The 57,671-nt window shown below is 42.8% G+C and carries 55 protein-coding genes; 7 read left to right on the forward strand and 48 right to left on the reverse strand.

Going from position 1 to position 57,671, the window contains the following annotated elements; genetic code table 11:
- Positions 1-39 precede the first annotated feature (39 nt).
- From H8Z82_RS11080 to H8Z82_RS11120, 9 genes are all read right to left on the reverse strand, one after another.
- Positions 40-522 (reverse strand): hypothetical protein, encoded by a 483-nt coding sequence (locus H8Z82_RS11080; protein ID WP_186995143.1) that lies wholly within the window; start codon positions 520-522, stop codon positions 40-42.
- Positions 523-1,779, reverse strand: coding sequence for a TolB-like translocation protein (locus tag H8Z82_RS11085; RefSeq protein ID WP_186995144.1), 1,257 nt, complete (start codon positions 1,777-1,779; stop codon positions 523-525).
- Between the two features lie 16 nt (positions 1,780-1,795).
- Complete coding sequence (locus H8Z82_RS11090) at positions 1,796-2,614, reverse strand: glycosyltransferase (protein WP_186995145.1); 819 nt, start codon at positions 2,612-2,614, stop codon at positions 1,796-1,798.
- A gap of 15 nt (positions 2,615-2,629) precedes the next feature.
- Entirely contained in the window at positions 2,630-3,334 is a 705-nt protein-coding gene (locus tag H8Z82_RS11095; RefSeq protein ID WP_186995146.1) for a sugar transferase, read from the reverse strand.
- Positions 3,334-3,747, reverse strand: a complete 414-nt coding sequence (locus H8Z82_RS11100; RefSeq protein WP_330607943.1) for a DegT/DnrJ/EryC1/StrS family aminotransferase — start codon at positions 3,745-3,747, stop codon at positions 3,334-3,336. Before H8Z82_RS11100 ends, H8Z82_RS11095 begins: the two co-directional genes overlap by 1 nt.
- Before the next feature lie 226 nt (positions 3,748-3,973).
- Complete coding sequence (locus H8Z82_RS11105; RefSeq protein WP_186995148.1) at positions 3,974-4,456, reverse strand: sugar transferase; 483 nt, start codon at positions 4,454-4,456, stop codon at positions 3,974-3,976.
- Between the two features lie 16 nt (positions 4,457-4,472).
- Positions 4,473-5,681, reverse strand: a complete 1,209-nt coding sequence (locus H8Z82_RS11110) for a DegT/DnrJ/EryC1/StrS family aminotransferase (protein ID WP_186995149.1) — start codon at positions 5,679-5,681, stop codon at positions 4,473-4,475.
- Positions 5,682-5,726: 45 nt separating this feature from the next.
- Entirely contained in the window at positions 5,727-7,787 is a 2,061-nt protein-coding gene (locus H8Z82_RS11115) for a polysaccharide biosynthesis protein (protein ID WP_186995150.1), read from the reverse strand.
- 100 nt (positions 7,788-7,887) lie between these two features.
- Positions 7,888-8,277 (reverse strand): hypothetical protein, encoded by a 390-nt coding sequence (locus H8Z82_RS11120; RefSeq protein WP_186995151.1) that lies wholly within the window; start codon positions 8,275-8,277, stop codon positions 7,888-7,890.
- A gap of 449 nt (positions 8,278-8,726) precedes the next feature.
- Between H8Z82_RS11120 and H8Z82_RS11125 the strand changes: the two genes are divergently transcribed.
- Positions 8,727-9,869, forward strand: a complete 1,143-nt coding sequence (locus tag H8Z82_RS11125) for a tyrosine-type recombinase/integrase (protein WP_186995152.1) — start codon at positions 8,727-8,729, stop codon at positions 9,867-9,869.
- 214 nt (positions 9,870-10,083) lie between these two features.
- Here H8Z82_RS11125 and H8Z82_RS11130 read toward each other — a convergent pair whose 3' ends face one another.
- From H8Z82_RS11130 to H8Z82_RS11145, 4 genes are all read right to left on the reverse strand, one after another.
- Positions 10,084-11,538: a sensor domain-containing diguanylate cyclase gene (locus tag H8Z82_RS11130; RefSeq protein WP_186995153.1), complete on the reverse strand. Its 1,455-nt coding sequence runs from the start codon at positions 11,536-11,538 to the stop codon at positions 10,084-10,086.
- On the reverse strand, positions 11,531-12,649 hold the full coding sequence (locus H8Z82_RS11135) for a substrate-binding domain-containing protein (protein WP_186995154.1): 1,119 nt from the start codon (positions 12,647-12,649) through the stop codon (positions 11,531-11,533). Before H8Z82_RS11135 ends, H8Z82_RS11130 begins: the two co-directional genes overlap by 8 nt.
- Positions 12,650-12,859: 210 nt before the next feature.
- On the reverse strand, positions 12,860-13,255 hold the full coding sequence (locus tag H8Z82_RS11140) for a hypothetical protein (RefSeq protein WP_186995155.1): 396 nt from the start codon (positions 13,253-13,255) through the stop codon (positions 12,860-12,862).
- A 265-nt stretch (positions 13,256-13,520) separates the two neighbouring features.
- Complete coding sequence (locus H8Z82_RS11145; protein WP_186995156.1) at positions 13,521-15,239, reverse strand: alpha-amylase family glycosyl hydrolase; 1,719 nt, start codon at positions 15,237-15,239, stop codon at positions 13,521-13,523.
- 220 nt (positions 15,240-15,459) lie between these two features.
- On the opposite strand from H8Z82_RS11145, the gene H8Z82_RS11150 reads away from it, so the two are divergent.
- Positions 15,460-15,999, forward strand: a complete 540-nt coding sequence (locus H8Z82_RS11150; protein WP_186995157.1) for a hypothetical protein — start codon at positions 15,460-15,462, stop codon at positions 15,997-15,999.
- A gap of 33 nt (positions 16,000-16,032) precedes the next feature.
- On the opposite strand, the gene H8Z82_RS11155 is transcribed toward H8Z82_RS11150, so the two are convergent.
- The gene (locus tag H8Z82_RS11155) at positions 16,033-16,512 is read right to left on the reverse strand and encodes an acyl-CoA thioesterase (RefSeq protein WP_019161551.1); all 480 of its coding nucleotides are present in this window, start codon (positions 16,510-16,512) and stop codon (positions 16,033-16,035) included.
- A gap of 268 nt (positions 16,513-16,780) precedes the next feature.
- Between H8Z82_RS11155 and H8Z82_RS11160 the strand changes: the two genes are divergently transcribed.
- Complete coding sequence (locus tag H8Z82_RS11160) at positions 16,781-18,160, forward strand: citrate/2-methylcitrate synthase (RefSeq protein WP_019161550.1); 1,380 nt, start codon at positions 16,781-16,783, stop codon at positions 18,158-18,160.
- Between the two features lie 245 nt (positions 18,161-18,405).
- Positions 18,406-20,229 (forward strand): serine hydrolase domain-containing protein, encoded by a 1,824-nt coding sequence (locus H8Z82_RS11165; protein ID WP_186995158.1) that lies wholly within the window; start codon positions 18,406-18,408, stop codon positions 20,227-20,229.
- A gap of 199 nt (positions 20,230-20,428) precedes the next feature.
- Here the strand turns inward: H8Z82_RS11165 and H8Z82_RS11170 are convergent, their stop codons facing one another.
- The 9 genes from H8Z82_RS11170 to H8Z82_RS11210 form a co-directional block, all read right to left on the reverse strand.
- Complete coding sequence (locus H8Z82_RS11170) at positions 20,429-21,682, reverse strand: M56 family metallopeptidase (protein WP_186995159.1); 1,254 nt, start codon at positions 21,680-21,682, stop codon at positions 20,429-20,431.
- 29 nt (positions 21,683-21,711) lie between these two features.
- Positions 21,712-22,119, reverse strand: a complete 408-nt coding sequence (locus tag H8Z82_RS11175) for a hypothetical protein (RefSeq protein WP_186995160.1) — start codon at positions 22,117-22,119, stop codon at positions 21,712-21,714.
- A gap of 167 nt (positions 22,120-22,286) precedes the next feature.
- Positions 22,287-22,547 (reverse strand): heavy-metal-associated domain-containing protein, encoded by a 261-nt coding sequence (locus H8Z82_RS11180; RefSeq protein ID WP_019161546.1) that lies wholly within the window; start codon positions 22,545-22,547, stop codon positions 22,287-22,289.
- 13 nt (positions 22,548-22,560) lie between these two features.
- Entirely contained in the window at positions 22,561-24,015 is a 1,455-nt protein-coding gene (locus H8Z82_RS11185) for an FMN-binding protein (RefSeq protein ID WP_186995161.1), read from the reverse strand.
- A 3-nt stretch (positions 24,016-24,018) separates the two neighbouring features.
- Entirely contained in the window at positions 24,019-25,908 is a 1,890-nt protein-coding gene (locus H8Z82_RS11190) for a penicillin-binding Tp47 domain C-containing protein (protein ID WP_186995162.1), read from the reverse strand.
- Between the two features lie 40 nt (positions 25,909-25,948).
- Positions 25,949-26,866 carry an FAD:protein FMN transferase gene (locus tag H8Z82_RS11195; protein WP_243176453.1) on the reverse strand — a complete coding sequence of 306 codons (918 nt, stop codon included), beginning with the start codon at positions 26,864-26,866 and terminating at the stop codon, positions 25,949-25,951.
- A 247-nt stretch (positions 26,867-27,113) separates the two neighbouring features.
- Entirely contained in the window at positions 27,114-27,890 is a 777-nt protein-coding gene (locus H8Z82_RS11200; RefSeq protein WP_019161542.1) for a 4Fe-4S binding protein, read from the reverse strand.
- Positions 27,887-28,453 carry an FMN-binding protein gene (locus H8Z82_RS11205; protein WP_186995163.1) on the reverse strand — a complete coding sequence of 189 codons (567 nt, stop codon included), beginning with the start codon at positions 28,451-28,453 and terminating at the stop codon, positions 27,887-27,889. Before H8Z82_RS11205 ends, H8Z82_RS11200 begins: the two co-directional genes overlap by 4 nt.
- A gap of 218 nt (positions 28,454-28,671) precedes the next feature.
- A complete protein-coding gene (locus H8Z82_RS11210) occupies positions 28,672-30,633 on the reverse strand; it encodes an Ig-like domain-containing protein (RefSeq protein ID WP_243176454.1) in 1,962 nt (653 codons plus the stop codon).
- A 309-nt stretch (positions 30,634-30,942) separates the two neighbouring features.
- On the opposite strand from H8Z82_RS11210, the gene H8Z82_RS11215 reads away from it, so the two are divergent.
- Entirely contained in the window at positions 30,943-31,434 is a 492-nt protein-coding gene (locus tag H8Z82_RS11215; RefSeq protein WP_186995165.1) for a Gx transporter family protein, read from the forward strand.
- A 13-nt stretch (positions 31,435-31,447) separates the two neighbouring features.
- Here H8Z82_RS11215 and H8Z82_RS11220 read toward each other — a convergent pair whose 3' ends face one another.
- The 3 genes from H8Z82_RS11220 to H8Z82_RS11230 all read right to left on the reverse strand — a co-directional run bounded on the left by H8Z82_RS11220 (position 31,448) and on the right by H8Z82_RS11230 (position 34,200).
- Positions 31,448-31,810 carry an ArsR/SmtB family transcription factor gene (locus tag H8Z82_RS11220; protein WP_019161538.1) on the reverse strand — a complete coding sequence of 121 codons (363 nt, stop codon included), beginning with the start codon at positions 31,808-31,810 and terminating at the stop codon, positions 31,448-31,450.
- A 106-nt stretch (positions 31,811-31,916) separates the two neighbouring features.
- Positions 31,917-33,782: a heavy metal translocating P-type ATPase gene (locus tag H8Z82_RS11225; protein WP_186995166.1), complete on the reverse strand. Its 1,866-nt coding sequence runs from the start codon at positions 33,780-33,782 to the stop codon at positions 31,917-31,919.
- A gap of 199 nt (positions 33,783-33,981) precedes the next feature.
- Positions 33,982-34,200 (reverse strand): cation transporter, encoded by a 219-nt coding sequence (locus tag H8Z82_RS11230; RefSeq protein ID WP_019161536.1) that lies wholly within the window; start codon positions 34,198-34,200, stop codon positions 33,982-33,984.
- A gap of 172 nt (positions 34,201-34,372) precedes the next feature.
- Between H8Z82_RS11230 and H8Z82_RS11235 the strand changes: the two genes are divergently transcribed.
- Positions 34,373-34,741, forward strand: coding sequence for a metal-dependent transcriptional regulator (locus H8Z82_RS11235; protein ID WP_019161535.1), 369 nt, complete (start codon positions 34,373-34,375; stop codon positions 34,739-34,741).
- Positions 34,742-34,857: 116 nt separating this feature from the next.
- Here the strand turns inward: H8Z82_RS11235 and H8Z82_RS11240 are convergent, their stop codons facing one another.
- The 15 genes from H8Z82_RS11240 to H8Z82_RS11310 form a co-directional block, all read right to left on the reverse strand.
- A complete protein-coding gene (locus H8Z82_RS11240) occupies positions 34,858-36,954 on the reverse strand; it encodes a heavy metal translocating P-type ATPase (protein ID WP_186995167.1) in 2,097 nt (698 codons plus the stop codon).
- A complete protein-coding gene (locus H8Z82_RS11245) occupies positions 36,954-37,271 on the reverse strand; it encodes a DUF6110 family protein (protein WP_019161533.1) in 318 nt (105 codons plus the stop codon). Before H8Z82_RS11245 ends, H8Z82_RS11240 begins: the two co-directional genes overlap by 1 nt.
- A gap of 229 nt (positions 37,272-37,500) precedes the next feature.
- Positions 37,501-37,959, reverse strand: coding sequence for a transcriptional repressor (locus H8Z82_RS11250; RefSeq protein WP_044997206.1), 459 nt, complete (start codon positions 37,957-37,959; stop codon positions 37,501-37,503).
- Between the two features lie 69 nt (positions 37,960-38,028).
- Positions 38,029-38,160, reverse strand: coding sequence for a FeoB-associated Cys-rich membrane protein (locus tag H8Z82_RS11255; protein WP_173742516.1), 132 nt, complete (start codon positions 38,158-38,160; stop codon positions 38,029-38,031).
- 53 nt (positions 38,161-38,213) lie between these two features.
- A complete protein-coding gene (gene feoB / locus H8Z82_RS11260) occupies positions 38,214-40,373 on the reverse strand; it encodes a ferrous iron transport protein B (protein ID WP_186995168.1) in 2,160 nt (719 codons plus the stop codon).
- Between the two features lie 121 nt (positions 40,374-40,494).
- Complete coding sequence (locus H8Z82_RS11265; protein ID WP_026076955.1) at positions 40,495-40,716, reverse strand: FeoA family protein; 222 nt, start codon at positions 40,714-40,716, stop codon at positions 40,495-40,497.
- 59 nt (positions 40,717-40,775) lie between these two features.
- Complete coding sequence (locus H8Z82_RS11270; RefSeq protein ID WP_019161528.1) at positions 40,776-40,985, reverse strand: FeoA family protein; 210 nt, start codon at positions 40,983-40,985, stop codon at positions 40,776-40,778.
- Between the two features lie 191 nt (positions 40,986-41,176).
- Positions 41,177-41,455 (reverse strand): DUF2325 domain-containing protein, encoded by a 279-nt coding sequence (locus H8Z82_RS11275; protein WP_019161527.1) that lies wholly within the window; start codon positions 41,453-41,455, stop codon positions 41,177-41,179.
- A 219-nt stretch (positions 41,456-41,674) separates the two neighbouring features.
- Positions 41,675-42,622 (reverse strand): SH3 domain-containing protein, encoded by a 948-nt coding sequence (locus H8Z82_RS11280; protein ID WP_186995169.1) that lies wholly within the window; start codon positions 42,620-42,622, stop codon positions 41,675-41,677.
- The gene (locus H8Z82_RS11285) at positions 42,619-44,031 is read right to left on the reverse strand and encodes an alginate O-acetyltransferase AlgX-related protein (RefSeq protein WP_186995170.1); all 1,413 of its coding nucleotides are present in this window, start codon (positions 44,029-44,031) and stop codon (positions 42,619-42,621) included. Before H8Z82_RS11285 ends, H8Z82_RS11280 begins: the two co-directional genes overlap by 4 nt.
- A gap of 11 nt (positions 44,032-44,042) precedes the next feature.
- Positions 44,043-45,437 (reverse strand): MBOAT family O-acyltransferase, encoded by a 1,395-nt coding sequence (locus H8Z82_RS11290; protein ID WP_186995171.1) that lies wholly within the window; start codon positions 45,435-45,437, stop codon positions 44,043-44,045.
- 32 nt (positions 45,438-45,469) lie between these two features.
- A complete protein-coding gene (locus tag H8Z82_RS11295; protein ID WP_186995172.1) occupies positions 45,470-46,114 on the reverse strand; it encodes a hypothetical protein in 645 nt (214 codons plus the stop codon).
- 35 nt (positions 46,115-46,149) lie between these two features.
- A complete protein-coding gene (locus H8Z82_RS11300; protein WP_186995173.1) occupies positions 46,150-46,782 on the reverse strand; it encodes a transglutaminase-like domain-containing protein in 633 nt (210 codons plus the stop codon).
- 107 nt (positions 46,783-46,889) lie between these two features.
- On the reverse strand, positions 46,890-47,915 hold the full coding sequence (locus H8Z82_RS11305) for a transglutaminase-like domain-containing protein (protein WP_207724660.1): 1,026 nt from the start codon (positions 47,913-47,915) through the stop codon (positions 46,890-46,892).
- A gap of 204 nt (positions 47,916-48,119) precedes the next feature.
- Entirely contained in the window at positions 48,120-48,995 is an 876-nt protein-coding gene (locus H8Z82_RS11310) for a phosphoribosylaminoimidazolesuccinocarboxamide synthase (protein WP_019161522.1), read from the reverse strand.
- 388 nt (positions 48,996-49,383) lie between these two features.
- Between H8Z82_RS11310 and H8Z82_RS11315 the strand changes: the two genes are divergently transcribed.
- A complete protein-coding gene (locus H8Z82_RS11315; RefSeq protein ID WP_186995175.1) occupies positions 49,384-49,758 on the forward strand; it encodes a NusG domain II-containing protein in 375 nt (124 codons plus the stop codon).
- Positions 49,759-49,771: 13 nt separating this feature from the next.
- Here the strand turns inward: H8Z82_RS11315 and spoIVA are convergent, their stop codons facing one another.
- From spoIVA to H8Z82_RS11350, 7 genes are all read right to left on the reverse strand, one after another.
- Positions 49,772-51,241 (reverse strand): stage IV sporulation protein A, encoded by a 1,470-nt coding sequence (gene spoIVA / locus H8Z82_RS11320; protein WP_186995176.1) that lies wholly within the window; start codon positions 51,239-51,241, stop codon positions 49,772-49,774.
- Positions 51,242-51,340: 99 nt separating this feature from the next.
- Positions 51,341-53,029 carry a [FeFe] hydrogenase, group A gene (locus H8Z82_RS11325; protein ID WP_186995177.1) on the reverse strand — a complete coding sequence of 563 codons (1,689 nt, stop codon included), beginning with the start codon at positions 53,027-53,029 and terminating at the stop codon, positions 51,341-51,343.
- Between the two features lie 15 nt (positions 53,030-53,044).
- Complete coding sequence (locus tag H8Z82_RS11330) at positions 53,045-54,916, reverse strand: NADH-quinone oxidoreductase subunit NuoF (RefSeq protein ID WP_186995178.1); 1,872 nt, start codon at positions 54,914-54,916, stop codon at positions 53,045-53,047.
- Positions 54,913-55,392: a complex I 24 kDa subunit family protein gene (locus tag H8Z82_RS11335; RefSeq protein WP_019161517.1), complete on the reverse strand. Its 480-nt coding sequence runs from the start codon at positions 55,390-55,392 to the stop codon at positions 54,913-54,915. The genes H8Z82_RS11330 and H8Z82_RS11335 overlap by 4 nt, the downstream gene beginning before the upstream one ends.
- A 461-nt stretch (positions 55,393-55,853) precedes the next feature.
- A complete protein-coding gene (locus H8Z82_RS11340; protein ID WP_186995179.1) occupies positions 55,854-57,062 on the reverse strand; it encodes a tyrosine-type recombinase/integrase in 1,209 nt (402 codons plus the stop codon).
- A gap of 84 nt (positions 57,063-57,146) precedes the next feature.
- A complete protein-coding gene (locus H8Z82_RS11345; RefSeq protein ID WP_186995180.1) occupies positions 57,147-57,335 on the reverse strand; it encodes an excisionase in 189 nt (62 codons plus the stop codon).
- Positions 57,319-57,567, reverse strand: a complete 249-nt coding sequence (locus tag H8Z82_RS11350; protein WP_186995181.1) for an HPr family phosphocarrier protein — start codon at positions 57,565-57,567, stop codon at positions 57,319-57,321. Before H8Z82_RS11350 ends, H8Z82_RS11345 begins: the two co-directional genes overlap by 17 nt.
- Between the last annotated feature and the right edge of the window lie 104 nt (positions 57,568-57,671).

Consider the following 57,671-nt stretch of genomic DNA (forward strand, 5'->3'; position numbering starts at 1 on the left):
GCTCTGCCTTTTTAATATTTCCTGCTTCTTCAGGCTTGATCAGCTTTGGAACAAACTGTTTCTCATATTTTGCTCTAGTAAAGGCAAGTTATTAAATTTAAATAAATGTCTACCATCAAAACTAAAAATATCTTTTTTTACAAATTTTAACAGTACTATATAAACAAGTAAGAATATAATATATGAAATAAGTATAATTTCGGTGGTTTGTGGCGTAATCGTATACCAAGCAAACCGATCGGAATTATACATTGACTTTATACCTATAAAATCTAAAAATATTCTTGACAATAAAAATAAGAAGAATGAATATAAAAATAATGTACCTTCCCACAATGCACCTTTTTTATTAATTGATATTCCTAGCGCATACATAAAAATACCAAATAATATAATTTGTAACAAAGTAATATTTGAAAATCCTGTTGTCCCTATTTTAAAAGCGCTAATAATTAGAAGAAATACAGTTGCTATCAGCCAGGCATTACGCCCAACCTTTTCTATTCCGGAACTTTTTTTCATTTAATCAATCTCCACTACATACAATCCTCTATGACCTTCAAATACTCCATCGAAGCAGACTCTATCTCCCGCTCTATTCCATCGCGGATGAAGATCACATCTTGTATCATTATCATATTTAAATGGTGCAAATACCCTTGCAACCGTTTTAACATCACTATCATTTGGACCTGATGCTACTTTTACACTAGCAACTCTCGCTCTATCTGGATAAGTATCAAACAAAATCATACTTCCATCTGGAGAATAACTTGGATGCCCATCAGCATCAATTCCAGTCCAATAATGAGTGTATTCTTGGGTTCTATCTGTCATAAGATAGTAGCCTACACCATCATCTTTCTTATTTTCAAATCCGAAAACATGACCATCATCTTTCCAATAGCAATGACTTACCATGTCATCATCAGAAAGAACATACATATCAGTTCCATCAACATTACATGTTATCAGTCTTGTATATTTACGATGTCCATTGAACCAACGATACAGAACCATAAATCTCTTACCATTCGGGCTTAGCATAATATGATTAACTTTGTGAACCGAACCTTCTTCTTTCATTTCTTGTCTCGGTTCAAAATTAGCAAAATCTGTATATTTAAGAATTGGAGTAACTTCTCCACTTGTTAAATTCACACGCCAAATTGCAGTTGTATCAGGAAGCGCTACTCCTTCTGTTTTTTCTTTTTCATTATAGTAACCATATCCAGGTCTTAAATTATATAAACGACTAAAATCAAGAGTTAAAGCAAAAGTGCCATCAGCAGATACCGCGTACACTGGAGCTGGGATGACTTTTTCTTCACCACTCTCGATATTCAAAATTACAGAACAGTACTTATCATCTCTGAAATCATTATATAAAATCTTGCTTGAATAATCCGGCCCTATCCATTGAAGCATACAAGACTGTTGCACATTCCAAGCTCTAGTCTTAGCAAGAACTCTGACTTTATTATTTTCTTGTGTGTCAATAAGTAAAATTTCAGCTTCTTCCTTGGGACTAACATCGGACCAAGTGTTATTCGCTTTTAAACAAAGCATATATCTATCAGTAGCATCCCATGGTGATTTATCGTAATATCCAAAGAAATATTCGTGATTAGCATCATCTGGACTAACCCGAGTAATATTTCCTTCCGACTTAATCTTTGGACTAATTGTGTACATACCTAGTTGATAAGCTCTTTTAATCACTTTTTTTACACCAGGCATTCTGTTTAAGAACTGGTTAATACTTTGTTCTAAACCCATATTTAGTCCTCCTCACTTACTTTCTTAAAATTTTTGTATATACAAATCTTTGGAATCCTTCTGGCATGATGTAAACACCTAATTGCATTGCGGCAACCATTAAGAAATCAAAGAATGAATTAAACCCAATCTTGAATCCATGCCAACGAATATCAATTAACAACTTAGTATTAACCCAAGACTTTCTCTTTTTATATGTTCCTTCATCAAATCTGAACATCAATAAATACTCAGGAATATTTGCTGCAACACACTCATTGCTTAATAATTCAATCCAAAGAGCCGTATCTTGATTTTTTCTATAGTTTCCATACGGTCCATATTTCATAACCTTACTTTTTCTATACATTACAGTCGGATGATTAAAAGGATCTCTTTTTCTCGCATATTTATGAATAGATACATTATCTAAAGGCACATCTCTTTTTCCGACTACATTGTCAGGAGTTTCTACAAATTCTTTTACAGGACAACCAACAATGTCTAATTTAGGGTTTGTTTCAAACATTTTTAATTGTTTTTCAAATCTTTCTGGTAGGCAAATATCATCTGAGTCCATACGAGCAATTAACTCATATTTGCATTCTTTCAAACCTTCGTTTAGAGCCAGCCCCAATCCAACATTCTTTTCAAGTTGAACTTGTTTTATGATGTTTGGATGAGCTGCATCAACTCCATCAATAACCACTTGGATTGTAGCAGGAACAGGTCCATCTTTTACAAGAACCACCTCATCAGGTACTGCTGTTTGGTCCATAACACTATTTAAACTAATTCTAAAATATTCTGGATTATCACTTTTATATACTGTCATCAGTACACTGAACTTTTCCATCTCTCCAAATCTCTCCTAACACTCTTTTTCTCTATACTCTTTCCCACAAACAGTGAAGAAAGTCATAAACATTAATCTAATATCATTCCAGAAACTGAATTCTTTAATTCCTTTCAGGTTCCACTTCATCTTTTCCGGGAGCACATCTTCGATGTATACCTTATCTACATCATCCACTCCACTCAGAAGCTCATCCTCATCCTTAAAATAGATGCAGGTAAGATTCGTAACGCCTGCCGGTAACAGAAATGTGGCTTTCCATTCGTCTTTGTATGCATCCACATACTTCTTTACTTCCGGTCTTACACCTACGAAGGTCATGTCACCTTTAAGTACGTCAATCAACTGTGCGATCTCATCCAGGCGGCATTTTCTAACTACCTTACCTACTCTGGTAACACGGCTGTCGTTCTCAACGGTTACCAGACTTCCTTTTTTATCTGCCCCATCACACATGGATCTAAACTTATGAATCCTGAATGCTCTTCCATACTGTGTGTATCTTTCCTGCCGATAAAATACAGGGCCTCGACTGTCTAATTTGATTGCTATTGATAGAATAAGAATAATTGGAGAAAGCAGAAGTAATAATACTGAGGAAACTATGATATCGAATACTCTCTTAAGTGCCAGGCTGACTCTTTTTTTATCTAAAACATCATAGTACTCTCTTACCTCTTCTATCTGCATTTCTGATGGTAAATCTTCCCACTTCTTCATTACATATATTCCTTTACAATCTCAGTGAATTTTTCGATAACATACTCAATGTCTTCCTTTTCCATCAGTGTATGGTTTGGAAGCGTTATCAGGTTTGTATATCTCTGATGAGCATTCGGATAGTCCTTAATATCAAATCCCATATTCTTATAGGCTGTATGCATTGGAAGCGGCTTATAATGCACGTTTGTTGCTACACCTTCTTCTGCCATCTTTACGATGATTTCATTTCTCTGCTCAGCACTGATGCCAGGTATTCTTGTAAGATAAAGGTGTCCGGTGGATGTATATGTATCTGTATAGTGTGGAACAACTTCAATTCCTAATGGCTTAAATGCTGCATCATACATATCATTTGTTCTTCTACGCTCATTATCATCAATTTTAAATTTTAATTCCAACTCCCTACTCATTTTCATACCTCCCTCTCCTATGAAACATATTATTATTTATTAACACGTCAACGAGCCTATATCTTTCCTCTTTCGATTCCAGACACAGGCTCAAGTTAAACCTCCTTATCAGATTTTTATGTTCTTTAGGTTGGGCCAAGCAGAACATTCAAGAAGCACTCTCGACACCACTGGTTCCGACTCTCAAGTATCCAACTCTTATAAAAATCTCATAATAGGATTCAACTCAAGCCGCCCAAACCCTTGTAAAATCAAGGTTTTTCTCGGTTGTTCCTATTATCTCACTATCCCCTACAAAGCTCATATCTCCACTTAGCACATCAAGGACCTGTGGTAACTCATCTAACCGATAATCTCGAATTTTTGCTCCCACCTTAGTAATTCGAGAATCACCACCAACAGTTACAGCAGATCCAATTTGATCAGCATTATTAACCATAGTACGGAATTTGTGTATTCTAAATTTTTTGCCATATCTGGTCACACGCTCCTGACGGTAAAAAACAGGTCCTTTCGAATCCATTTTTATCATCACCGCAATAATCAGCATCGGTATAGCCATGAAAATCAACAGGATAACCCCCACTCCAATATCAAAAATCCGTTTCAGAACCAGACTTTCTTTCTTTCGTGATAAAATATCATAGTATACCTTTACCTCATCACATTTCATAAATTCAGGAAGGTCATCCCATTTTTTCAAAATCATTAACTGTTTCTCCTAATTATTTTCCAATATAGTTCTTTACAATTTCACAATAATTCTCAATTACATATTCCACTTCTTCGTCAGTCAATTTAGTATGAAGCGGCAGTGTAATTTCATTTTCAAATCTCTTATAAGCATTTGGATAATCTTTAATATCAAATCCAAGGTTCTTGTATGCAGTCATCATCGGCAATGGTTTATAATGTACATTACATGCAATTCCTTTTTCCGCCATTTTTACAATAATCTCATGTCTCTGTTCCAGAGTAATCCCCGGAATTCTTGTAATATAAAGATGACCTGATGACTGATGTTCATCTGCATAGTGATTCAGGACTTCAATTCCTAATGGCTTAAATGCATCATCATATCTTCCAATAATTTCTTTTCTTCTGGCAAGTAAGCCTTTATAACGCTTCATCTGTGCAAGACCAATTCCTGCAACAACATCTGTCATATTACATTTATACCATGGACCGACAATATCATATTCCCATGCACCAAGCTGAGTCTTAGCAAGAGCATCTTTTGACTGTCCGTGAAGGGAAAGCAACTGATATTTATGATATAATTCTTCATTATCAATTCCTTCAATGTCTTTCCATGTAGCAGCTCCACCTTCTGCAGTTGTAAAATTTTTCACTGCATGAAAACTAAAGTTACTAAAATCAGCAATACTTCCAACCTTTTTGCCACGCCACTCTGCTCCAAACGCATGAGCTGCATCAGTCATTACAATAATTCTTCCTATTGCTTTTTGAATATCGTTTGACGGACGGAACAGATGTTTCTTACTTTCAACTATAGAAAAGATTCTGTCATAATCGCATGGTACACCACCAAGATCAATAGGAATAATGACCTTAGTTTTTTCTGTAATTGCATCTGCAAGTTTCTCATAGTCCATTTCAAGGGAATCTTTTTGTGTATCGATTAATACAAGTTTTGCACCCACATGGCATACTACTGATGCACTTGCTGTATAGGTATAAGCGCAGGTAATTACTTCATCACCTTCTCCTACTCCTAAAACTCTCAGTGTCATTTCCGCACAGGCTGTCTGTGAATTCAAACATACTGCTCTGTTAACGCCACAAAAACCAGCAACTTCATGCTCTAATTCCTTTGTTTTCGGTCCGGTAGTAATCCAACCGGAACGAAGTGCTTCTGCGACCTGTTCAACCTCTGCATCTGTAATATCTGGTGGTGAAAATGGTATTTTCATTGTTCTCTGCCTCTCTTTAAATTTAATAATATATGCTCAAATGAATTAATGATTATTTTCAGTTGCTTTATTGAATAATTTCTTATACGTCTCCCCATGCAACCTCAAATCCTCTTCCGCCGCATGATAAGTAGGCACAATCTCTTCCACATATCTCCTAATCCCCGGCTCATTCCCATAAGCCACCACAGCCAGTTCTTCCAGCTGTTTCAGGAATACTTCCGTATCAAACGGAATCGGCTTCCCGATATGGATCAATTCATTCTCCGTCTTAGTCAGCCCTTCCTCAGCCATCAACTTCTCTTCATACAGCTTCTCCCCAGGTCTCAGCCCGGTATACTCCACCTTAATATCCACATCCGGTGTCATCCCCGACATCTTGATCAGGTTCCGCGCCAGTGTATCGATCTTCACCGGCGCTCCCATATCCAGCACAAAAATCTCTCCACCCTTTGCATAGGTTCCAGCCTGAAGCACCAAACTCACAGCCTCCGGAATGGTCATAAAGTACCGGATAATATCCGGATGGGTAACGGTCACAGGGCCGCCCTTTGCGATCTGTTTCTTAAACAGCGGGATCACAGACCCGTTGCTTCCCAGCACATTTCCAAACCGCACTGCCACAAACTCAGTTTTCAGTTTCCGTTCCCTTTTTTCCTCAGGAAACTCCCTGGTAACTGCCACTTCCTTCAGTGCTTCCTCGCTGTCCTCATAGTGGCTTCCCAGCAATGGAAGCAGATCTTCTCGTCCTGTTCTGCTGATCTTATCCATGGTCTGGATAACCATCTCGCAGAGACGCTTGCTCGCCCCCATAATATTGGTAGGATTCACAGCCTTATCTGTACTGATCAGTACAAAACGCTGACATTTATTTTTTAGGGCAGCATGTGCTGTCTTATAAGTTCCCATTACATTGTTCTTGATTGCCTCACAGGGGCTGGTCTCCATAAGGGGAACATGCTTATGTGCAGCTGCGTGATAAACAATGTCCGGTTTATAGGTTTCAAATACATCGTTGATCTTTCTGGTATCGCGCACAGAACCGATCAGTACCACCAGATCCAGATTCGGGTATTTGGAGCGGAGTTCCTGCTCAATGTCGTATGCATTGTTCTCATATACATCGAAGATCACCAGCCTCTTCGGTGCATGGGCTGCGATCTGGCGGCAGAGCTCGCTTCCGATAGATCCGCCTCCGCCGGTCACCAGAATGGTCTTTCCACTAATGTAGCGAAAAATCTCTTCCATATTTACCTTGATCGGGTCTCTTCCCAGGAGATCCTCCACTGCCACATCCTTCATCTTGCTGAGAGATACTTCTCCTGTGACAAACTGATAGACACCTGGCAGTATCTTCATCTCGCATTTGGTCTCTTTGCAGATGTTTAAGATATCTCTTTTCTCTGCGGCGCTTGCACTTGGGATGGCCAGAAGGATCTGGTCAATCTTATATTTCTTTGCATTTACCAGAATTTCATCCCTGCCCCCTACAATAGGTACGCTCTCCATATAACGCCCCCATTTGTTGGGATTGTCATCAATAATGCAGCAGACCTTTCCCTTTGGTTCTTTTGCACGTTCAATATCACGGAGAATGATCTGTCCTGCCTGACCTGCGCCGATCAGCATGATACGATGGAGCGGCCCTTCCTCTTCCTTCTGTCTCCGTGTCCTCTCCAAAAGGACAAAACGATAGGAAAAACGGATCCCTACGATCAGGCAGAACTGGATGATGGTTCCAAATAAGTAATAGGACATTGGCATCTGCTGTATGACAAGGGTAATCCCAACTGCCTGGAACAGAAAGGTGATCACCGTAGAAATGCCAACCCTGATAAGCTCACTATAGCTTGCAAAACGCCATACACTGTTGTACAAACGCAGCATCCAGAACACGAAAACAGAGAATACCGTATACCATGGTGTAAACTTCAGATAGGCAGACAGATATTCTCCGGGTATTGCTGAATATGTACAATCAAAACGAAACCACAGGCCAAGAAAATAGGCTGCATTTACAGCAATCACATCATAAATGACCAAGTAAAGGGAAATCACCTGCCAATGCTCCAGTTTTCTTCTCTTACAATTTTTCTTTTGATTCATAAATGTCATTTCTTAATCATATGGACAGCTTCACTCTGCCCTTTCCTCCCAAATAAATCTTTTTCCTTCTTCAATCAAAAATTAAAATAATCTCTTGTTATTAATCCTTAGTCAAAATCTCCAGCCCGCCATACATCTGAAGAAGTCCCTCTCCCGCCGGAACCTCCAGCCTTGCCAGTCTTTTATGCCGGTCAATTTTCCGTATCAGATCTTCCTTCCCCTGCAGCGGTCCCTGGGTAACGTGGGTCTGTCCCTGTCGGATATGTCCTTTTGACAGCGACATATGCTTCTCCTCCCCAAAGAGCTGCGCAAACAGTCCTTTCTGTTCCGAAGACAAACGAATCATACGGCTGTCAGGACATTTATCATGAAGTTCCTGTTCCAAAGTGTCCGGATCTTCGCTTTCCAGAAAGATAATATCCGGAAACGCAATCCCCTGTTCCACATGCCACTGCCCCTGATACCGTTTCATCCGATCATAGGTAGGCACAAAAGCATCCTCCAATGCACGGGCAGAGAGGCTTTGTCTGCAGATTCTGGCAAATTCTGTGGGGTTTTGTTCTCCACAGTCGCATAAGTACCAGATGACGATCACTCCTTTTTCGCAGATTTCGACAGAATTCGTAGAGTATTTTACTCTACGAATCTGGTTTCAGACTTTTTCAGTCCATTTCAACTCTCTTTATTTTATATACAGTAGCACAATTTGTCAATATTTCTGTGACGAATCTGTGAAATTCTTCTGTTTATGACAAAGTTTGTTAACAAACAGAGGGAGTTTTTATATGGTTTTTAATCTATCCCTGCAAAAATCATGACCAAAGTGGGCTGACTTGGGTGCTATTTGCCGTTGCAATTATGGTCACACAGCTGTCAGGCAACTATATTTAGACTTGTCGGACAGTTATGTTCCTATATTTTATCGAAAGGAGTTACATCATGTCAAGAAAAGGAGAAAATATCTACAAACGTAAAGATGGACGCTGGGAGGGCCGTTATATTAAAGCCAGGACTCCCCAGGGAAAAGCCGTCTACGGTTCTGTGTATGCTTCCACCTATAATGAGGTGCGCAAGAAAAGAAGCCAAGCAGTGGCAGACCTTGTTACAGATCCTTCGGTGCCGGATATAGTTCCTCTGCAGCCCCAGTCCTTTGCCAAGGTCTCTGGAGATTGGCTGGTATCCATACAGCCAAAAATCAAAGAATCTTCCTATATGAAGTATACCAATCTGCTCAATTCCTACCTGCTGCCTGAATTATCCCAGATCCTTATCTCAGAACTTACCTCCAATAAAATCCAGAAATGTTGTGACCATCTGCTCACCCACGGCGGAGCTGACAGAGAAGGGCTTTCTTCCAAAACCGTATCTGATATTCTGTCCCTGTTGAGAAATATTCTGCGGTTTGCCCAGGTGCAGGGTATGAGGCCGGCTGCTACAGGAAGGGAAATCGCAATCCGCCAGATCTCTCCGGATACAGTTGTACTGTCGCGGTCTTCCCAGGATATTCTGTGCAGATATCTTTACTCTCATATAAATGAGCGCAATCTGGGGATTCTGATCTGTCTTTTTACCGGACTGCGTATTGGTGAGATCTGTGCACTGCAGTGGGAGGATATTTCCCTGACAGAGGGCTTTATCTATGTCCATCAAACTATGCAGCGGCTTCAGACCAATGGTTCCGGGAATACCAAAACCACAGTAAAGATTTCTACTCCCAAAAGCAAATGTTCTATACGGACCATTCCTCTGCCGGAAAGCCTGGGACGGCTGATCGCCAGGGAATTTCCGGACAGGCAGGGGTTTGTGCTGGCCTACGGAGAAGAGAAATATGTGGAACCCAGAGTCATGCAGAATTATTTTCGCTATGTGCAGGAGCAGTGTGGTCTGGAGCCCGTGAATTTCCACGCGCTGCGTCATACCTTTGCTACCTGCTGTGTGGAGGTTGGCTTTGATGTAAAAAGCTTAAGTGAGATTCTGGGACATGCCAATGTAAATATTACCATGAATCGTTATGTCCATCCTTCCATGGAGCTGAAGCACCAGAATATGCAGAAGCTCTCCGGCCTTTTTGCCGTCAATTAATTCTGGTCAAAAGCCGTCAAAGGCCCCCGGAATTCCCTATTTATGGGAGTTCTGGGGGCCTTTTTTCGTAGAGTAAAATACTCCACGAATTTTCAGCACATTTTGGACTATATCCTAATAAAAGAAACAGCAGTTTACAGGCTATCTTGTCTGTTCACTACTGTTTCTTCTTTTGTGTATTCTTATTCAATTTTTTCTTTGGTTTATTCCACAGTCAGCCTTTCACCCGGAAGTCTCCCTTACCGTTCTGTTTCACTTCATACAGTGTTGCGTCCGCACTTCGGCACAGGGATACAAAGTCTTCACCCTGGTCAGGGTAGGCGGCGCCGCCGGCGCTGACGGAAAGCTCTGCCACTTCTCCTGTGGACAGGGTCAGCGGGGTAAGCCAGCTCTGGAATTCCTGCATATAGGCATAGGTTTCCTCTTGGGTGGCACCTTTCAGACAGACTACAAATTCATCGCCTCCGTAGCGGCCCAGGATGCTGTCTTCCGGGAAGCATTTTTTCATAATGCGGGCACAGTGCTTCAGGCACAGATCTCCGTTGCTGTGGCCGTAGGTGTCATTGTAGGTTTTGAAGTTGTCGATATCTATAAATATGAAATAACCGGTTGCCTTTTTCTTCAGCTCCTCTTCCACTGCATTCTGAAGAGCCCGGCGGTTCAGAAGCTCTGTAAGGGGGTCTATGGCAGACAGACCCATGTAAACCTTTTTGTCCTTTTTCTCCAGCAGCAGGATGGACAGCATGTAGATCAGAGTAATGGCTACCAGAATGCAGCCAAAGGTTCCTCCAAGCAGGGAGAACTGCTGAGTAATGTCGGAGATGTCTTTGTTTGCCAGCTCTACAATTACGTACCAGCCCGGCATGCTGGTAATGCTCCTGTAGGAGATGGTGGATTCCACACCCCGGATGGTGGCTGAGAACCTGCCGTCTTTTTTGCCGGAGCGCATGTCTCTGACCCACTGGCTGTAGGAATATCCGTCATTATACTGAAAATATCTCTGCTGGAGCAGCAGGTTGTTCCAGCTTCCCTCAAAGCTCTCAGTGCTGGAATTGCTGATACAGGTGACGAAATTCTCAGAGTCTGTCTTCAACAGATGGACACTGACCTTGCCGCGTAAAAGATCGTATACGCCAAACTGCCTCAGATTCTCGATTTTCACAGACACATAAATGGTGTGCAGCCAAGCAGAATCCGGCACAGGGACGAAGGTGGTGACGATCATACTTCCAGTTTCACTGGACTGGTAGGGATCGGAGTAAAAAAAATCCTCTGCCTCCATAGCCTGTTCGTCCAGCCCTTCCTGGCGGATATCTGCAGATGCATATTTACTTCCGTAGATCTCCCCATTCTCTCCGATCAGACCAATGCCACAGAATACCGTACTGTCCAGGTTTTTCTCCATGCGGGCAAGAACCTGAGACGGTGTTTTGTCCTCCATTGCCTGGGCTACTTTTACATTGTCCTGGGCATAGTTCTGAAGATATTCCATGGAATCATTCATTTTCTCTGCATAAAGCCCGGTGATCAGTTCCAGGTGCTGAGTGTTGTAGTCCCGGGCCATCCGGCTCAGTTGGAAATAAGCCAGAAGGATGATGAGCAGACAGAGACTCAGATATATGGCAAGATATAGCTTTCTTTTTTTGGTTTTCTTTCTTCTATCACTCATTCTGCTCATTCTCCAAAAGATAATCTCTGTCCACCAGGAGCACTCCGGTATCTATATATTTCTGTTCCGGCTTTTCTCCCCGGATCTGCTGATCCAGAGAAAGCATTCCCTTATATGCCATTTTCTCCTGTTTCTGCAGAAGGGTGATGCCATGATAATCCGGATCCCGGATCAGGCTGGCAGTCTCCTCTGCCAGGTCAAATCCTGCCATTACAATATCCTTTCTGGCTGCTCTCATCAGCACTGCTGCAATGCCCTTGGTGGAGGTGTTGTTACAGCCATACAACCCCTTGATATGTCTGTTGTTTCTGAGAAGCTCTGACACATCTGCCTGGGCATTCTCCATGTCTCCTCCATTCAGGCGGATGTCCTGGTTGATCGTCCATTTCTCAGGTGCATATTTTGCCCAGTATTCCAGGAAGCCTGAGACACGGTTGACCATTGCCTGGGAGGAGTCAGAGGACAGAAGGATTCCTACCTCCAGGGGGTCCTGGTCTGTGTTTCCCTGCTCTGAAAGCATGGAAAGCATTTCTCTGGCTGCTATCTGGCCTGCTTCCATATTTCCGGTCATATAGCAGGTGTCGTAGGCGTCACTGTTAATAGAGGAATCGATGAGTACCAGGGAAATATTCTGGTTTTTGATCTCCTGGCAGCTTTCTACCAGGGCATTGGAATTAGCAGGTGCCAGAAGGATTCCGTCTGCACCCTGCTGTTGGGCCTTTTCTATAAGGGAAATCTGTCCGGACACATCTGTCTCATTGTCAATGCCACCCAGATATACAGCCTCCTCTATCTGTTCTGCTGCCTCTGTAACTCCCTGGATCACCTTTTTCCAGTAGTCACCGTGGTAATTTTTCAGAATCACGTATATTTTCTCCCGGCTGCCCTGGTTGGCAATGCAGGTGTAATCAACCACCGCAGATTCATCGGTGTCTGAAGCTGCCTGGGTCCCAGTATCCTGCCCTGAATTGCCGGGCAATGCGCAGCCGCCCACCATTACCATGAATGCAAGCAGTCCTGAGGTCACAGGCAGAAATGCCTTTTTTATTCTTCGATTGTATATCTTTTGATTCTGTATTCTTTGGTTTTGTTTCCATTGTTTCTGGGTCATATAAGGTCTCCAACATATGAGCGTACTGTTTTTTACATGCTTTAGTATAAAGTATAGGCGTAAAATTACAGCCTTGCAAGTGTATATCTTTTCTTTTATGGGTATTATTTTTTTGTGGTTATTATTTTTTCAGGCAGAAGCAAAAACCTCCCGGAGGGAAAGCAACAGTTTGGAGGCTGCTGTTTTCCATTCGGAAGGTTTTTCTGTCTTCTATGCGATCCTGGCCTGTATTTCTGCGATCTGCTTCTGCATGTCGCTGTACATCTGTAAAAGCACGGAAGTCTTATCTGATTCCATTTTGCTGATTCTGTAATACTGGTTGAGTTCATCTATATTTCTCTGGATATCGTCCATTCTTTTGTCCATCCGCTCCTGCATACGATCCATCTCCCTCAGGATCATATTTTCAGAATTGGTGAACCTCTCATCCATCTTGGTATCGAATTCTTTCTGCATTCTAGTCTCGGAAGCAGTTATCTTATTGTCGACTTCTTTCAAGATTCGGGTTTCGGAGTGAGTTATTTTTTCATCTACTGTATTTATGATGTTCTGTTGAGATTTTTCGAACATTTTCTCTAATAGTTGTATGTCTTTCTGATCTAACATTTGACTCCTCCTTTCTTTGACTAAGTCAAGCGGATATTCGCAATCCGCTTCGCTACTTGCTCATAACCGAATAACTGCTCCGCAGTTTATCAGAAGGAGCTTGCACTCCTCCTGATACAAGCAAGTCCCCACCCACCGCTTATTGCTTTTCGCAATTGAAGCAGGGACTTACTTGATTCGGTAAAATTGTATCATATGCCAGTTATGAAGTCTATAAAAGAAATCTTAATAAACAATGAAAAATCTGGCAGCAGGAATGACTTGTCTACCGGAAGCTCTTCAGCCAGTTAACCAGGGAATCGTGCCAGATATTGTCTGCCACTGTTTTTCTCATCTGGTCGGTAACAGGACCATTGTTGGCCATTTTTCCCAGGATTGCTGTTTGAAGTTCCTCTACAGTCATTTCTTCCGGGGATTTGTTGGAATCTGTTTTTACAGGTTCCTTAGAAACTTCCTGAGAATTTTCTGTATGATTGTTTTCTGCTGGTGTGTTCTCAGAGTGTATCTCTGCAGTCTCACAGGCACAGGCAGTTTCTGCATTCTCCTGCACGGTGTCTAAGGTAGGAGTCACCTTTGTTGTCTCAAATTCAGCCTGACAGCCAGGTTTTTCTTCCTCTGTCTGTACTTTCACCGGCTCATATTCAGCTGCTGCATTTACAGGTACCCAGATTTCTCCGAAATTACCGCGGACTGTTACGTTGATCCGTCCATCCTGGACTTTGACATGCTGTCCTGTAAGTGTGCCTATATATTCAGAAGTGTTTCCGGCAGGTACATTCATGGAGGCATCATTGTCATCATTATTTACAGTGACGATCACAGAGACACCATCCAGTTTTCTGGCAAAGGCATACTGGCGGTTGGTAAGCTGAAGCTCTGTGTAGCTACCATAGCTTAATGCCGGTGTCTGCTGTCTGATTTTTCCAAGGGCTGCGATCAGTGCAGTACAGGGATTCATCTCCACTGCATCTGCATAATCTGCCAGGTTCAGTGCCGGACGCAGGCTGGCATCAGAAAACTGCTCCTTGCGGCCGTCAATGGCAAATTCTGAGCCATAATAAATGCTGGGGATTCCCGGCAGTGTATACAGAAGGATATGCACCGGAGCAAAATGGGCTTTATTTGTCAGCTTTGTGTGGATTCTCTCTACATCATGGTTGTCTACAAAATTGTAGAGATCCAGATTTCCCATATTCAGCAGATATTTCACTGTATGGGCAATCTCAAAATAATTGTGGTCATTGTGTCCGCTGTACAAGGCCTTGTGCAGGGCATAGTTGGTCACGCTGTGCAGAGTTTCCCCATTGACCCAGCGGCTGTAATCCCCGTGGATCACCTCTCCCATAAGCCAGAAATCTGCTTTGACCTCAGAGGCTGTCCTGCGGAGTGCTTTCATAAAATCAAAGTCCAGCACATCTGCTGCATCCAGACGGATTCCGTCCACATCAAACTCAGATACCCAGAAACGGACTACATCACAGATATAGTTCTGTACCTCCGGATTTCTCTGGTTTAATTTTGCCAGAAGGTTGTACCCTCCCCAGTTCTCATAGGAAAATCCATCATTATATTCCGTATTTCCGCAGAAATTCACATTGCAGTACCAGTTCACATATCTGGAATTCTCTCTGTTCTGCTGCATATCTTTGAATGCAAAGAAATCACGTCCTGTATGATTGAACACACCGTCAAAGATCACCCGGATTCCCTTCTCATGACAGGCAGCCACAAAATTCTTCAGGTCTTCATTGGTTCCCAGTCTGGAATCCAGCTTCTTGTAATCGGTAGTCTCATAGCCATGTCCCACACTCTCAAACAAAGGACCGATGTAGAGTGCCGTGCATCCGATTTCCTTAATATGGTCGATCCAGGGAAGTAAGGTATTCAGTCGATGGACAGGAGTGCCATAGTCGTTCTCCTTTGGCGCTCCGGTCAGTCCCAGTGGATAAATATGATAAAAGATTGCCTCGTTATACCAGCTCATATATTTTACACCTCTGTTTTTTATTTACGATGATTCCGGACAGATAACAATTTCTGTCAGACAGTAACGCATCTGTCATTTATAATAGCAGATTATCTGTCAAAATTCTACCCAAAAAAATTCTGTGTTGCTTATTCCTATTACTCAATATTTCAGGAATACACAAATTTCTTCAGCCGTGCTATAATGGTGGGGAAGCTTTACTTTGGAGGAAATGATTATGAGACATATAGATGAATTGCAGATTGCAGGCACAGCCGTTCTGCTGTGTGCGGCCATGTTTGGAGTTTCGGCAGTTGCGCCAAAGGACAGTAAGATGTCCAAGGGTGTGACCACCTTTACAGAAGCCCCGGAAACAGCTGCCGAGGCGGAAGCACAAGCCCAGGCTGAGGCAGAAGAAAATGGCTTTCCTATTTATACTCAGGAGAGCAATTATGATGATTCCGGCAGCACTGACTGGGATTATGACAGCGGATCCTACGAGGAGGATCCGGGAAATAATAATAACCAGGATAGTTCCGGAGATAGTTCTACAGACGGCTCCGGAGATGGTTCTGCAGACCAGGATTCTTCCGATAACGGAGATGGATCTGACAGCAGTGACAGTTCTGATAACAATGATAATTCTGATACTACCGATAATACCGGTGACGGGGATCAGATTGATTACCCGGATGAGTCCACGGATACCTCAGGGGATGACACCTCTGAAGATTTCTCCGGTCAGGATACCGTCCCCTCTGATCCGGGTCAGGAGTAAGCTTCTGAATGTATGTCCGTCAGGAGGTTCTGGTCAGAATCCCTCCTGGCGGCGTACTTTCCACAGATTGGCTCGCTTTTTCGCTGCTTCAAATTCGATCTGTTGGGTAACTCCCTCAATGATCAGTCCCGGTACTTCTACCGGATGTTGTTTCTCATCTGTACCCACCATAGTGAAATATGCACGGTTGATCATGGTACGGGTTCCGCTCAGATCTTCTCTGTAGGTATCAATCCGCACTTCCATGGAGGAGCGTCCTACATGTGTGAGCCGTCCGATCAGTACAATGGTATCATTTACCTGGGCTCCGGCTTTGAAATACATATTGTCTACTGCTACTGTCACTACGTTCATCTCTGCGTGGCGTTTGGCTACAATACCTGCAGTCTCATCGATCCAAGCCAGCAGCTGTCCGCCGAAAAGGTAACCTGCTGCATTGAGACATTTGGGCATCAGTAAGTGGGATTGTTCGGTCAACGAGTCCTCAACCCGTTTCATTTTACGTTCTGACATATTAATTCTTTGCACTCCTTTGTGATTTGATATCATAATATATAATTACTTTATTTATATCTTCCATTTGGCACATTAATTATATATACATTGGCAGGCATTTTCAACCGGATTTCACGAAACCTGTGAATTATCTTTATAAAAGAGGAAAACTTACTTGATTTGATTGAAATTGTATTTAAAAAAATACAATTGTTCTATTGCCTTTCTCACTGCGTTACGGTAAAATGTTAGATTAAGAATATATACATATATGAGGAGAGATATTATGGAAAAGCATGAAATGATGAGTCTGGAGGATTCCAGGCAGCTTAGGGACAAGATGAGATTCTTTGAGCATGAGCTTTTGGGAAATCATCATATTGATCCTAATTTATATGTAGAATACGATGTAAAAAGAGGTCTGCGTGATTCTGCAGGTAAGGGTGTTCTTACCGGTCTGACTGAAATTTCTGATGTAAATGGTTATAAGCTGGTCAATGGACGCCGGATTCCTGCAGACGGACAGCTTTTTTACCAGGGCATCAATGTACAGGATATTATCAATGGTCTGAACGGCAGACGTTATGGCTTTGAAGAGGTTATTTATCTGCTGATCTTCGGCAAGCTTCCCAACAGGGATGAGTTGGCCAGATTTTTCGATGTTATGGGAAACATGGAGGAGCTGGGCGGTCGTTTTGTCCGTGACGTGGTTATGAAGGGTACCAATGCCAATATTATGAATGCCATGCAGCGCTGTGTACTGGCCCTGTACACCTATGACGACAATCCGGAGGATATTTCTCCTGAAAATGTACTGCGTCAGTCTCTGGAGCTGATTGCCAAGCTTCCTGAGATTGCTGTTTATTCCTATCATGCATACCGTCATTTCCGTAAGGATGAGACTCTGTTTATCCGCAATCCACAGAGAGGTCTTTCCCTGGCTGAGAATATTCTGCTGATGCTGCGTCCGAATGGCCAGTATACAGAGCTGGAGGCTAAGGTTCTGGATATTGCACTGATTCTCCATGCTGAGCATGGCGGTGGTAATAACTCCACCTTTACTACTCATGTGGTAACCTCCTCAGGTACGGATACCTACTCTTCCACAGCTGCTTCCATTGGCTCCCTGAAGGGTCCCCGTCACGGTGGTGCCAACCTGAAGGTCCAGAATATGTTTGCTGACCTGAAGGCTCACGTACAGGACTGGGAGAATGAGGATGAGCTGGTTGATTATCTTCAGAAGATTCTGAATAAAGAAGCCTTTGACCATGCAGGACTGATCTATGGTATGGGTCATGCAGTCTATACTCTCTCTGACCCCCGTGAAGTGATCCTGAAGCGTTTTGCTAAGGCCTTGGCTGATGAAAAGGGCATGACCGAGGAGTTTGAGCTTTACAACAGAGTTGAGGGGCTGGCAGGCAAACTTATTATGGAACACAGAAAGATATTTAAAAATGTGTGCGCAAATGTAGACTTCTACAGTGGCTTTGTTTACAGTATGCTGGGAATCCCTCAGGAACTGTTTACACCGATTTTTGCCATTGCACGTATGCCTGGCTGGAGTGCCCACAGACTTGAGGAGCTTATAAGCGCCAACAAGATCATCCGTCCTGCTTATAAATATGTAGGAGAACATACGGACTTTATACCATTTGAGGAAAGATAACTGCTCTCTTCCAAATCTGAGGCTTAGAGCGTGTTTGAAAAATCTTTCACACACGCTCCAGAGAAAAAAGACTTATTAAGAAAGCGGTCTGATTTTACTCATTACAAAAGAGATAAATGCAAACAATTATAAGCATAGATATGTTTATAATGTGTTTGCATTTATTATTTTATAAGGGTATAATTTAGAACAAAACTAATGTGCCGGATACTTTTGTCTATTTGATTTTATACAGGAGGGACACTATGAGTAAGGAACAGATTGCAGTTGCAGAATTAATTTTTAATATTATTCTGGGCAAAACAGGAAGTGGGCGTGTAAATTATTTTCCTCAGAAACAGGACTTTCCCTTTGATGCCCCTTATGAACAGCCCTTTGAGCGGACGACTCCGGAGAGCCAGGGAATTTCCTCTGAGTATCTTACAGCCCTAATCCGGGAACTGTATCATGCAGAGGGCACGGAAATGCATCACTTCATGGCTCTCCGCCACGGAAAGGTAATCTGCGAATGTAATTTTGCGCCTTACCCCAAAGGCATGTGGCACATTACCCATTCTATGTGTAAGAGCATCACCGGAATGGCTGTAGGACTGCTGATTGAGGAGGGGAAGCTTCGCCTGGATGAAAATATTTATGATATTTTTCCTGATAAGGTCAATTCCCTGCTGAAAATTTTCCGGCCTGTGATCACAGTGGAAAATCTCCTGACCATGTCCAGTGGGATCACCTTTAATGAATCCGGTATTGTATCCGGAAATGACTGGGTATCCAGCTACCTGAATTCTACAGTAAATGGAACTACCGGCCAGATTTTTCAATACAACAGCCTGAACACCTATATGCTGTCTGCCATTGTCACCAAGCGCACAGGGGAAACTTTAACCGAGTATCTGAAGCCACGGCTTTTTCAGCCTCTGGGAATTACAAAGTATTTCTGGGAAACCTGCCCTGCAGGGATCACAAAGGGCGGCTGGGGGCTTTTCCTCTGTGCAGAGGATATGGCCAAGCTTGGACAGCTTTATCTCCAGAAGGGGAAATGGAAGGGAGAACAGATCATTCCGGAAAGCTGGGTGGAGGTTTCCACCCAAAAGCGTTGGGAAACTCCTGATGATACCTATGGTTATGGTTACCAGCTGTGGATGGAGCAGCGTCCCGGAAGCTTTGAATTTAACGGAATGCTGGGACAGAATGTGGTAATCTATCCGGAAATGGATATGGTTCTGGTGACCAATGCAGGAAATAATGAGTTATTCCAGGACTGCATTATGCTAAATATCATCCGGAAATATTTTCCGCCGGAATACACTCCTGCTGATACACTTCCTGAGAACCCGGCTGCTGCCCTGCTGCTGAAGCGGTTGTGCGGAGAACTGGAGCAGGGAATGGAGCTGACCCGCCCTATCCTGCGTGGCGGCTGGAAAAAACGTCAGTTGCGCAGAAATAACAGCTGTTGTGAAAAATCCCTCTCTCCTGCCTTCTTCGAGAAATTCAGGCAGGAGCTCCACAGCCGGACCTATGAAATGCGTCAGCAGAGCATTGGCCTGTTTCCACTGTTTATGCAGGTCTTCCATAATAATATGACAGAGGGCATCCGGAAGATTTCTTTCTCCTGTGAATCTGGAATTTTCTCTGTGTCCTTTCTGGAAGGGGAAGAAATTCATACTCTGCCTGTAGGCTTCCGTCAGGCTGTCTTGGGCACAGTTTCCATGCACGGAGAAAATTATCTTGTAAGCACACTGGGAGAATTTACCAGAAACGAAAACCAGATCCCTGTACTGAAGCTGGAGATCACCTTTGTGGAAGAATGCGCGAAACGGCTTTTGTCTGTATTTTTCCACAGTGAAAAGGAAATTGAGCTTCGGTGGAAAGAAACTCCTGGCAAGGGGATGATCCTGGAAGGCCTGAGCTCCATCACTGAAGAGTTGGCCGCCAAGCTGCCCAACAGCACTCTCCTGGGGGAAAACGCCAGAGATCTGGCAATCAGACTCATGGAACAGACTATTGAACCGGTTTGTTGGGGGGATTTGGAGATGGAAGGTGAAGGGGATGTTGTTATTGTCGAAAAATAATGGAGAATTTGTGAATCGTATTGTGTGATATAGGAAATTTTTAAGAAAAGAAAAATAAATGTATTCAAAAAATATCGCCTCTTTTCATGTACGTGAAATAGAGGCGATATTGATTTGGTCTACAATTGCTCATTCTGTATTTTTCTTTCATGAGCATACTTTATATTTAAGAAGGTAACTTTTCACAATATTTATTAAATTATTTATGTGGACACTTCGCATAATTTGTTGTTGAATAATACTTAGCATTAGCTAAATAGCCACATCTTGTACAACGTTGACATGTATATGTCTTTACTGTACATCCGCCAGAACTATTGCTTGTATGATTATGTAAATATCCATTAACCATATTATGTTTACACAATACTCTAGATGAATCATTATCCATTATTGGTATTTGAATTCCATTTTCAGTAACAAAAACAGTATCTGTTTTCGAAAAGTCTATATCATTTAATTCGCCACTCAAAAAATCAAAATTACTCATATCTGACTCATCTAATACAATACTCTCTCCAACGCTTCCATCCGACCACTGCATTGGCTCATACGCCAACACCGTCCCTGCGCTTGCTGCAATAGTCAATGCAGATACCATTGCAATAATTCCTTTTCTCATCCATCCGTTTTTTCTTTTCTTCATCATGTAGTTGATCCTCCTCTTGATCATTTTTCCCTCACTGGAAAAGTTATTTTTCCATACAACCGGAAGTTTCTCCCGGACTGGGGTCGTAGTTACCAGCAGCATGGCATAGCTTTTCACTATATCCTTTGAATAGCCAAGCACTGCTGCATCATCACTGACAGCTTCTGCAGTGATCCGATAAAGGAACAGCAACAGATATGCCGCCGGATTCATCCAATGGATGCAAAGAACGATCAGGCATAAAAGCTTCACCAGATTGTCACGATTTTTCAGATGGGTATATTCGTGCTGATACACCATAGAAAAATTCTCAAGCTCTGTAAAGCTTTCAGGTATTATGATTTTCTGCCGGAAGAATCCCACTGTACAGGGACCGCAACTTCCATCAGGCACAACATAGTAGACCAGCTCCATTTTCGGCTCATCTACATAGTAGAAAACGGATCGATTAATTTTTCTAACGATTTTACGATATTTTATAAATTGATACAGGGCAAAGAGGATTACAATGCCTGCCCACAGCAGAATGATAACTGAAATCCATCTGGGGAACCACACATACTCATCCCCATGTCCAGGCAGGAAATCCATGGAATGGGACAGATAAAGCTGTGTCTCTTCGCTGAAAACAGGTTCCGGCAGAATATTCATAGGTAAGAGAAATCTCATCAGCTGTACCGGAACCAGGAAAAAGAACACTCCTGCCAGCAACAGCTTCCTGCCCCAAAGGAAATTATAAGAATCCCTCTGGATCAGAAATAATAGAAAACAAAGCAATACAGGAATGGTTCCTGCAATTGACATACATACAAGCAAATCCAAAACAGTTCACATCATTTCTCTTTAATGTATTTGATCAGGGAGTCCTTCTCCTCCTCTGTAAGCTTCTGATCAGAGTTCAGGGCACTGACCAGCATAGACAAGTCCGTAGACACAGCTTTGTGGGCAAAAGGATTCTTCTGTATATTTTCCCTTTTGGGGGATGTGGGGGAAAGGCTTTCTAGAGCTTCTCTTTCTCCTTCGGCTTTCCTCTGCAGCTGCTCATAGAGCCAGCGGTTTCTCAGTCCCAGGAACAGCATAGCTGCCGGATATAACACTGAAACTGCTGCTGCACAGATCATATAGCCTGTCAACGCTTTTACATTATCTACAGGCGGTTCGCTGATAAAATTAATAAATAAGCATCCCGCAGAAAATATGGTAAACAAAACCCAACAAAGGGTCTGTATTTTTTTCTTCATTTATATCTTTATATCTCCTAATTTATGAACTGCACTTAGTCTACCATAATTTGACATTTTTCACAACCGCATTTCCCAAATTTGTCCGTAAACTTGTCGACATTCTTCGAGGCTTTTCGCAAAGGCACGAGATTAAAAGAAGCAGGGGTAACCCCTGCTTCCTGAAATCACTTATGTAGAAAGGAAAAAATCCCTTTCTTTTTTTCATATGGTTCTGATGTAATCCCTTTTACCTCATAGCCGGTTGCATTAATGGCAGCCTTTAGTGCAGCTTCTTCAAGGGGCTGTTGGGAGAGGATCACAGTTTCTCCCTTTCCATGGGAGGATGTGACTTTTTCCACCTGGCAGGCCTTCCGCACTGCATCATTTACATGGGATTCGCACATTCCACACATCATTCCCTCTACCTGTACTGTTGTTTTTATCATCGTAAAGTTCCTCCTATCTGGCAGCCTGTGCAAGGGCCTTACGGATTGCATTCAGAATTCCTTCTGAGGAATAGGTGGCTCCGGATGCAGCATCGATTCCCTCAGTGGACTGATTTGCAGTTACCTGAGGCAGGATGGTATTCCAGGCATAATCAAAATATTCCGGGGAATCCCCGTTGCTCTGCTCTATGGAAACAATCTGTCCTCCCGAAATGGTGACCGTAACATTGACCATTCCCTCGTAGCCATAGCTGGATGCCGTATAGGTTCCGTCTATGTATCTGCCCTCAGGCTCCGGTACTGCGGTTGGTTCCGGTGTGGGGCTTGCTTCCGGTGCAGGACTTGGCTCCGGCGTCAGGCTTGCCTCCGGAGTGGGAGTTACTGTAGGTGCCGGGGTTATTGTAGGTGTTGGGGCTGCTGTAGGTGTAGGAGTTATTTCCGGTGTGACTGTTGGCTTTGCTTCTCCCTTTTTGGCCTGCTTCAGGATATCTCTGAAAGCCTCCAGGATTCCCTTGGAAGAGTAAGTAGCTCCGCTGACCGTGTCAATGCCTTCTGCTGCCTGTTTTTCCAGAATTTCTTCCTCCAGCCTATCCCAGGCCTTTTGAAAGAATGCAGGCGTATCTGTATTTTCCACCTTCAGGGAAGTGATTACTCCTTTCTTGATCTTTGCAGTCAAAGTGATGGTTCCGCTGTAGCCTTTGCCTGTACCTGTGTAGGTGCCGTCCTTATAAATTTGCTCTTCCCCTGGTTTTGGAGTTGGAACCGGTTTTTTGGTGGGCTTTGGAGTTGGCGTAGATGTAGGTGTGGGAGTGACCCCAGCCTGATTTCCTGAGGGAATTGCCTGAGACAGAGCATTCTGCACTGCCTGGATAATTCCGTTTGAGGAGTAGGTAGCTCCGCTGACAGCATCTACATTTGGAGTCTGTCCTGACAGGATTTTGTTGATCACACCCTTGGCATTGGCAAAATATGCGGGAGTCTCAGAAGAAGCATCCAGGATATTAATTGCTGTGATCTTGTGCCCGGAAACTGTGACCTGTACGGTAACGGTGCCCCCAAAGCCTGTGCCAGAGCCTGTATAAGTGCCGTCCACATATCCATCTGCCGGAACTGTGGTGGTGGGTGTGGTGGTTGTTCCTGCTCCCCCTGCCGATGCACTGCCCTTTGCGGCAGCTCCGGAAGTGGCATTCTTTTTGGTGCCGGTTTTGATTTTACTTGTTTTCTTTGCCTTTTTTGATTTTTTTTCTGCTGAAGCTTTTTCTTTTTGGGAGGAGGCATCTGTGTTTGCCTTCTCTGTGGTTCCTGTCTGAATCAGTTCCTTAATCTCTTTGACAGACATAACACTGTTATCAGAGACTGCGGCTGTTTCTACAGGGCTTTTTTCTGCCTGATAACAGGTGATACAAACTGCGGCAAAAACTGCTGCTGCCGGAAGAAGCTTCAGCCAGGATTTATCATTCTTGTCCATAGATTATTTCACAGTTACTTTAAATGTCTTGGATACACCATTGCATGTTACTGTAATCTTGGCTGTACCTTTCTTGATACCTTTTACTGTACCATTGGAAGATACGGTAGCAATTTTTTTGTTGCTGGATTTGTATGTGATCTTTCCGGATGGAGTTGCCTTTGCTGTGATCTTTGTTGTTTTTCCTACTTTTACAGTTGCAGATGTTTTTGTCAGCTTCAGGGTAGGATTTTTTACAGTTACTGTGTAGGTTGCTTTTAAAGATCCGCTCTTTGCAGTGATAGTTACCTTTCCTGCTGCCTTTGCTGTTACTTTTCCGGTCTTCTTATCTACAGTTGCAATTTTTCTATTGCTGGAGGTGTACACAGGTGCCTGTACCTTTCCGGTTACTGTGGCTGTCTGTGTTTTTTTCTGACCCTTGTACAAAGTTACCTTTGGTTTTGCAAAGGTAAGAGTATCCTTTACCTCAGCCTTTACCAGTGCCTGTACTGCTGCATTCAGATGAGTAGTGGCCTCGTCAACCTCTGCCTGGGTTGGATTTTCCTTTGCAAGAAGTTCTTTGGCTTCATCCAGCTCTAACTGCATTGCTTTCCAGGAATCTGCTGTATAATCTGCCTCTTTTAATGCAGATGCCCGCTCTACTGCTGCTTTTAATGCTGTTGTGTCAGCAACCCCCGCTTCCGGTTTTACAATGTTTGCTTCTGTTGCAGTTATCTCAAAGGTAGTATCTGCATATCCCATTGCATATACAGTCAGCTTCCACTTTCCTGTACCGTCTGTTCCCTTTGGCAGCTGGCAGCGGTAGGAATCTGTCAGGCCAAGCTGGATACCCATTGCCTTGTGCATCCAGTTGTCTGCTGCAAACTTGGTACCATAGGATGCCAAAACAGTATCACCTTTTCCATAGTAATCCCATCTTACAGCATACATTTTGGCACCAAGAGCTCCATATCCGTCACCGGTAATATCTACTCTCAGGAATTCACCGTAGCTTCCGCTTGCTTCTTTTACTGTTGCGGTAACATTGGATGCTGTCTGGAGTGCCTGATCTTTAAGTCCGGAACCAGTACCATTTGCTCTTGCCTTGAATGTAAATGTTCCATCGGAACCTTTTACAGCTTCTTTTAAGCCGTTTGTTTCAGCGGTAACATCAGCAACTGCACTATAGGACTGTAAATTCTTCTCTCCAAATCCACCGGCAACTGTGCTTCCGTCCTCTACTACCTTGAACTGGGATTTGAAGGCTTCATAATCTGCTGCCTTTACTGCAACAGGAACATATTTCAAGCCAACGATGGTATAGTGGTCAAACTCCACAACACTTCCGTCCGCCTTTGTGATCTGTCCTCTCTCCGGCTGGTTCAGCTTTACTGTGGTTCCGTCAGTAAGTACTGCATCGTTTGCTGAGGTCCAGTAGGAAATCTCATAGGAGCCGCCGTTTTTATCATACATGACTGCTTCACACTGGTAGCTGCCTCTGTGCAGGCCATGGTTTACAGTTGCTCTGGTTACTGTGTCAAATCCACCCTTGTCTGTTTCCCCATGTCCGTCTGCTGTCGCATTGGAGCTGGTGTTTGACGCATTGTAAACTCCCTCAGATGCCCAGTACTGCTCCCAGGTCAGGCCAGCATAAACATACTTGTAGCCTTCCTCTGCTGTTGCTGCAAATTCATCCTCTGCAGCCTGCTGTTCATCTACAAAAGGTGTTTCCTCTTCCCCTGAGAAATCATCTCCTGCTATTTCCTCATCTGCTGCAAAATCATCTGCCTGCACCTGTGCTTCAGTAACAGTATCAGCTGTAAAATCCGCAGCCATAACCGGTAATCCGGAAACCATCATTGCAGCACTTAAAATTGCAGGTGCTGCCATCTTAATTAAATTCCCTTTGCGCATACCAAAAATCCTCCTGAATATAATTTTATATGAGATGATCTTATTCGCTTATGGAATAAGTATCTTTCAGTAATTGAAATCTTTCTTTCATGCCCTCTGTGAGCCAGACATGACCGGAGTCATCTACGAACAGCCCATCTGCATGGTATTTTTCCAGAAGCTTTTCTCCTTTTTCCCTTCCCAGTACAAAGCATGCAGTGGAAAGCCCGTCTGCGTCCAGGCCATTGTCACATACCACAGTTACAGAGGTAAGTCCGCTTCTGGCTGGATAGCCTGTAGAAGGATCCAGTATATGATGATAGCGAACCCCGTCTTCTATAAAATATTTCTCGTAATCTCCGGAAGTGGAGAGAAATTCCGTGCCCTTTAAAGCTACTACTCCAAGGTAGTCCCCTTCTGTATCTCTGGGATCGGTTACAGCTACCTGCCAGGAAGAGCCGTCAGGCTTTGAGCCATAGCTCATCACACTGCTGCCACCCAGATTCAGGATCATACCGGAAACCTCTTTCTCCTTTTCCAGAACCTGTTCTACTGCATCGCAGCCAATTCCCTTACCAGCTGCCCCAAGATCCAGTGTCATGCCAGCGGGCAGGGTAACCTTATTTCCATCCAGAGTAATCTTGCTATATCCTACCTTCTTAAGCAGGGTGTTCAATTCCTTTTCCTCAGGAATATGAGGATCTTCTCCGTCAATATCCCAGAGACGGATGATTTTTCCCATAGTTGGATCCATAGCACCCTCAGAAGCTTCCGAAAGCTCCAATACCTGTTTCAAATAAGCTGCCGTTTCCTGAGAAACTGTTACTGTACTGCCGGCATTTTGATTGATCTGATATATCTGAGAATTTTCTTTTGTCCAGGAGATCCAGTTCTCTTCCACATCTTTTAATGCAGAGATTACGTCTGCTGTGATATCCTCACCTGTTGTGTAAAGAGTCTCTGATACTACAGTGTCCATAGCAAAGTCTGTTTTGGTGTATGTGTTTATTTCAGAGTTTCCCCATGCAGTCCGGGATGTGCATAAAAGAGAGGCCGTAATGAAAAGTCCCAGCACAAAAGAGCGTCTGTTTGTCATATATTTCTAATTCCTTATCCTCTTGTTGTTATTGTCAACTAACTCTATAGACTATATCACTGTACGTAAAGTATGTCTACCAATATAGTTAGTTCTTACTAATCAAATTTTCTCAACAAGTTAGTAATTGCTAATTTTTATCAATAACAGTGCCTGCATGAATATTTTTCCTTGGGCAGACTGCAGTGCAGGCATGACAGCAGATGCATTCCCCTGAATGGGAGGTATCACCGTCAATATCCAGGTGTGCGGGACATCTCTTTTTGCAGAGTGTACATTTTGGGGCACAGTTTGGACGGTTACGTTTGAAAAGTGCTCCCGGAAGGATGGGCATGATTGCAAATACTGCTCCCATGGGGCAGAGAAACTGACAGAAGAAACGCTCCTGTGTACACATTCCAACCATGATCAGGATCAGCAGAACTGTTCCTGCAATATATGTAGATTTTGGCAGTCTGCCTGTTGTAAGCATGGAGAATACATCCCATGGACTCATTCCCTGTAATTTAGAATAGAATCCTGTTATGCAGGAAAGAAGCAGGAATATAAGAATCACATATTTTACTTTTTGTAATCTGTGCACCCATTCCTCCGGATATCCATGTTTTTTCTTTTTTCCAAAGCATTTCGCACGGATAAATGCGGTAAGCTCATACAGAGCATCTCCCAGCGAGCCAAACGCACAGGCATAACCGCAGAAATGACGTCCGAACAGAATGGTAATGATCAACAGTAATGCCGTGATATCCAGAAAAGAGTTCCAGGTTACGCTCTGCTGTCCTCCGATTGCAAGAAAGATAGATTTGATTCCTGCAAATGCAGTAGAAAAAAGAGAGGGCGCTGCTATAAAAAATATAAGCTGTATGGCGGCACGGATCAGCCGTACCTTTCGTTGTTTCTTTTTCATGCGTTTTCCGCCTTTGATAATGCGTCATTTACTGCTTCTAAGATACCGGTAGAACTGAAAGTTGCTCCGGAAATGGTGTCAACATCTGTGCTCTGCTCGCTGATGATGCTGTTTATGACATTCTCACCCTGTGACAGATAAGCACTGTCTTCACCCGGTGCACTGACTACACTGACTGCTGTAATGGTATCGTCTTCCAGAGTTACCTGAACAGTGATCGTTCCACCGTATCCGGTTCCTGAACCTTCGAAGGTGCCGTTCTTATATACATTGTCGGAGTCATCTGTTTCCTCAGAATCTGCCTGGTCTGTATTTTCTTTATCCTCTGCAGAAGCCTTTTCAGATTTATTATCAGCTTCTGCTGCTGTTTTCTGTTCCTCATAAGTTTCCTTTAATGCTGTAAGGATCTGGTCCTGCTGTTTCTCCAGACTCTCTACTTTTGCAGTCAGATCTGCAATATCCTGGGCCTGTTCTTTATCCTTTACTGTTCCATTATAGAAAAATACCGCCATGATGATCAGCAAAAGCGCGATCAGACGCAGATAAAAATTTTGATTATTCACGTTGTTCCTCTCTTTCTTTTTTATTTTTGACGGATAAATATTTGTTTTTGAATGAAATAAATATTAATCTCAACTAACTTTAAAAGTGTATCATTTTCGTATACAAAAATCTATATATAATAGATTCTGCTAATGTTGTTTTTTTTTCATTAAGATGACCCCGGAGCAAAATCCGAGGTCATTTATTGTGTGAATTATTTATCTGTTATTGTTATTATTTATTTTACTTTTACTGTAAATACTTTCTTAACACCATTGCAGGTTACTGTAATTTTAGCAGTACCTTTTTTCTTTCCTTTTACAACACCTTTGGAGCTTACTGTTGCAATCTTGGTGTTGCTGGATTTGTAAGTAATCTTTCCGGATGGGGTTGCCTTTGCGGAAATTTTTGTTGTTTTTCCTACTTTTACAGTCGCTGAAGTTTTTGTAAATTTCAGGGATGGATTCTTAACTGTTATCTTGCAGGTTACTTTATATTCTCCACAGGATGCTGTGATCACTGCTGTTCCTTTTGCCTTGGCAGTTACAACACCTTTGCTGTTTACTGCAGCCACTTTTGTGTTGCTGGATTTCCATGTAATTTTATCGGTAAGGTTTGTTGTAACTTTGAGAGTAGTCTTTGTGCTGCCTTTTGTATAAAGAGTCTCGGAAGAAGTATTTAATTCAAATGTATTTTCTGCTTCTTTGTAATTAAAAGTAAGATTATTCTTATATCCCACAGCAGTTATTTCGAAAACAGTTGTGTCTGTCACCTGAAGATCTGTGAGATCAAGGGTTCCATCTTCTTTTACAATGACTTTGCTTCCTTTTCCTGTTGCGGCATATTCTATATCATCAACTTTTACTTTGCTGATGCTCTTAATGTACGCAGAGAATTCTTCTGCTGTAATACCTTTTGCAGCAACCAGTTTTGTCTCGTTACTGTCATAGAAAGCCGGCATTTTGTCTGTATTTACTGTAAATTCAGTGACAATAGCTGCATAGTTTCCGCTGACATCTGCGATTTCAACCTTGTGTGTTCCCAGTGCAAGAGTTCCAACAGCAAGTTTTCCGTCTGTGCAGGAAACTTTTGTTCCGTCTACTGTATACTGTGCCTTGAAATCAGCAGGCAGTGTCTGGTCAAAGGTAACTGCTACAGATGTGTCTGTATTCATAATATCTGCCACTGTTGCCTTGATTCCTGTAGTTGTCTGTACCTTTACATCCGGAACATCAAAGGTGATCATTCCCTTATCTGTGTAATAAGTAACGCTGTCAATGGTTTTTCCCATGATTGATTTATAATGTGCAGAAGAAACAGGGCATTCGTGAACTTCTGTTGTATATCCGGTTCCCCAGGCAAGCTTGCTTCCGTGCCAGATATTCTCCAGATGACGCAGGCCATAGTTAGTTCCGTCTGTAGTATTTACAGTTACGCCATAAATCTTATCTGTGGTTGTATCGAACAGTGATGAAAAAGTTTCCTTGTCCAGATCCAGTTCATAATCACCGTATTTTGTTTCCGTTTTTAATGTAGCATCAATTGCAACTGTCTTTGTCTGAGCGCCTTTCATTGCTGAGAATGAATAGCTGCCATCTGCATTTACAGTAAGTTCTTTGTAATAAGACGGTGTTTCGCTTAAAATGTAATAAGAATAAGAGGCATTTTCAATCAGGGAATCTTTTCCTGTATAGGTATTGCTGCTTGTCTGTCCTCTGTTTGTCACAGTAATGGTAACAGAGTCAGAATCTGTTACCTGTTTCTGGTCTTTCAGGAGGGAAAGATCACTGACTTTTACAGGGAATGTAACACCTGTTACATCGGTTCCGTTGGGGTCTACATGATAAGCGGAATTTCCGTTCATCATTCCGGAAGTTCTTGATTTATTAAGGGTTGCAGATGTAAAGGCATCCACTTTTACATCGTTGTTTTTCAGTTCTGCCTTATAGAAATCATCATAGGGGATATTCATAAGAACATAGGCTTCGCCCTGCTGTGCTTCTGCAGCAAATGTATTCTCTTCTTCTGTTTCCGGGGCAAATTCGTCCTCTCCATCCTCCGGACCAAATTCGTCAGAATCAACATCTTCTGTACTGTCTGTGATCACCTCGCTGTCTGTAAAATCAGCTGCCATGGCTACATACGGAATACTGGTCATTGCTACTGCCGCACTCATTACAACCGGCGCTATCTTTTTCATAAGATTTTTGTTTGTCATGATTTTCTCCTCTTTATTTTTTTGAACTACCTGTACCAATTGGAATAACCCTTACCAAGATGGGATTGGCAAATATAGTTTGTTGCATCTAACAATTGATAGATTATCATAATTGCAGAAGAATTTCCACTGTTTTTCAATGGTTTTATTGGACAAACTTTCTCAATATAGAACAAGTAAAATTATATTTTAAGTTTTGTTAGAAAAGTCTAACTTCTCAGTTGCACTGAAGTTTCCTATATGTTAAAATATCTGAAGTTGATGGTATTTTATCGAGAGGAGAATTTTTCTATGAAACAGAAAACAGCCTATCTGGGGCTTTTTTCCGCTGTTGCGATTATTTTGGGATATGTGGAATCACTGATCCCGGTTTTTGCGGGAATCCCGGGGATCAAGCTGGGGCTTGCCAATCTGGGAGTCCTGTTTATCCTGAAAAAGTATTCCTTTAAAGAGGCTGCCCTGGTTTCCCTTGTCCGTATCCTGGTGATTGGATTTATGTTTGGAAATCTGTTCAGTATCCTGTACAGCCTGGCAGGGGCGACACTTAGTATGACAGTTATGACACTTATGCTGAAAAAAACCTCCTTCAGTCTGATTGGAGTCAGCGTTGCAGGAGGTGTTTCCCATAATATTGGTCAGCTGATCATTGCCATGCTGATTGTAAATAATGCAAGTGTGTTTGTATATGCGCCTGCTCTGCTTGTAGCAGGGGTTGCAGCGGGAGTTGTGATCGGCGGACTTACTGCAGAACTCTGCAAGCGGGTGCAGCTTCCTGGAATTTAGGTCAACCATATCGTTAGTCTTCTTCTATATGATCCCGTCCCTGGTTGATGATGGTGCGGACATGGTCGTCTGCAAGGGAATAGAAAATAGATTTCCCCTCTCTGCGGCTTTTGACCAGTTTATTCTGCTTCAGGATGCGGAGCTGATGGGAAATAGCTGACTGGGTCATGTTCAGTACCTTTGCAAGATCACATACGCAGACCTCTGCCTCGAATAAAACAAAGAGGATCCGGATTCTGGTAGAATCTCCAAAAACCTTGAAAAGTTCTGCCAGATCATAAAGCTCTGTTTCCTCGGGCAGAGTCTCATTTACAATCTTCAACAGGTCTTCATGAACCTCAAAACCATCACATACTTCATCTTTACGTTCTTCCATTCTGTCACCTGTTTCCTTTCTGGCTGTTATCAGTTCTAATTTTATTCAGTCGTTTATGTTATTGCAAATAGTTACTGCTTGCTCAGACAGTAACCATTATCCATATTTACAGTTTTTTCACAAATAACGCACGGATGGCATTCAATACCGCAATGATCATAACTCCTACATCTGCGAAAATGGCCACCCACATGTTCGCAATACCAAGGGCACCCAGAATCAGGCAGAGAACCTTGATACCGATGGCAAAGTAGATATTTTCATATACAATGTGAATGCATTTACGTGCAATCTTAATCGCTTTGGAGATCTTCAGCGGGTCATCATCCATCAGCACAATATCTGCTGCCTCAATTGCCGCATCGGAACCAAGAGCACCCATAGCAATACCGATGTCTGCTCTGGACAATACAGGGGCATCATTGATACCGTCACCTACAAATGCCAGTTTTTCTTTGGCTGTTTTCTTATCCAGAAGCTCTTCCACCTTTGTTACCTTATCAGCAGGAAGAAGTTCACTGTAAACCTCATCAATTCCCAACTCTGCGGCAACCTGATCTGCAACCCGTCTGGAATCTCCTGTCAGCATAACTGTTTTGGAAATGCCGGCCTTCTTCAGTTCTGCAATGGCCTCTTTTGCATGAGGCTTGATAATATCAGAAATCAGGATATGTCCTGCATATCTGCCATCTACAGCCATGTGTACCACTGTTCCTACGTGATGGCATTCCTGATAGGCAATACCGAGCTTCTTCATCAGCTTTGCATTTCCCGCAGCTACAGAAACACCGTCAACCTTTGCGATCACACCGTTTCCGCTGATCTCTTCAATGTCTGTAACACGGTTTCTGTCAACAGGTTTGCCATATGCTTTCTGCAGACTCTTGCTGATGGGATGGGAAGAAGAACACTCTGCAAGTGCTGCATACTCTAACAATTTCTCATCAGACATTTCATTATGGTGAATGCCGCTTACCTCGAATACACCCTGGGTCATGGTACCTGTTTTATCAAATACCACATATTTGGTCTGTGCCAGTGTTTCCAGATAGTTGGAGCCTTTCACAAGCACTCCCTGATTGCTGGCACCACCGATTCCTGCAAAAAAGCTTAAAGGAATACTGATCACCAGCGCGCATGGACAGCTGATTACCAGGAAGGTAAGGGCTCTGTAAATCCAGTCACCCCACATAGCCGGTTTTCCCATAATCAACAGTACGATCGGCGGAATCAGGGCAAGAGCAAGGGCACCGTAACATACAGCAGGGGTATAATATTTTGCAAATTTGGAAATAAAGTTCTCGGATTTTGATTTTCTGGAACTGGAATTCTCTACAAGCTCCAGGATTTTGGATACTGTGGACTCGCCAAATTCCTTTGTTGTGCGGATTTTCAGTAAACCAGTCATGTTGATACAGCCGCTGATCACTTCGTCTCCCACCTTTGCACTTCTTGGAAGACTTTCCCCGGTCAGTGCACTGGTGTTTAATGTGGAAGTACCTTCTGTGATCACACCGTCAATGGGTACTTTCTCTCCTGGCTGTACAACAATGATGGTGCCGACCGCCACTTCATCCGGGTCCACCTGTTCCAGCTGGCCGTTATTCTCTACATTTGCATAGTCCGGACGGATATCCATCAGTTCACTGATATTCCTGCGGCTCTTTCCTACTGCATAACTCTGGAAAAGCTCTCCGATCTGGTAGAAAAGCATAACCGCTGTACCCTCTGTGTAATCTCCCAGAAGAATGGCACCTATGGTAGCCACTGCCATCAGGAAATTTTCGTCAAAGACCTGCTTATTTCTAATCCCTTTGCATGCTTTTTTCAGAATATCATATCCGATGATCAGATAAGGGATCATGAAAAGACCAAACCGCAGATAACCCTCAACCGGAAGCTGTGAAAAAACAACCACCAGAACAAGGGATATGATAATTCTTATTAGCATTTTCTTCTGCTTCTTATTCATTGCAATACCTCTCTTCTTATTACAATTTATGACTGCTCCGCAGTCAGACGGATAAAATCAGTAAAGCGGATATTTGCACCCCCCACAGGGGACTTACTTGATTCGGTTAAAAAACAGGGGCTGCCGGCAAAAAAAGTTTATCCACCGGCTGATGTGGCGGTAAATTGCTCTTTATGCAGCAGTCCCTGAAACACTTTTATTAAAGGAAGATCTCGCAGTCGTCTTCTACTTTCTTGCAGTTCTTTAATACGTCTTTCATAACTGCTTTCGGATCCTGTCCGTCCTCAAATTCAACGATCATCTTCAGCATCATGAAGTTAACGGTTGCATCCTTCACACCTGCTGTATTCTTTGCAGCTTCCTCCATTTTATTGGCACAGTTGGCACAGTCTACATCGATCTTATAGGTCTTCTTCATAATATTATCCTTTCCGGCTCATTTTATTCATTTTAATATATGAGCACTTGTTCACTTGTTTGATTTTATTATAACATTCTTTTCTGTGCTGTCAATAGTTTTCTGCAGTTTTCTTTACGGAAATGAAAATTTATGTTATAATCCAAAACAATACATGGGAGGTAGTATGAATATGGCAATACACGAATCAGGAGAGGATTATCTTGAGGCAATCCTTATGATCAAGAAAAGAAGCGGAAATGTCCGCTCTATTGATGTTGCACGTGAGCTTTCTTTTTCCAAGCCAAGTGTCAGCGTTGCAATGAAGAATTTAAAAACCAGTAATTATATTACGGTTGACGAGAATGGTTTTATCAATCTTACAGAAGCCGGACAGGCAATTGCAGATAAAATTTATGAAAGACATACTTTCCTGACCAACTGGTTAACTTCTATGGGAGTAGATCCTGAGGTTGCAGCTGAGGACGCATGTAAAATGGAGCATGCCATCAGCTCGGAGAGCTTTTCCGCTATCAAGAAATTTGTGGCAGATACCCATTGATTTTACTGGATTGTCACATCTGGCACTTATACCCAAAGGAAAGAAGTCCTGACCGAGGCAGCAGGGATACATCCATCTGTAATCCTCTGCTTTTCAGTCAGGACTTCTTTTCTTATCTATAAGGTTTCTTCCTTCGGAAGAAGATTTCTCATACTTCGTAAACTGATGGTCAGGGTTGACATGTTATGAAGCAATGCGGAGGTTGTTGGCATGATCACGCCTGTAACTCCAAGAGCGATCAGACCGCCGTTCACACCAATAATTGTTCTGTAATTATTGTGGATACGCTTCATCAAAGCTGTGCTCAGTCTCTTTAAGGTGACGATCTCATGGAGATTATCAGCAGAGATCGTAACATCAGCGATCTCACGGGCAATAGCAGCACCGTCACTGATGGCGATACCTACATTTGCTGAAGAAAGTGCCAGGGAATCATTGATTCCGTCACCGATCATAATCACCTTATGTCCCAACGCCTTTTCCTTCTCCACAAAGGATGCCTTATCCTCAGGCAGAACCTCAGAATAGTATTCGTCTACTCCCACCCTTTTGGCAATGGCTGCAGCTGTACGTTCACTGTCTCCTGTCATCATCACAACCTTGGTGATGCCTGCTGCTTTTAATTCACGGACAGCATCTGCTGCCTCTTCACGAAGAGGATCCTCTATGCAGATAACTGCTGCAAGCTTACCTTCAATGGCAAGATATAAGTGAGAGCATTCCAGGGGCAGATGTTCAAATCTGTCTTCCATTCCATCCGGGATCACGCATTTCTCATCTTCCATTACAAAATGCCAGCTTCCAATCACTGCCTTCTTGCCCTCTATGGTGGTAGAAATGCCGTGTGCCACAATATATTCTACTTTGGAATGCATTTCTTCGTGAACAAGATGTTTCTCTCTGGCAGCATTGACCACAGCCCTTGCCATAGAATGAGGAAAATGTTCTTCCATACATGCTGCAATACGCAGAAGCTCATCGGCGCTCAGTTCATTATTAAAAGGCACTACATCTGCAACTACAGGTTTTGCCTTTGTAAGGGTACCTGTTTTGTCAAATACGATGGTGGTGGCATCAGCCATTGCTTCCATATATTTGCCGCCTTTTACTGTAATGCTGTGGGTATTTGCCTCCCTGATGGCAGATAATACGGTAATCGGCATGGCAAGCTTCAGTGCACAGGAGAAATCTACCATAAGCACTGCAAGTGTCCTTGTCATATTTCGGGTAAGCAGCCAGGTTACACCTGTACCTGCCAGAGTATAAGGCACAAGACGGTCTGCCAGATGTTCTGCATTACTTTCCACTGAGGATTTCAGCTTCTCGGAATCCTCGATCATGCTGACGATCTTCTCATATCGGCTGGATCCTGCTGCTTCTTTCACTCTGACTGTGATCTCCCCTTCTTCCAGAACGGTTCCTGCATAGGCAAAGCTTCCCTCTGCCTTGGGGACAGGCACGGATTCACCGGTAAGAGAGGTCTGGTTGACCATAGCCTCTCCTGCCACTACATTTCCGTCAAAAGGAATTACATTTCCCATATGTACGCGTACCAGATCTCCTGCCATAACAGAAGAAACCGGCACAAGAACCTCCTGGCCCTCTGCATTTAAAAGCCATACCTTCTCTGCATTGATGGACATACTTCTGGCAAGATCATTGACAGATTTCTTGTGTGTCCACTCTTCAAGAATCTCACCGATGCCAAGTAAGAACATGGTGGAGCCTGCAGTATTGAAGTCACCGCGGAGCATAGATACACCGATGGCTGTGGCATCCAGTACAGGAACCTCCAGTCTACCCTTCAGCAGAGTGCGGACACCATGGTAAAGGTATTTTATGGATTTTGCCGTAGTAAGTGCCACACGTACCGGATATGGCAGAAACATTTTATTCAATGTCCGTAGCACTACAGAATTGATCAGCTTCTCCTTATAGGTCTCATTTAATTCCCGCCCGGAGTTTTCAAGAGCTGTCTCAGATACCTGGGCTGTTTCATAGGAAAATCTACTCAGTAATCTTATCAGTGCCTCTCTGCTTCCTGTATAAAAAACAGCCACATCCCGGGTTCTCACATAGATGGAAGCCCTGGTCACATTTGTCTGGGCTTCCAGATAACACTGGAGAATGTCTGCCTGTCTGTAAGTCATGCTTTTCTGTGTCAGATGGATACGGATACGTCCTTTTATTTCATGCTTAATAGCAAACTTCATTATTCCTCGCTGCCTTCTTCTGTTGTTTCTTCTTTCTCTTCTCTGAAATCAGTAGTATCTTCTGCTGTATCTTCCACTACTTCCTCAGCTGCTTCTCTGTCTTCATTGATCTGCTGTGCTTCTGCATAAATATCTTCTGCATTTTCCTGGATTGTGGAAGCTGTTTTCATCACACAGGATTTCGCACGGAGAACTGCTGCTGTACAGTTTGTGTAAAATTTCTTTGCGTCCTTGCTTGTAAGGATCTTAATACCTGCTGTTCCAAAAGCTACTCCTGCTGCAAAAATTCCTGTTTTCTTACCGTCAAATTTAATCATTGTATTTTCCTCCTTAATGTATGAGTTGATATTATAAAGTTCAAAAGTCTGATCATGCAAGCACGAACGTCTTTGTAAACTTTTGACCTTAGTATCATATAATTCCTGTATTATACAACCAGTTTTTTCCAAATTCCACTGTTTTTGGCTTAATGAGAAATTTAATCAAAAACGTATTCTAAAAACCGCCAGGAAAATCTTTCGGATCTTCCTGGCGGCAATATTTTTTTCATATTTCACAGGGACTCACAAACATTTTCTCGATTTCCTGCTGATCAATATATCCACAGGCCCGTAATCCTGCCTGTACTACATGATTAAAATTATCTTTGGATAATCTCTGCACTGTATTGTCATCCAGTTCAACGGTACACACGCTTCCTTCGGAACAGTCAGGATTCCTGACGATCTTGTACATATTTCTTCTGCTTATGGCACCGATTTCCTCCAGAAGGTTTACCATACGATACACAGTGGCTGATCCGATCCCCGGATCCAGACGGGAGGCATTATAATAGATTTCCTTGCAGCAGGAGCATTCATTTTCCAAAATGACCTCCAGAAGCATCCTGCGCTGTTTGGTTATTCTGCAGCCACGCTTCTTTAATTCCCGGATGACCACATCCTTCTGCATTTGGGTTCTCTGGTAATTTGTTTCTGTACAATCATTATTTTTCCTTAACGCCATTGCTCCCAAAATCACATCATCCTTCCGCTTTTCGTCTTTTATCTATTTCTCAGCCTGAGCTTTCTGTTATCAATGACAGCCCCGGCAATGGCTGCAGTCACCGCCACAGGAATGCTTTCCGCTTTTTTTGTCACGGATAATTCCTCTGACGATCAGCACAACAACCAGAAGTAAAATGCCACCTACGATCAAAGTTCCCATAACGATACCTCCATCTTAATCTTAATCTTTTAACAGGCAGAAGTCCAATTTATTTATTTCGCTCCTGCCAGACCCTTTACATTCACTTTAAGGGTATTGCTTTCTTTATATGGTCTGAACAACAGATATAAGAATCCTGCAACGATCACAAATGCCACAACTGTCCAGATACCAAATCCGCCGCCTGTTACCAGGGTACCGATCTGATAGATGCAGAGGGATACAAGATATGCCAGTCCACACTGATATCCGATTGCAAAGAAGAACCATTTTGTATTATTCATCTCTCTCTTGATGGCACCCATAGCTGCGAAGCATGGAGCGCACAGAAGGTTGAATACCAGGAAACCATAAGCTGCGATCGGTGTCATAACCTGCGCCAGGTTGCCCCAGATCTCTGCACCGTCCTCTGCCACCTCAGCAAAGCCAAAGAGCATACCGAAGGTTGCAACAACGTTTTCTTTTGCAATCAGACCTGTAACAGCTGCAACAGCCATCTTCCAGCCTTCGCCTGCCTTTGTCCATCCAAGTGGTGCAAAGATCCATGCAATTGCGGAACCGATCTTTGCCAGAATACTGTTGTTCAGTTCCTCTACCATGCCAAAGGCACCGTTTTCCCATCCAAAGCCCATGAGGAACCAGAGAACAATAGTGGAAAGAAGGATAATAGTACCTGCTTTTTTGATAAAGGACCATCCACGTTCCCACATACTTCTCAGAATGTTGCTGAGTGTAGGCCAGTGGTATGCCGGAAGCTCCATAACAAAAGGAGCAGGGTCTCCGGCGAACATTTTTGTTTTCTTTAAGATAATGCCGGAGCAGATGATTGCTGCGATACCTACAAAATAAGAGCTTGTTGCTACCCATCCACTGTTGTTGAAGAATGCACCTGCGATCATGGCAATGATCGGAAGCTTTGCACCACAGGGAACAAAGGTAGTTGTCATAATTGTCATTTTACGGTCACGGTCGTTCTCAATAGTACGGGAAGCCATAACACCAGGAACACCACATCCGCTGCCGATCAGCATTGGAATGAAGGATTTACCGGAAAGTCCGAATTTACGGAAAATACGGTCCATAATAAATGCTACACGTGCCATGTATCCGCAGGACTCCAGGAATGCCAGGAATGCAAATAACACAAGCATCTGAGGTACAAAACCAAGTACTGCCCCAACACCTGCTACAATACCGTCAAGAATCAGTCCCTGCAGCCATGCAGCACAGTGTACTGCTTCCAGTCCGGACTGAATAGCCGGAGGAATGATCTCACCAAAGAGCACATCATTGGTCCAGTCTGTTACGATCGTACCAACTGTGGTTACAGATACATAATACACGATAAACATTACAACTGCAAATATAGGAAGTGCCAGCCATCTGTTTGTGACGATACGGTCGATCTTATCAGAGGTTGTAAGCTTCTCTTTTCTTGCCTTTGTCAGGCATTTGCCGATAATGGAAGAAATATAGACATATCTCTCATTTGTGATGATGCTCTCTGTGTCATCGTCAAATGCCTCTTCCATTTCTCTGATCTCAGCAGATACATCCACTTTGGTTTTCATCTGCTCTGCGATCTTATCATCTCTCTCCAGAAGCTTGATGGCAAAAAATCTCTTCTGAGATTCCTCTACAACACCTGTAAGCTTTGCTTCTACATCACTGATTACATCTTCCGCTTTCTCACAGAATTCATGAACAGGTGTTACTTTTCTGTGACTCTGTGCAATGGCTACAGCCTTATTGGCAGCCTCTGTGATTCCGGTTCCCTTCAGGGCAGAAATCTCAACTACCTCACAGCCCAGCGCTTTTTTCAGCTTATCAATATGTATGGTATCACCATTCTTTTTTACAATGTCCATCATGTTAATGGCCATGATCACCGGAATTCCAAGCTCCAGGATCTGTGTGGACAGATACAGGTTTCTCTCAATATTGGTACCATCAATAATATTGATGATCGCATCCGGTTTTTCCTGAAGGATATAATTTCTGGCAACTACTTCCTCCAGAGTATATGGTGACAAAGAATAAATACCCGGCAGGTCAGTAAGGATCACATCTTTGTGTCCCTTTAACTTACCTTCCTTCTTTTCTACTGTTACACCTGGCCAGTTACCTACAAACTGATTGGATCCGGTCAGTGCATTGAACAATGTGGTTTTACCACAGTTCGGATTACCTGCGAGTGCAATTTTTACTGACATAATCTCTCTCCTCTACCTTTGATATTTTTTCATTCAGGACATTCTGTTTATACAAAATTAGTCTTTGTAAACTATTAGTACCATCTAATTGTTAGAACATCCTAACCTGTTATCAAAAAAATTATTCTACAACAATCATTTCGGCATCTGCTTTACGCAGGGATAATTCATATCCTCTTACTGTTACTTCTATCGGATCTCCCAGAGGTGCAACCTTCCTCACATAAACCTCCACGCCTTTCGTGATTCCCATATCCATAATTCTTCTCTTGACCGGGCCCTCACCTGTAAGCTTCTGAACCTTTACAGTCTCTCCTACACGCGCATTCTTTAATGTCTTCAAATCTTTTCCCTTCTTTCCCCAGAGTTCTGCTTCAAACACACTTCTGTTTCAAACACACCCTAGACCATAATCTTGCTTGCCATGTCTTTTCCAATGGCAACCCTGGATTCTTTAACATTGACGATCAGGCTTCCGTTGATCTCGGAAATAACTGTCACAATTCCTCCTACCACAAAGCCCAGTTCCTCAAGGTGTCTCTTAACTTCTTCTTTGCCTCCGATCCTTTTGATCGTGAAAGGTTCACCGGCATTCACCATTGACAGCGGCATTTTTTTCATCCCTTTCTGGTATTTAATAAATGATAAATATTATCTTTATTACGTAGTTAGTGTATTCTAATTTTGGTTAGATGTCAATAACTATTTTACATTTTTTATTGATAAAGTTTTTCGTTTTAAAACATTAATAAAAAATCTCATTTATTTATCACTGTATTATTGCAATGTGCATAATAGAATTTTTAACAGCAACGTGTTTCAAGAATACCAGTTAAGGCATTTCCGCTGCTTGTGTGGCAGCGTACGATATCAGTGGAAGCTCCCACCTCGTCCAGTGCACATTTCACCATTTTGTGGGATACTGTGTTTGTAAAAAGCACCAGAACATCCGGACATCCTATCTTCTTGCCGAAATTCGCTTCCATCTGCGTAAACACCTTACATTTACATTTATAAGATTTACAGATTTTTTTATACTGTGCTACCATTCTGTCATGTCCACCTACGATTACAATACTCATATATGTTCCTCCTTTGATCCTGTGTTTTTGGTTAATATTTTATCCTGTACGAAAGTTATTCTCGTTTAACTATATGTTAGTATAAACTAACACGCTTTTTCTGTCAATAACCTATTGTGTTTCACAGACAAAAAAAGACTGTCATACACCAAAATGTACAACAGTCCTTTTCGCGTATATCTGAAAAAGCTTCAGATATTTACACCCTTATCTGTTTGATCAATATTCTTCGTATCCTACACTGCCGTCAGAATAGGTAATCTCATAATATCCGTGTCCGCTTCCGTCACAGTCATCATACTGCTGACGGCCAACTTCATATTTCTCCTGAGGAGCTGACTGTGCAGGCTCCTGATAGCTGCCCTGATCCTGGGAATAATCATAATTATTCTGGCTCTGCTGTGCCTGAGCAGCTGCTGCCTGTGCCGCTGCTGCCTCAGCCTGGGCCTTGGCCTCCTGTTCAGCCTTTACCTTGGCATCTGCTGCCTCTTTATTCTCTGTAATATAGGTATGATATACATAACCTGTAATATCATCTGCCTGCACCTTAATCCAGCCCGGTGCAACAGAAATACCCTTTACCTCAGTACCTGTGGAAAGAACCTTTAAGGATTTGGACTCTTTGTCTGCCTTTTCACGGACATTTACATTGGAAAGCAGATACATGGTAAGAGGTTCGCCCCACTCTTTCTCCTCTGCTGTCTCAGCCACTTCCTCTTCCTTTTTGTCCTTATTCTCATATTTGATATAAAGGAATCCATATTCATCATAGATAACAGGCTCTGTCCAGGAATCCGGATCCATGTTTTTGAAAACATGCTCTGTTCCATCTTCACCGGTAACTGTAAGCATCTTACCCTGGGCTTTTTCTGTAGTCTCTGCTGTGTCTTCTGTTTTTGTATCCTCTGCCTTTGCGTCCTCTGTTTCATCTGCTGCATCTTCCAGCTCTCCTGCTGTCAGTGCATATCCTGTCTGATTTTTCACAGTCAGCTCCTGGGTTTCAGTTTTGATCTTCAGATCTTCCACCTCTTTTGTCTCATCTGCTGCTTCTGCACTTTCAGTCTGTGTATTCTCCTCTGTCTGCGCGCCAAATGCTGCGGCAGGTGTCAGGGCAACTGCCCCTGCTACTGAGATGCTTAAAATTTTAGTAATTAACTTCTTTTTCATTGTACGGAATCCTCCTTGATATTATTTTGATAAATATTATAAATTTTATTATCTTTCTCAATCAGTATTTCAACATCATTTCCGTCTGCTGCCACCAGCTCACTGGGCAGATAAAGACAAAATCCGTTATCATCCAGATTCTCTCCCACTTTCACGTCCATAGGAAAGGCCTCATAGACAGAGCCATTAACCTTCAGATAAATCCGGGAATCTGTATCCAGAAGCCCTTCTTTGATCCGGCCGCTGAGCTGAGCAGTCATTCCCTGAGGTTTGATCTTTACATCAACAGCTCCATCAGATCCCTGAAGCTCCTCATTCTCAGTCAGACTGATTTCCTTTGCTGCAAGCACAGGTGGAAACTGGGACATTTCCGGCAGAAAACGTTCTGCCCTCTCAATGATCACCGTATCCGCGCTATGTGCCTCCACATCCGTCAGCTGATAGGGAATTCCTCTGGAAAAATAGGCATTGGCATAGGCATCTGCCATATAAGGAAGCAGGGCATTTCCAAAGGAATCCCTGTACATGACCAGGCTTCCCTCTTTTACCGGGTTTACGGTGGTGATCCGGGGATCAAAATTGCTCTGGATCTCTTCCACAGTAGCATAGGTGGTCTCTTTGTCATAATAAATCTCATCGTCTGCTGTCGAAGCCAGGGGATACAGCATAGTATCCAGATCTCCTGTATAATCCCTGCGCACTGTATAACTTTCTCCCTCATAGGAATCATGGTCCTTACCAAGGGCATCCATCAGTACGTCTGCTGCCAGTGCTGCACCTTTGTTATTCCAGTGGGAATCCCGGGCATGATAAAGAACCTCATCCTCCTCCATCAGCGCCTGGTACAGATCTGCATAAGCAACCTTTTCCGTTTTCAGCCAGCCTTCCAGATTTTCTCTGTTTGTCTGGTCGGATACCTTCAGCTTATCATAATAAGGCATGTTGTCTCCATAGAGAGAGTTCTTATTGGGAGCAATGGTAAACCGGAAATTCACTCCCTTTTCCTCCAGGGCCTGCTGGGTCATGGACAGCATATGGGCAATATTGAACAGGCTCCTGTCAGACAGTAAATCCTGTCCCAGATAGTCATCCAGAGAATCCTTGTAATAGAGCCAGCCATTTTTACCCTGGATCACACCATCTGCAGTAGAGGTTTCCAGAAGTCTGCCGTGGAGCAGTGCATTTCCGGTAACCAGTTCATTTCTGAACGCAAAATGCTCCTGGAAATAATCTCCTGCCTGGGAGAGCCATTCCACATTGATCTTCCCCTCCTCTGTTTTTGGAGAAGGAAACTCTGAAAGCTGTCTGTTTTCTGAAGATGTCTCCTGCTTTGTCACAAGCATTCCCAGGGAAGGACAAAGGCAGATGGCAAAAAACAAAATACAATAAATCAATTTTCCTTTTTTCATAGCTGCCTCCCTTAAAACCTGAAATAAATAAATGGATTATAGGTTCCGCTGGCAAGGCTGAGAATGCAGATCACCAGACCTGCCAGGCTGCAGACATATGCCACAGGACCGTACCATTTCTTTTCACTTATCAGTTTTTTAACAGGGCAGCAGGCAATCAGCGCACCGGCCAGAGTAACCAGAAAAACAGGGGTCATCTGCTGCAGTGCAAAGCTCATGGCACCGGCATTCCATCCAAAGCCTGTAAACATTTTCCTGACCCAGAAGCATCCCTGTGCCATGGTCTCTGCTCTGAAAAATACAAATCCGATGCATACCACCAGCAGAGCATACACATGCTGGAAGAAGGATTTTACAGCAGAGCCTTTTTTTCCGATCCAGGGAATATATTCCTCAAGCATAAGGAAAAATCCATGATAAACACCCCAGAACAGAAAATTAACGGCTGCTCCATGCCAGATTCCGGTACACAAAAAAACAATCATCTTGTTGACAACTGTGCGGAATTTTCCTTTGCGGTTTCCCCCAAGAGGGATGTACAGATACTCCAGAAACCATCCGGAAAGAGACATATGCCATCTTCTCCAGAATTCCCGGATCGTACCGCTGATGTATGGATAATTAAAGTTCTCCTTAAAGTGGAATCCGAACATCCATCCCAGACCAATGGCCATATCACTGTAGCCACTGAAATCAAAATAGATCTGGAGCATATAGGAAATCGCTCCCAGCCATGCTCCTGCCCCATTGATGGAACCTGCAGATGCACCAAAAAGATTGTCAGCCACCAGTCCCAGGGTATTGGCCAGGAGAACCTTTTTACAGAGACCTGCAGAAAATCTGCGGATTCCCAGGGCAATACCGTCCAGTGTCACCGTTCTCTGATCAATTTCCGCTGCCACATCATGATACTTCACAATAGGTCCCGCGATCAGCTGTGGGAAAAAGGATATGTAGAGAAGTACTTTTGCATAGTTTTTCTGGGCCTTGGTAGTTTCCCGGTAAACATCGATCACATAAGACATTGCCTGGAAAGTAAAGAAAGAAATACCGATAGGCATGCGGATCTGAGGCAGCGGCAGATGAAGCCCTGTCACACTGTTGACCATCCCCAGGATAAAATCTGTATACTTAAATACAATAAGGATTCCCAGATTGCAGATCACTGCCAGAACCAGGATTCCCTTCCTGTGATTTTGGAACCTGTCAATCCCGCAGGCACAGAAATAATTCAATAAAGTGGAAATAAACAATAAAATAATATATACCGGTTCTCCGTAAGCATAGAAAAGTACGCTTGCCAGGAGAAGAAGTGCATTTTTAGCCCGTATTCCCGGCAGAATACAGTGCAGGACAAAAACAGCCGGCAAAAATACACACATAAAAACCATTGAACTGAAAACCATAATTTATGTCACCGGTCATTTATGGAGTACTTTTACATTACACCAAAAATAACCTCTACTCCTTTTGCAGTCTCGCCTGTGCTTAATACAAAGTTATCATAATACAGCAAATATTCTTTGCCGTTTCCATAACAGCCTGTTCCTTTTTTGATCTTTTTCGGTTTTCCCAGAAGCTTTTTCAACGGTGCAGCTTTCTTTTCATAACCGTAGGCCTTACGGATCTTCTTTGTCTTCGGCACATCGTACACACCTGTCTTAGAATTAAAAGCATAGAGCTTTTCCCCGGAATTCAGATAAGAAGCAGCCACGCCCTTTATCATTCTGGCATTTGTATCAAAGCCATACTGCTTGCCGCCAATCTTCTTCACAGCCAGTTTTTTTCTTCCGAACATGTCTTTGCTTCCTGCATAGGCAGCTCCGTCTTTGCCAAAATAGTATCTGTAGGTCTTTTTGGTTTTGGCATCCTTTACATTTTTCCATTTATTTTTGATTCTGGCAGAGGTGCCGTCCTCTTTTACTTCGTAGAAATAGTATTTGCCTTTTTCCTTTACCAGTCCCTTTTTCACTGTTGTCTGCCCGGACTGTGTTATTTCTGCTCCATTAACAGAAACAACAGATACAGAAACGAACAGCAGACAAAAAACAGTCAGGATTATTTTTACAGATTTTTTTAACATCTTTTCACTTTTTTCCTTTCTCCTGTTTATCTTAGTTAAAAGTTAACGTTATAGATTTTCTGGGTTTTGTAGACTTTGCCTTCCATGGAAGCATGCTTCTGCATAAACCATTTCACATCTTTTCTCTTGGAAAATCTGTTCCCATTGGTGTCAAAGGTATACCATTTGCCTTTTACCTTGATCTCTACCCATCCATGACTCTGCCATCTGGAGGTATTATACAGATTACTTGTTCCAATGCAGATTCTCACAGGAAGTCCTGTTGCACGTCTGGCAAGATAAGCAAAGGTGGCTGCATCATGGTAGCAGCTTGCCTGCTTTGTAGACAGAGTTTCCTTTGCAAGCTTGGCATCCCAGCCTTTTGCAGAAGGAATCCCCATATAACGTTTATACTTGTAAGCTTTTTTGGTGTAATTAAACAGCTTCTGTAATTTCTGCTTGTCCGTTGTTTTCTTTGTAAATTTCTGAGCCTTGATCACCTTGTCCAGTGATTTTGCCAGATTTTTGTCCTTCAGGTTTTTCCCTGGTTTTGCAGCCTGCGCACTTACTGTCTCTACTGTAACAGCCTGTGGAACCACATCAGCTGCACCTGCAGGTACTGTGCCGAAGGCAAGAGCTGCTGAAGTACAGAGCACCATCAGTTTCTTAAAAATTGTCTTTTTCATCATAACTTTTCTCTCCTTTTCATAAAACTTAACCTTTAACTGCAAAAAATAGCAGTCAGGTGTTATATTATAACTCCAGGCTGTCAGACAGCTCTGAAGTCAGGCTCATATCAGGCGAATTTCACAGAGCCGGAAGTCCAGTGATAAACCCCATATCCGGCAGTGCCATAAATACCCGGTGCCCATCCTGCATAAGTTCCTTCAGGATCATAGCTGAGACCGTTGATCTGTACCCAGCAATGTCTGGTCATTCCATCAGCCCTGCCGTCACGGGAACCCGGTACATATCCGTAAACCACATAAGGCTTATAACCAACTTCCTGTGCCAATGCTGCAAATGCACATGCAAATCCATAACAGTTACCGCCGCCGTTTACCAGTGTGTTCAGCGCCAGGGATCTCTGCCATCCTGCCTGTCCCAGATTGGGATACACAGACCAGTAACCGATATGTCCGCCTACCACATATCGCCAGCAGGCATACAGCTTCTGACTTTTTGTCATACCTGGATTGGTAATGGAAGATGCAATCTGCATGGTTTTTATTTTCAGCAGCGCATCCGTATTTTTCTTGGCTGCACCGGAGGCTGTAAAATGGTACCGGTTGGCCAGGGATCGATTCTTGTACAGCTTTCCTCCCGGACCTCCGTAATAAAGGTTATTTTTATAAATAAAGAATCCGGTAGCTGCTTCTCCGTTATTGCCGGTCATATAGTAAATACTGTATCTCACCCGGATGATTTTTCCCTTTTTATTTTTGATCCGTTTAAAATTCTCACCGAAAACATATACCTTGTTCTTATTCTTAAACCTTACGCCGCCGCACACTGCATAGCCGTCCGGTCCGAAATAATAGGTGGCACCGTTGACTGTTTTCAGCTTATTCTTCGCCTTGCTGCCATTGGAATAGTAAAAGCAAAGCTTCTTACCTTCCTTTACCAGTCCTTTTTTCTTTGGCACTGCTGTAGGCTGGGGAACCGGTGTAACTGTAGGCACTGCCTCCGGCGTGATAGTCGGAAAAGCTTCCGATGTAACTGTCGGAACCGTCTCCTGTCCATAAGTAACTGCTGACGTACCTGCCACTGTCAGGCAAAATACGCAGGCTGTTGTCAGAAAAAATCCTTTTAATGCTTTCATACTCTGTTTCATTTTCTCTTTCTATGTTTACTCCTGCTTTCACTTTTTGGACTTTTTATTTTACATTTTCATTTTTCTGTTATTTTTTTCTGTTATTTATTGTATCAAAAAATGTAATTGATTTCTATATAATTCGCGTAATACACGCAAAAAAATACTGTTGCATGCAACAGTATTTTTTTGATGAAGGAAACCCCTTGGAAATTATTCTCCCAGTTTCTTTCCTGTGAGCATTTCATAGCCCTGGAGATATTTCTGGATTGTTTTATCTACGATTTCCTGAGGAAGAGTCCAGTCATTATCCGGATTGGCTTTCAGCCAGTCACGGGCAAACTGCTTGTCAAAGGATGGCTGTCCATGTCCGGCCTCGTATCCGTCTGCAGGCCAGAAACGGGAGCTGTCCGGTGTAAGCATCTCATCACCGATCACCATATTTCCCTCTTCATCCAGTCCAAACTCAAATTTGGTATCTGCAATAATGATTCCCTTGCTCAGAGCATATTCTGCGCACTTTTTATACAGTGCGATTGTATTATCACGAAGCTTTGAAGCTAATTCCTCTCCTCTTCCAGGGAAGTATTTCTCAAGGTGAGCAATACTCTGTTCATAGGAGATGTTCTCATCATGATCACCAATCTCAGCCTTTGTGGAAGGAGTATAGATCGGCTCAGGTAATTTGTCAGACTCTTTCAGTCCTTCCGGAAGCTGAATGCCACAGACCTTTCCTGTCTCCTGATAGCTTGCCCAGCCACTTCCGGTAATATATCCACGTACAATACACTCAATAGGAAGCATGTTCAGCTTGCGGCACATCATACTGTTTCCGTCAAACTTTTCCTGCTGGAAGAATTCCGGCATATCTTTTACATCAACGGAAATCATATGATTGGGAAGAATATCTTTTGTAAAATCAAACCAGAATTTTGACATCTGTGTCAGTACAGCACCTTTCTTTGTAACCTGGTTTTTCAAGATTACATCGAAACAGCTGATACGGTCAGTTGCTACCATGATCAGACTGTCACCATTGTCATAAATCTCACGTACTTTACCTTCTTTGATCGGTTTTAATTCCTGCATTTTCTCGCACCTCAATCTTCGTTATGTATTCTATAATGATTCTGTATTAACGTACCACCACATGAGTCCGGTTGTCAAGATTCTTCCATAAATTTTATCATATTATTATTTTCTCCGACATACTCTATTGTTTTTGTTTTTTTGTCATGTTATGATAACTGTTACTGTTCACACACCACTATTCCGCGAGGTGTTTTGGCATGAATATGCCAAAATCCCGAGACATACAAGCCAAAATTCCATTGCCGCAGGCAATCTGGAATGAATTTTGGCTAAGTTACTGTGAACGGAGTGAACAGTAACTGATAACTTATAATTTTTTACAGGATGTCAGAGGTAAAAAGCATTTGACCTCTGGCTTGAGATTTATGAAATGTGAGGTATTTTCTTGAAAAAAAAAGAAGCTTTATTTATCGGCGGAATTCTGATTCTGGCTCTGATCCTCTGGCTGGGCATTCACCATTTTCAGAAAGGGCACTACGGCTATATCACCATCACCGTAGATGGCAACAAACTGGGCACCTATTCTCTTGGAAAGGATCAGACCATATCCATCGGCCATACAAATATCTGCGAAATAAAAAACGGGCAGGCCCATATGACGGAAGCCACCTGCCCGGATCATTTGTGTATGAAACAGCATGCCATTGATTCCAAAGGCGGCACCATCGTCTGCCTTCCCAATAAGGTTGTGATCGAGGGTACGAAAGCCTCTGCAGGTGCTCAGTCAGATGACGGGCTCTCTATTGACGCTGTAACCTGATCTGCCCTGTTTCTCAGATAATAATACATACCAGACCGCCTTTACTGTCATTTACAATTTTCTGCATGGTATCCTGAAGCTTTATCTGGCTTTCTTCACTGATGGCCGCAATTTTGCTTCGGATGCCATCTTGCACCAGCTGTTCTACGGATTTCCCGAAAATATTTGTCTCCCAGATACTTTCCCCTCTCTCGCTGCTCTCTTCAATATACTGAATCAGATCTTTTGCCTGCTGTTCTGTACCCACAATAGGTGCAATTTCCGTCTCAATGTTGGCTTTGATCATATGGATGGACGGGCTTTTGGACTTTATTTTTACACCGAACTTATTGCCCTGGCGTATAACCTGAGGTTCCTGGATTTCGATTTCATCCAGCCTGGGCACTACCACCCCATATCCGGAGCCTCTTACCTCTTCCAGTGCATTCCGGACCTTTACATATTCCTCCTTCATATGTACCAGATCCCTTATGGTATGGATCAGTTCATATTCACTTTCCATCTGAGTCCCACTCATCTGACTAAGCATCTGATAATAATATTTATCCTGTATCCTTACCCTTACCTTCACAGTACCATCGGACAGACCTGTATCCTCCAGCAGAGAATCCTTTACATAAGGTCCGGATAACTGTATGGCTTCTTTTGTAATGTCCCGGATCTGAAACAGATGCTTTGTTTTTTCCCTAATCTGTTCCAAAAGCTGTTTTTTCACTTCATGGTCAGCAGGCAGCATCTCCACCCATTTGGGTATAAAAAACTGAATCTGGCTTACCGGAAATTCATAAAGTATTTTTTCCAGGATCTGGGCAATATCTTCTTTGTGAAGCTGATCACAGTTTACACTCAGGGCAGTTACCTGATATTTCTCCTGGATTTCAGATACTGCTTTCTGGGCAGCTTCTTTGTATGGCATCTGGGAATTGACCAGTACCAGAAAGGGCTTATGCTGTTTTTTTAACTCCTGAATGGTTTTCTCCTCTGCCTCTGTAAAATTTTCTCTGGGCAGTTCACCAAAAGAACCATCAGAAGTGATCACCAGTCCGATGGTGGAATGCTCCTCTATTACCTTCTGGGTGCCGATCCTGGCTGCTTCATGGAAAGGAATGGCTTTTTCCGACCAGGGTGTTCTTACCATTCTTTCCTTTCCATCCTCCATATTTCCCCCTGCATCCTTCACCAGAAATCCCACACAGTCGATCAGCCGTACCCTCACCTTCTGTTCTGTGCCCAGAGAAACGCTGACCGCTTCTTTGGGGATAAATTTTGGTTCTACAGTTGTAATGATTTTTCCGGAACCGCTCAACGGCAGCTGATCCCGGATCTCTGCCTGCTTTCTCTCCGACATCTGCGGCAGAGCGGCTATCTCCATAAAACGCCGGATAAAAGTAGATTTACCGGTACGTACCGGTCCCACCACACCTATGTATATATCCCCTCCGGTACGGGCCTGAATATCCCGGTATATCTGAAAATTTTCCATATAAAAGCAGCCCCCTTGCATATTTACAAACAATCACATGTATTGTTATAAGATATGCCCGGAGGCTGCTGATTATTCACCTGTTTTTATACAAAATCCTTAATAGGATTCGTTGTGAAGAAGATGATGTTCTTTTCCCTTGAGCAGTCCATTGTAAAGCTCTACAACTAATGGATTCTCATCGGATTTCTTGATGATCGTAGTATTATCTGCATTGTACAGACCTTTGGCCCTCAGGGATTTGGTTCTGTCACCTGCTCTGGTAGGCTGTCCGCCACCCATGATGCAGCCCCTGCGGCAGGCCATTACTTCGATGAGATGATATTCTTTCTCACCGTTCTTTACCTGCTCCATAACCTTTCTGGCATTTGCCAGGCCACTGGTAACACAGATCTTAAGATCCATACCCTCATAAGGTACCGTAAATTCCTTGATACCTTCCTCTCCTCGTACACCGCATTCTGCGATCTCACGCATGGTTTCCTTGCTGTGGTCCGGGGTAAGACGGCGAAGCACTGCCTCTGTCACACCACCGGTCACACCAAAGATCACACCGCCGCCTGAGCCAAAGCCAAATGGCATATCGCAGGCTTCCGGTTCCAGAGATGCAAAATCAATGCCAAAGTTATCAATCATACGAAGAAGCTCTGTAGTAGTGATCACAATATCTGTATCCTTCTCTCCCTCTGTATAACTATTGGGACGTTCTGCCTCTGCCTTCTTTGCTGTACAGGGCATAATGGAGATCATAACTGTTTTCTTGCCGGCTGCATGTTCCGGATCACGGAAATATTCCTTGATCACTGCTGAAAGCATTCCCTGAGGGGAACGGCAGGTTGAAATATTTGGAATATATTCTTTGTACTGATCTGTAATAAATTTCACCCATGCAGGACAACAGGAAGTAAGAAGCGGAAGCTTCTCGCCCTTTTTGATCCTGTCAAGGAATTCTGCGCTCTCCTCCATAATCGTAAGGTCAGCACTGAAGGAAGTATCATATACCTCATCAAAGCCCATTCTGTGAAGAGCGTTTACGATCTTGCCCATTACGCTCCTACCCTTGGTAAGACCATAATGATCTCCCACTGCCACACGGACTGCCGGAGCAACCTGGGCAACTACCCGTACCTCCGGATCTGCCAGAGCTTCCCATGCTTCATCCATGTGGGTTTTAATAGAAATAGCACCTGTAGGACAGAATACACGGCATTGTCCACAGTTTACACACTCTGTTTCTGATATCTTTTTATTAAATGCAGGCATTACCATGGCCTCTGTTCCTCTGAATGCAAATCCAAGAGCACCGATACCCTGGATTTCCTCACAGGCACGGACACAGTTACCACAGAGAATACATTTATTAGGATCTCTCACCAGGGATGGTGAACTGGTATCCAGCTCCCTGGTCTCTCTGGTATTCTCAAATCTGATTTCCCGGACACCCAGACGGTGTGCCAGTTCCTGGAGAATACATTCCCCACTCTTTACGCAGGTTGTACAGTCACGGCAATGCGCTGCCAAAAGAAGTTCCACGATCAGTTTTCTGTATTTCTTGATCTTACCGGAATTGGTATAGATCACCATTCCGTCTCTTGGTTCCTCTGAACAGGAGGCAAAGGTTCTGCCCCTGTCATCCTCTACCGTACACAGACGACAGGCTCCAAAGGTGGATAGCTCTGAGTGGTAGCACAGTGTCGGAATATTGATTCCTGCCTTGCGGATGACAGACAGGACATTTTTTTCATCGGTAAATTCTACCTTTCTACCGTCAATTATCATATGGCCCATAGTATATCCTCCCTTCTATGCTTCCACGTATACCGCATCAAAATTACAGTTGTCTTTACATGCACCGCACTTGATACAGACATCGTTATTGATGTGATATGGATGTTTGATCCTACCTGAAATAGCACCTGCCGGACAGTTTTTCGCGCATTTGCCGCAGCCGATACAGAATTCAGGGTTAATATGGAACTGACGAAGCGCTGTACATACCTTTGCACGGCATTTTTTGTCACGGATATGTTCCTCATATTCATCACGGAAGCGTTTCAGGGTACTGATAACAGGAAGAGGCGCACTCTTGCCAAGACCGCAGAGAGCCATATTCTGAACCATATTTGCCAGTTCTTCCAGCTCATCCAGATCAGACATCTCACCCTTGCCATCTACGATCCTCTCCAGAATCTCCAGCATACGTTTGGTTCCTTCACGGCATGGTACACATTTACCGCAGCTCTCTCGCTGTGTAAAGTTCATAAAGAATCTGGCTACCTCAACCATACAGGTATTCTCATCCATAACTACCAGACCACCGGAGCCCATAATTGCATCCAACTTCTTTACTGCATCAAAATCAAGAGGTGCATCCAACTGTTCCAGAATCAGACAGCCACCGGAAGGTCCACCGATCTGAACTCCCTTGAAAGCAGCACCACTCTTCAAACCGCCTCCGATATCATAAATAATATGGCGGAGAGTGGTTCCCATAGGAACCTCGATCAGGCCGGTATTCTCAATGGCACCGGTCAGGGAGAAGGTCTTTGTTCCAGGACTTCCTTCTGTACCGATGGTACGGAACCAGTCAGCTCCCTGAAGGATGATCCGTGGTACATTCGCATAGGTCTCTACATTGTTCAAAACTGTAGGTTTTCCCCACAGACCTTTCTCTACTGTACGGGGCGGTTTTACACGAGGCATACCTCTGTTGCCCTCGATAGATGCGGTAAGTGCTGAACCTTCTCCACATACGAAAGCTCCGGCACCTCTGTTGATATGTAAATGGAAGTTTACACCGGAATTTAAAATATTATCACCTAACAGACCATATTTTTCCGCCTGTTCAATAGCCATATGCAGACGTTTTACAGAAAGAGGATATTCTGCACGAACATAAATATAACCGTCTTCTGCTCCTACCGCATAGGCTGCGATGGTCATACCTTCGATCATTTTATATGGATCACCTTCCATTACGGAGCCATCCATAAATGCACCAGGGTCACCCTCATCACCGTTACACACAACATAACGGGTCTTTTCTGCCTGGCGTGCTACCTGAGACCATTTCTTACCAGCCGGGAAGCCTGCACCACCACGGCCTCTGAGACCGGATTTTGTCACTTCGTCAATCACTTCCTGAGAGGTCATGGAACCCAAAGCCTTTGCCAGTGCCTGATAGCCACCCACTGCAATATATTCATCTATGGATTCTGCATCGATTTTGCCGCAGTTTTCCAACACAATACGTGTCTGCTGGTTAAGGAACGGAATATCGTCAGGATGAGGACAGACTTTGTCATGTTCTCTGTAAAACAGCCGCTCTACAGGTTTGCCCTCCAGAACTGTTCTCTCTACAATTTCCTTACAGTCCTCAGGCTGTACATGTACATACTGATAGTCATAGGGTTCAATTCTCATCAACGGTCCCAGCTCACATAAGCCCTGGCATCCTGTCTTGATCACTCCCACATGAGGAACATCCTTCTGCATCTCAACGGTAACCCCGTCAATATCCTCACAGAGCCTTTTCATTTCTTCATAAATTTTCTCAGAACCGGATGCAATACAACCTGTACCTGAACATACAAGTACGCGGCAGGTATAAGTATTGATCTGCTCTTTTACCTCTGTCTGTCGGTTCAACAGGTCTTCTTTACATGTAATACTCATACGTTCTCACCTCTCAATTCATTTAACAGCTCTACAGCCTTCTCAGGTGTCATTTTGGGATGTACCGCATCATTTACTGTCAGTGTAGGTGCCAGTCCGCATGCACCCAGACAGGAAACAGTCTCCACAGTAAAAAGCATATCATCTGTAGTGTGTTTCTTATGGCTTAATCCCAACTCCTTCATCAGGGCTTCTTTCACAGGCATGGATTTTCTCACATGACAGGCAGTACCGTCACATACCTTGATCACATATTTTCCCTTTGGCTCAAAGGAAAAGTTTTCATAGAAGGTTGCCACACTGTATGCTTTGGCTTCCTTTACCCCGATCTGAGCCGCTACATAGGTGAGTAATTCTCCCGGCAGATAACGATACTCTGCCTGAATGTCCTGCATGATGGGAATTAACGAAGCAGCTTTACGTCCATAGTGCTCGATAATCTCATCTGTTTTCTTGTAATAAGACTGGTCTAACATTCAGTTCCCTCCTTAAATATTATATAGTTTTGGCTTTGCTGACACTTTAGTCATTTTCTACATATGCGCTGTTGTTATTATACTACAATAAGCTAATTTTCACAATATCCTTTCTTTATTTTTCTGAATATTTATAGTTATTATACATAAAGCATCCGTATTGTATGGAATATTATTTGTTGAATATGCAATTTATTTCACAAACATGTTAAATAAAAGACAGCCTGTCCACACACCTTTCGGTGCAATGGCCTCAGACTGTCTTTTTTACACTCTATGAAATGATGTTAGGGTCAAAAAGCATTTTGCCCCTAACTTGATATCTACGAATTGCTGTGGGCATTTCCATTTTCTTCATGAAAATGTTTATATTTTTCTACAAGTCGTTTATAATTCCCTGTAAAATCAATGGTTTTAATGTGTTAATACTGATTTTACACCATTTTTACACCATTTTATAATTAGCTGATTTTTTGGAATGCTCTGCACGTATTTATATCATTCATCGTACTTTCTAACAACTTAATGTCACTCATTTTTTTATCACTTAAAACTTCTGTATAGATATCCATGGTCATCTGAATATTTGTATGTCCAAGATATGATTGTACTGTCTTTGGTGGGATTCCTGCCTCAAAACAGCGTGTGGCGAATGTGTGTCTGAATGTATGCGCACTAAATTTTGGCATCAGAGGCTGATTTTGAGATGCTCTAATTTTATTAACATTATTTCTTACTGTACGTATCGAACTACCAAGCACTTCATCCATCAAGGGTCTATTATTTCTTGTCACGAAAAGGAGCTTACCAAGAACGTCAGAGTCATAATCAATCGGTGGCAATGTATTGAGCTGCTGTACTTGATCTTCAATTGCTTTTCTGCATATGGAATTCATCGGTACAGTTCTTATACTGGATTTAGTTTTTGGTATGCTGATTTTGTATCCTAAAAAATCATCTTTTGAAGATTTTCTAAAATAAGTTAAAGTTTTAGTAACATTTATAGTATTATTTTTAAAATCAATATCATCTAAAGTAAGCGCTCTCAGTTCTCCTGAACGAAGTCCTGTATTAACTGCGACAATATATAGATTATAATAGAAGCATCCTTTCGCCATAAAGAAGAAATCTCTTTGATCCTCACGGGATAAGGTAACGATTTTTCTTCTGTCAGTTCCGATTATTTTTATGCCTTTTGCCGGGTTTTTAGTACATAAATCATTATCCATAGCATAAGAGAATAAATCGCACAAAACTGTACGTATATTATTGACTGTACTTTTATGTAACCTTTTACCCAGCCCGTTAAGTAAATCTGTTACCATCAATTTAGTAATTGATGACAATGGCAATCTGCCTAGCACAGGTTTTATATAGCAATGGTATGTACGTATGTATATTCTGATTGTACTTGACTTTAAAACAGGTTTTTTATACACCCTCATCCATTTTTCATACCATTGATCCAAAGTCATATTGGGATCCACCACATTATTTTTGCTGTAATCATCTACAATTTCACTCATTAATGCATTTTTTACTTCTTTTAAAGTTGTGCCGTACACACATCTGCGTTTCCCGAATCTATCTGTAAATCGGGCTTGATATCTGCCATCCTTTCTCTGCGTAATACCTTTTCCGAGTTCTTTGCCTTTTAAATCTTTTCCCATTATACATCATCCTTTCAAAAAGTCCGTATGTACAATGAGACAATTTTCTACATAAATCATACCATACATACGGACTTCTTTCAATTATAAATAGACAATGCTATCTAAATATTTTTCAAACTTCTGTCTTTTTATCAGACACCTGTTACCGGAATACATTACAAATGTACATCCCGGTTCTTTTACAAGCTCTCTGAGCTTATTCTTTCCTATATTAAAGTATTGAGCGGCCTCATCTATCGTCAGTGCATATTTTTCAGATGGAAGAATCATCTGGCACTCTCCAGAGTCCAAGCTGATGTTCCAGATCCTCAATCAGTTCGGAATCATCACTTTGAATCACTACTTCAATTGTTTTAGGAAGCTCAAATGACAATACTCCCAAAATAGATTTAAGATCTATAATATATCTTCCGAATTTACCATCAATATCACAATCTTTAAATTTATTCGCAATAGATACTACAGTTGTAGCATCCGCAGAACTGTTTAAACGAATCTTCATAATAATCCTTTCTTAATCATCGTATTCCCATTCACGCGTATGTCTATTGTAATGACTATTCGCTTTGCACCGGAAGTCATACTGGGCAGGATATCCTTTACGAA

Source organism: Blautia difficilis, from assembly GCF_014297245.1.
Lineage (GTDB): Bacteria > Bacillota > Clostridia > Lachnospirales > Lachnospiraceae > Blautia_A > Blautia_A difficilis.

What these genes read in the sequence shown, in the direction of transcription:
- H8Z82_RS11080 (WP_186995143.1), bottom strand. Translation starts at nt 522, where the DNA reads ATGAAAAAAAGTTCCGGAATAGAAAAGGTTGGGCGTAATGCCTGGCTG.
- H8Z82_RS11085 (WP_186995144.1), bottom strand. Translation starts at nt 1,779, where the DNA reads ATGGGTTTAGAACAAAGTATTAACCAGTTCTTAAACAGAATGCCTGGT.
- H8Z82_RS11090 (WP_186995145.1), bottom strand. Translation starts at nt 2,614, where the DNA reads ATGGAAAAGTTCAGTGTACTGATGACAGTATATAAAAGTGATAATCCA.
- H8Z82_RS11095 (WP_186995146.1), bottom strand. Translation starts at nt 3,334, where the DNA reads ATGAAGAAGTGGGAAGATTTACCATCAGAAATGCAGATAGAAGAGGTA.
- H8Z82_RS11100 (WP_330607943.1), bottom strand. Translation starts at nt 3,747, where the DNA reads ATGAGTAGGGAGTTGGAATTAAAATTTAAAATTGATGATAATGAGCGT.
- H8Z82_RS11105 (WP_186995148.1), bottom strand. Translation starts at nt 4,456, where the DNA reads ATGATTTTGAAAAAATGGGATGACCTTCCTGAATTTATGAAATGTGAT.
- H8Z82_RS11110 (WP_186995149.1), bottom strand. Translation starts at nt 5,681, where the DNA reads ATGAAAATACCATTTTCACCACCAGATATTACAGATGCAGAGGTTGAA.
- H8Z82_RS11115 (WP_186995150.1), bottom strand. Translation starts at nt 7,787, where the DNA reads ATGAATCAAAAGAAAAATTGTAAGAGAAGAAAACTGGAGCATTGGCAG.
- H8Z82_RS11125 (WP_186995152.1), top strand. Translation starts at nt 8,727, where the DNA reads ATGTCAAGAAAAGGAGAAAATATCTACAAACGTAAAGATGGACGCTGG.
- H8Z82_RS11130 (WP_186995153.1), bottom strand. Translation starts at nt 11,538, where the DNA reads ATGAGTGATAGAAGAAAGAAAACCAAAAAAAGAAAGCTATATCTTGCC.
- H8Z82_RS11135 (WP_186995154.1), bottom strand. Translation starts at nt 12,649, where the DNA reads ATGACCCAGAAACAATGGAAACAAAACCAAAGAATACAGAATCAAAAG.
- H8Z82_RS11140 (WP_186995155.1), bottom strand. Translation starts at nt 13,255, where the DNA reads ATGTTAGATCAGAAAGACATACAACTATTAGAGAAAATGTTCGAAAAA.
- H8Z82_RS11145 (WP_186995156.1), bottom strand. Translation starts at nt 15,239, where the DNA reads ATGAGCTGGTATAACGAGGCAATCTTTTATCATATTTATCCACTGGGA.
- H8Z82_RS11150 (WP_186995157.1), top strand. Translation starts at nt 15,460, where the DNA reads ATGAGACATATAGATGAATTGCAGATTGCAGGCACAGCCGTTCTGCTG.
- H8Z82_RS11155 (WP_019161551.1), bottom strand. Translation starts at nt 16,512, where the DNA reads ATGTCAGAACGTAAAATGAAACGGGTTGAGGACTCGTTGACCGAACAA.
- H8Z82_RS11160 (WP_019161550.1), top strand. Translation starts at nt 16,781, where the DNA reads ATGGAAAAGCATGAAATGATGAGTCTGGAGGATTCCAGGCAGCTTAGG.
- H8Z82_RS11165 (WP_186995158.1), top strand. Translation starts at nt 18,406, where the DNA reads ATGAGTAAGGAACAGATTGCAGTTGCAGAATTAATTTTTAATATTATT.
- H8Z82_RS11170 (WP_186995159.1), bottom strand. Translation starts at nt 21,682, where the DNA reads ATGTCAATTGCAGGAACCATTCCTGTATTGCTTTGTTTTCTATTATTT.
- H8Z82_RS11175 (WP_186995160.1), bottom strand. Translation starts at nt 22,119, where the DNA reads ATGAAGAAAAAAATACAGACCCTTTGTTGGGTTTTGTTTACCATATTT.
- H8Z82_RS11180 (WP_019161546.1), bottom strand. Translation starts at nt 22,547, where the DNA reads ATGATAAAAACAACAGTACAGGTAGAGGGAATGATGTGTGGAATGTGC.
- H8Z82_RS11185 (WP_186995161.1), bottom strand. Translation starts at nt 24,015, where the DNA reads ATGGACAAGAATGATAAATCCTGGCTGAAGCTTCTTCCGGCAGCAGCA.
- H8Z82_RS11190 (WP_186995162.1), bottom strand. Translation starts at nt 25,908, where the DNA reads ATGCGCAAAGGGAATTTAATTAAGATGGCAGCACCTGCAATTTTAAGT.
- H8Z82_RS11195 (WP_243176453.1), bottom strand. Translation starts at nt 26,866, where the DNA reads ATGGACACTGTAGTATCAGAGACTCTTTACACAACAGGTGAGGATATC.
- H8Z82_RS11200 (WP_019161542.1), bottom strand. Translation starts at nt 27,890, where the DNA reads ATGAAAAAGAAACAACGAAAGGTACGGCTGATCCGTGCCGCCATACAG.
- H8Z82_RS11210 (WP_243176454.1), bottom strand. Translation starts at nt 30,633, where the DNA reads ATGAAAAAGATAGCGCCGGTTGTAATGAGTGCGGCAGTAGCAATGACC.
- H8Z82_RS11215 (WP_186995165.1), top strand. Translation starts at nt 30,943, where the DNA reads ATGAAACAGAAAACAGCCTATCTGGGGCTTTTTTCCGCTGTTGCGATT.
- H8Z82_RS11220 (WP_019161538.1), bottom strand. Translation starts at nt 31,810, where the DNA reads ATGGAAGAACGTAAAGATGAAGTATGTGATGGTTTTGAGGTTCATGAA.
- H8Z82_RS11225 (WP_186995166.1), bottom strand. Translation starts at nt 33,782, where the DNA reads ATGAATAAGAAGCAGAAGAAAATGCTAATAAGAATTATCATATCCCTT.
- H8Z82_RS11230 (WP_019161536.1), bottom strand. Translation starts at nt 34,200, where the DNA reads ATGAAGAAGACCTATAAGATCGATGTAGACTGTGCCAACTGTGCCAAT.
- H8Z82_RS11235 (WP_019161535.1), top strand. Translation starts at nt 34,373, where the DNA reads ATGGCAATACACGAATCAGGAGAGGATTATCTTGAGGCAATCCTTATG.
- H8Z82_RS11240 (WP_186995167.1), bottom strand. Translation starts at nt 36,954, where the DNA reads ATGAAGTTTGCTATTAAGCATGAAATAAAAGGACGTATCCGTATCCAT.
- H8Z82_RS11245 (WP_019161533.1), bottom strand. Translation starts at nt 37,271, where the DNA reads ATGATTAAATTTGACGGTAAGAAAACAGGAATTTTTGCAGCAGGAGTA.
- H8Z82_RS11250 (WP_044997206.1), bottom strand. Translation starts at nt 37,959, where the DNA reads ATGGCGTTAAGGAAAAATAATGATTGTACAGAAACAAATTACCAGAGA.
- H8Z82_RS11255 (WP_173742516.1), bottom strand. Translation starts at nt 38,160, where the DNA reads ATGGGAACTTTGATCGTAGGTGGCATTTTACTTCTGGTTGTTGTGCTG.
- feoB (WP_186995168.1), bottom strand. Translation starts at nt 40,373, where the DNA reads ATGTCAGTAAAAATTGCACTCGCAGGTAATCCGAACTGTGGTAAAACC.
- H8Z82_RS11270 (WP_019161528.1), bottom strand. Translation starts at nt 40,985, where the DNA reads ATGCCGCTGTCAATGGTGAATGCCGGTGAACCTTTCACGATCAAAAGG.
- H8Z82_RS11275 (WP_019161527.1), bottom strand. Translation starts at nt 41,455, where the DNA reads ATGAGTATTGTAATCGTAGGTGGACATGACAGAATGGTAGCACAGTAT.
- H8Z82_RS11280 (WP_186995169.1), bottom strand. Translation starts at nt 42,622, where the DNA reads ATGAAAAAGAAGTTAATTACTAAAATTTTAAGCATCTCAGTAGCAGGG.
- H8Z82_RS11285 (WP_186995170.1), bottom strand. Translation starts at nt 44,031, where the DNA reads ATGAAAAAAGGAAAATTGATTTATTGTATTTTGTTTTTTGCCATCTGC.
- H8Z82_RS11290 (WP_186995171.1), bottom strand. Translation starts at nt 45,437, where the DNA reads ATGGTTTTCAGTTCAATGGTTTTTATGTGTGTATTTTTGCCGGCTGTT.
- H8Z82_RS11295 (WP_186995172.1), bottom strand. Translation starts at nt 46,114, where the DNA reads ATGTTAAAAAAATCTGTAAAAATAATCCTGACTGTTTTTTGTCTGCTG.
- H8Z82_RS11300 (WP_186995173.1), bottom strand. Translation starts at nt 46,782, where the DNA reads ATGATGAAAAAGACAATTTTTAAGAAACTGATGGTGCTCTGTACTTCA.
- H8Z82_RS11305 (WP_207724660.1), bottom strand. Translation starts at nt 47,915, where the DNA reads ATGAAAGCATTAAAAGGATTTTTTCTGACAACAGCCTGCGTATTTTGC.
- H8Z82_RS11310 (WP_019161522.1), bottom strand. Translation starts at nt 48,995, where the DNA reads ATGCAGGAATTAAAACCGATCAAAGAAGGTAAAGTACGTGAGATTTAT.
- spoIVA (WP_186995176.1), bottom strand. Translation starts at nt 51,241, where the DNA reads ATGGAAAATTTTCAGATATACCGGGATATTCAGGCCCGTACCGGAGGG.
- H8Z82_RS11325 (WP_186995177.1), bottom strand. Translation starts at nt 53,029, where the DNA reads ATGGGCCATATGATAATTGACGGTAGAAAGGTAGAATTTACCGATGAA.
- H8Z82_RS11330 (WP_186995178.1), bottom strand. Translation starts at nt 54,916, where the DNA reads ATGAGTATTACATGTAAAGAAGACCTGTTGAACCGACAGACAGAGGTA.
- H8Z82_RS11335 (WP_019161517.1), bottom strand. Translation starts at nt 55,392, where the DNA reads ATGTTAGACCAGTCTTATTACAAGAAAACAGATGAGATTATCGAGCAC.
- H8Z82_RS11340 (WP_186995179.1), bottom strand. Translation starts at nt 57,062, where the DNA reads ATGGGAAAAGATTTAAAAGGCAAAGAACTCGGAAAAGGTATTACGCAG.
- H8Z82_RS11345 (WP_186995180.1), bottom strand. Translation starts at nt 57,335, where the DNA reads ATGATTCTTCCATCTGAAAAATATGCACTGACGATAGATGAGGCCGCT.
- H8Z82_RS11350 (WP_186995181.1), bottom strand. Translation starts at nt 57,567, where the DNA reads ATGAAGATTCGTTTAAACAGTTCTGCGGATGCTACAACTGTAGTATCT.